Origin of the sequence: Xanthobacter aminoxidans, assembly GCF_043193615.1 — a bacterium.
GTDB lineage: Bacteria > Pseudomonadota > Alphaproteobacteria > Rhizobiales > Xanthobacteraceae > Xanthobacter > Xanthobacter aminoxidans.
Genome location: NZ_JBAFUS010000002.1, coordinates 57,672 through 112,825 on the forward strand (window position 1 = coordinate 57,672; position 55,154 = coordinate 112,825).

Here is a 55,154-nt window from a genome sequence, read left to right on the forward strand (position 1 = left end):
GTACCGAGAGGGAGGGCAGCAGGCGCCCGTTCTCGATGCGCGAAAGCAGGCTGGGCGAGCAGTCGCCGAGTGATGCGAGATCCGCGAGCGTCATCCGCCGCGCCCGCCGCATCGTCTGCAGGCGGCGACCAATGCGCACGGCCTCAAGGCCGCCCTCGGTGCTCTCCGCAGGTGCGGGCGGCGTGGCTGTTGCATGCTTGGCGTCTCGCCCGACCGGCGAGCCGGCACGCTTCATCTTCGCGTCCGACGCCTTGTTTGCGGTGCTCTTGCTGGTGGGGCCCTTGTTGACGGTGCTCTCGTTCGCGGTGCTTTTGCCGATGGCGGTTTTGCGCGCCTTCACGGGTGTTGCGGTCTTCATGCTCTCTGGCCCCAGGTTTCGCTACGTCCGCGACTCGTTCGGTCCGGTCGCGACGGCGCGGGAGACGGATCGATCCTCTCGCGCGCCCGATTCACTGTTGCGGCCAGCCGTCGGCGCTGGCCGGCTCCCTTGAACGTGGATGGGCCTCACGGCCTCCACCCCTTCGGTGGCTGGAGATTCTCCTTCTGCACCTTGTCGAGGTTCTCCATCGTCACCGCAATGAGCGGGACGTTGATCACCTTCGGCTCTGGCCGGATGCCCTTCAGAAGGTCGCGCACGACGCGCACCTCCGTGCGACCGATCAGCACCGGCTGCTGGGCGACCACGTAGTCTGCGCAGCCGGCGCGCATCATCTCTTCGGCCTCGTCGCCGAGCACGGCGAAGATAACCTTAGTCTTGCCGCAGCGCCCGGCGCTGCGGGCCGCCCGCGCGGCGCCGACGCCGTAGACGTCGTCCGCGCCGTAGAGCAGATCGAGATCGGGATTGCGCTGGAGGAGCTCGCTCGCTCGCGTCAGCGAGGTGGCCGCATCTTGCTCACTGGCGATCTCCGCGATGATGCGCAGGTTCGATCCAGCGATGGCCTCTTTGAAGCAGCGCAGGCGCTCGGTAGCCCAGAATGATCCGGCGGGACCGGCGAGCACGCCGACCTTACCGCCGTCGGGAAGCAGCTTCTTAGCCCCCGCGGCCAATTCCTTGCCGATGTTGCAGTGGCTGGAGGAGACCGCGGCGTCCGGCTCCACGCCGCGGGCGATGACGTTCACCCCGGCGCCCACCAAGAAGATGCCCTGTGCCCGCGCCTGCTGGACGACGCCCGTCATCGCGGCCGGGTCATTGGGATCGATCAGGATGGCCTTGACGCCCTTGATCGCGAGGTTGGAGATCTGGTCGAGCTGCTTGTCGATATTGTTGTATCCGCCCGCATCCTGGACGATGACGGTGAAGCCTTCCTTCTTCGCTTCGTCGAGGACGCCGTAGAGTTCGGCGGTGGGATAGGGGCCCTTCAGATTGGGTTTTGACAGGCCGATCAGCGGTTTGGGATCGGCGGCGAGGGCCGCTCCGCTGGCGCCCAGAACGGCGGCGCAGGCGAGCGCTTTCAGCAGCAGGTCAAGTTTCATGTGTCACCCCTAGCTTGATTTTATGGCAGTCGGCAGGTGGCGTTAACCCCCGGACGCTCGGCGCAGATTGGCTTGGTCGAGCGCCACGGCGACGATCAGCGCGAAGCCGATGATCATCATTTGCGTGTAAGATGAGATGTTGAGCAGGTTGAGCCCGTTGGCGAGGATGCTGATGAAGGCCACCCCCACCGCCACGTTGACCACCGAGCCGCGCCCGCCCGCCAGAGACACCCCGCCCAGCACGACCGCGGCAATGGATTCCAGCGGCAGCGTCGCGCCGAGGGTGGGCTGACCGGAGGAAACGCGCGCGGTCAGGATGATGGAGCCGATGGCCGCCGTGAGGCCGCAGAAGGCGTAGGCTGCGATGCGGATCTTCTCCACCGGAATGCCTGACAACCGCGCCGCCTCCTCGTTCCCGCCGACCGCCCGCAGGTGGCGGCCGAACCTCGTCGCGCGCAGCGTGAGCTCGGCCACCAGCAGCGTCACCGCGGCGATGATGACCGGCACGGGAATGCCGAGGAACGACTGATAGGCGATGAGGCCGAAGCCGGGCGGCAGGCCCGGGATGGGCACACCGCCCGCGAGGTTGAGCGCCAGCCCCGACATTACCGAGAGCATGGCCAGCGTGGCGATGAAGGGCGACACGCGAAAGCGGGTGATGACGAAGCCGTTGAGCACGCCCACGCCGGCGCCGCAAACGAGGGCAGCGGCGATGCCCGGCGCGATCCCGTACTCGCGCATCACGAAGGCGCAGACCACGCTCACCAGTGCGACGATGGAGCCGACCGAGAGATCGAGGCCGGCGGTGAGGATGACGAAGGTCTGCCCAAAAGCCACCGCGGCGAGCCCGGATGCTGCGATGCCGATGTTGCGAAAGTTCTGGCCGGTGAAAAAGACGTCTGACGATGCCGCGAAGAAAGCGACCATGGCCACCGTCGCAATCGGCAGCGCAAGCTCCATTCCCCGCCCCCGCAGATGGCCGGCCAGGCTTTCCCGCCAGGATCCCGTGCTCATGTGCCCTCCGATGGTCTCGCGATATGTGTGCATGGTTCCACTCTGGTCTTGTTGATTGCGCCGCGAGTTATTTGGCGTGCGCCGCGGTTGGGAGGGTGTGGCCACGAAAGGCGGCCGCGAGGATGCGCTGCTCGTCGAATGCCTCGAAGACGAGCTCGTCTTCGATTCGCCCCGCCGAGACGACGAGGATGCGATGGCATAGGTGCACCAGCTCAGAGGTCTCGGAAGACACCACCACGATGGCGGCGCCCTGCGCGGCGAGGCTCTGGATCTGGCGGTAGATCTCCGCCTTGGCGCCCACGTCGATGCCGCGGGTGGGTTCGTCGAAGATGAAGACGTCGGCTCGGGACAGCATCCACTTGCCGATGACGATCTTCTGCTGGTTGCCGCCGGAGTTGGTGCGCGCGGGCTTCGCGAGTTGGCCGCGGAATTGCAACCGCCGGGCGACCTCCTCGGCCGCCCGGCGCGCTCGGCCCCGGGAGACGACGCCCGCTCGGCAATAATCCGCGAGCGAGGCCATCAGCAGGTTTTCGTGCCCGGACAGGCTGGTGACGAGGCCTTGGTCCTTACGGTCCTCGGGGATGTAGGCGATGCCGTTGCGGATGGCATCGGCGGGCTTGCGGATGTCGAGGCGCCGGCCGTCCTTCTCGATCACACCGCCATCGCGTCGGTCTGCGCCGAACACGGCGCGCATGATCTCGGTACGGCCAGCCCCGACGAGCCCGGCGAATCCGAGCACCTCTCCGGCCTTCACGTCGAAGCCGATGTCCTGAAACACGCCGGCGCGGGTGAGCCCGCTCACCTTTAGCACCAGCGCGCCGATCTCGTTGTTGCGCGGCGGAAACAGCTCGTCGAGGGGGCGGCCTACCATCATCTCGATGAGGTCCATGGGGTCACCGAAGGCCGACGTCGGCCGGGTGCCCACATGCGCGCCACCGCGCAGCACGGTAATGCGGTCAGCCAGTTCGAGAACCTCGCTGAGGCGGTGCGAGACGTAGAGGATGCTGGTGCCGTCCGTCCGCAGGCGGCGCAGGATGGCGAGCAGCGCGTCCGCCTCCTTGCCCGAGAGTGACGCGGTGGGTTCGTCCAGGATGATGACCGGGGCCTTGAGCGCGAGAGCGCGGGCGATCTCCACGATCTGCTTCTGTCCGGTCGAGAGGGTGCCGGCCCGCGCGCGGGGGTCGATCTCATTCTCGCAGCCCAAGGCGGCGAGGGTCTCACGGGCGAGTGCCTCGGCCGCGCGTCGGTCGTAGAGCTGGCGCCCGGGACCGCCGGCGGGCTCGTTGCCCAGCACGATGTTCTCGGCCACCGTCATGCCGGGCACGATGGCGAGCTCCTGGAAGATGGTGACGATGCCGTTGTCGCGTGCTGCACGCGGCGAGGCGAAGGTGACGGGCGCGCCGCGAAGGGCGATGGTCCCTTCGTCCGGTTGCGTTGCTCCGGACAGGATGCGGATTAGGGTGGACTTGCCGGCACCGTTCTCGCCCACCAGCGCATGGACCTCGCCGGGACGCAGGTCGAGATCGACGCCACGGAGGGCGCGCACGCCCGGATAGGATTTGCCGACACCGCGTACCAAGACGAGGGGCGGGGTTTCCCCGTCGGCCTGCATGTGCGTCATGTGGTGTCCCTCGCAATCTTGTTGTGACGGGCACGCGGGCGTCACATAGCGGACGGCAGAACGGCGATCATGTCGAGCTCGATCCGGGCGCCGGGGGCGCTCAGATTGTTCACCGCCACCAGCGTGCCGGCGGGACGCCATGTTCCGAAATGCTCGCCCAGCACCTGGTACATCCCGTCCATGTCGCGCATGTCGGTGACGTATTTTGTGATCTTCACCACGTTGTCCCAGGAGATTCCCCGGGCGTCGAGTACCAGCTTGATATTGGCGAGGGCCATGCGGGTCTGCTCCTTGATGTCGTGCGGAAGCTCGTGCTCCTCTGGCACATGGGGATGGCGGTGGTAGAGCGGGGAGGCGGTAGCACCGGCGATGAACAGCAGCCCGGCACAGTCCCGGACCTCCACGGCCGGGGCGTAGGGCATTTCGTCGGCGGCCTCGGGCCGCGGATGGACGGCATCGATCTGCATGGCAGCCTCCCCGCTCTGCTTCAGGCCGCCGCCCGGGCGGTGCGCCAGTTCACCTTCTCCGGCCGGGGCGGCAGGATGCGGTTGCGCAGCACGCCGAGGCCCGCGGCCTCCAGCTCCACCACGTCGCCGGCCTTCAGCCACTTCTCCAGCTCGAAGCCGCAGCCATGGTTGACGGTGCCCGATCCGAGAACGTCGCCCACGTTCAGGGTCTCGTCCTGAGAGGTGTAGGAGATCATCTCCTCGAAGCTCCACTGCATGTCGCCCGGCGTGGACTTCGCCCAGACCTCGCCGTTCACGAGCACCCGCATGTCGGTGTGCAGGACGTCGGGCAACTCGTCGGGGGTGACGATCCAGGGGCCGAGGCCCCAAGCGAAGTCCTTGCCCTTGAAGGGACCGGTATTGTTGGCCATCTCGCCGCGCTGGGTGTCGCGGGCGGAGAAGTCGTTCAACAAGGTAAAGCCGAGGATGTGCGCGCCGGCCTCGGCGGCATCGACGTTGCGCGCGGCGAGACCCACCACGGCGGCGATCTCGAGCTCGAAGTCGAACCGCTCAGTGTAGCGCGGCCACTGCACGTCTTCGTCATGGCCGACGAGCGAGGTGGAGTTGGCTTTGAACGCGAAGGGCCGCTCGTACCATTCGGGCGGCAGCTTCAGCCCCATCTTGCCGAAGGTGGCGAGCAGGTGGTCCTCGAACGCCGCGAAGTCGCGCAGCACCGGCACCTTGATGGGCGGGCGCAGCTTCACCCGATCCAGCCGGTGGGCGAGGGTCTCACCGCGCGGTCCGCGCAGCTCTCCGGCGGTGATCTCGCCCCATCGGCGGGCGACGAAAGCTTCGACCTCGTGCACCGGATCGAGTGCGGGCCCGTAGAGTAGGGTGGCGGCGCGCAGGTCCGATGGCAGGAACGCATCCGCCCTGAGCGAGGGGCTTGGCCTGCCGGCCGCTTGCGACAGAGCGGCAAAGGTGGCGTTCACGTCCACCACCCATCCTGCGCCGTCGCGTGCGGCGCCGATCGCCCCGCCGGGCGTGGTATCGGTGATGACCGTGCCGAAGCGTTCAGCCGGCCCGACCGCGGTTTCGATGCTGAAAGTCGCGAGTTTCATCGTGCTACCCTCGGAAGATCGACCTTGTCGTCGGCGTCGGTGCCGGGAAACGGCCCCTGCTTGATCTCGATGAGCCGCGTACGGGGCTCCAGGAATTCCACCTCGTGCCCTTCGGCCATGAGCAGCAGATCGTTAGGCTCCAGATACACATCCCCCAGCGCGGCGCCGGAGGTGGTGAAGATGCCCACGCGCGCTCTGCCGCTCTGGCAGATCAGGATCTGATGGCGTGTCGGAAGCGGTGGCAGCGCCTCGTTGGGCACGTGGTAGTGGGGCAGGGTGGTGGCTCCGGGATGGCGCTCCAGCATGATGATCTGGAGGGGCCAGCCGTTGTCGGTGACGTGCGCCTTGGTGGTGCGCTCCAGTGTGGGGTCGGCCACCTTGTAGGCCTCCTGCACGTGGCGGATCTCCTCCGGCGTCTCCATGAACGGAGGGAAGCGGTCGAAGGCATTGAACCGGCCTCCGATGAAGATCGCCACTGTACGGTTGTCGTCCGGCGCCCGGAAAAAGCGGACGTGATCTATGTTTCCGTCGGGTTGTGGGCTCGACATATCTCGTTCCAATCGTCTGGAGCACGTTCCGATCGGATCCGACCAATCGCACGGCAAGCTGATCGGCGTGTGCTCCGGAGAGGACCTCGTGGTCCCCTGAAGGCGCGGTCCGCGTGTGGGCGATCCGGCCGGCTTGTGCTCAAGGCCGTCCGGCGTCCCGCCGCTCGACCCGAATTTGAGCCTCGCACCGGGCGGCGGCGACCGAAAGCCGGCAAAATTGGAACGTATCGTTGCTCCTATGAAACGAATGCATAATATAGTGCTATGATGCAAAAAATCATATAAAGTTGCATAATGTGAGTACCTATGACAGTCTGTTGCGACCAGAGGCGCGCCCCGCCCTCCCGGCGGACCCGCGCACAATCAAGGTTGGTCAACGACCGGCGGGGAATACGGATGATCAATTTCAACGATTATTTCTATTTTGCCCAGGTCGTTGACAGCAAAGGAATTACTGCTGCAAGCAAGGCACTCAATCTTCCAAAGTCTAAACTCAGCCGCAGGGTCGCGGAGCTGGAGATGAGGCTGGGAGTCCGATTGATACAGCGCTCCTCGCGCACGTTCCTTGTCACCGAATTGGGTCGCGAATTCTATCGCCACGCGCGCAACATGCTCGCCGAAGCGCAGGCGGCCGAATCCGCGGTCAGAAGCCGTCTCGGACCGCCGAGCGGCACATTGCGCCTCGCCTGTTCGCCGGTTGCTGCCGCGCTCTGCCTTGGCACCGTGTTGCCCGGCTTCCTGGCGCGCTTTCCCCAGGTGCGCGTCGAGCAGCGGATGCTGTCGCGGCTGGACGAAATGGGGGCGCGCACCGCCGATGTCTATCTCGTCGCCCACGACGGGCCGCTGGAGGATTCCAGCATGGTCCGACGGCGCCTCAAGGCGGAACCGCGCCACCTCTTTGCAAGCGCCGGCCATGCCGCCACCTACGCAGGAGTGACGAGGCCCGCCGATTTGACGGGCTGCCCGCTGTTCGTCTTCGCAGAGGCCCCGGGCCGATTGTTGCTGACCCCGGCGAGGGAGCGGCAGGACACTATCCTTGAGGGCGCCTGCATCGCGGATAGCGGCCTAGACCTGGGACCACGCCTCGTGAGCAGCGACCTCGGCGCGGTCCTGTCGTCGGTTCGCGCGGGCATGGGCGTGGCGTTGCTGCCGGCGTCTTGCGGCCAGGACGCGGTGCAGCGGGGCGATCTGGTGCGCGTCCTACCCGGCTGGACGGGCGGCACGTTCGAGGTGAGCGCACTCCTCGCCTCCAGCCACGGCGTGCTGCCTGCGGTCCGGGCTCTAATCGAGCTCATCGGCGATTGCTTTGCGGGTCGATTGGTGGACCTTCCCGGCATGCCGAGCGCACCGGAGCCGGAGCGCTATTCGCAGGAGGAGCCGGCATGATCTACGAGCTGAGGTGTTACGATTGCATGCCCGGTTGCCTGCCGCGTGTGCTGCGGAGGTTCGAGGACGATGCGCTGCCGCTCTGGCGTGAGGCGGGAATCCGGCCGGTTGGCTTCTGGACTACCCTGGTCGGCGAGAACGACCAGAGCCTTCATTACATGCTGGCGTGGCTCAGCCTCACGGAACGCGAGGAAAAATGGACGGCGTTCGCGGCCGATCCGCGCTGGATCGAAGCCCGCCGGCGAAGCGAGGCCGACGGTCCGCTGGTGGCGCGAATCCGCAATTCCCTGCTAAAGCCCGCCCTGGACCTCGCACCGGCCTGATGGGCACTTGCCGGGCTTGCGCCGACGCTCTTGTCACCACCCGATTGCAGAGTTCCCGGTGTCGCGGCTGATGACCCGCACCGCCCTCGATCTCGGCGCCATGGTGAATTTCGTGGAGTACCCAGCCGTCGCTCGCGACGGCGGCAGTCAGCGTTCGCAGGTCATCGGCGCCTGATCCGAGACCACGTGGGAGCGCCGGACGTTGGAGTCTCCGGCCTTGCTCACGGCGGTGGGCTGGAGGGCGCCAGAGTTCTGCAGCGTGATCGGAGGGATGCGGCCGATCCTCGTCGTAGTACCTGAACCAAGCCTCCATCGATGAGCCCTCGTGGCAACTGCCACGACAACGCCGTGGCCGAGAGCTTCTTCAACTTGCTCAAGCGCGAACGCATCCGCCGCAAGACCTACCGCACGCGCGACGAGGCACGCCAGGACGTGTTCGATTACATCGAAATATTCTACAACCCCACCCGCAAGCACGCAACGGGATGCTGTCACCCATCGAGTTCGAAGGGCAGCACAAAGTCAAAGCCGAGGGCGTCTAGGAGACTCGGGGCGGCCCAAGTAGGGCTAGGGATACTGCGCCTAGCGCCCCCAGATAACGTTCGGTTATATCTGGTTGATTGTGCAAGCCGTTGCGTGGCTACCGATCGCATCACAGTGTTCCCGTGAGCCGAAAGAGAGGCCGTTTCCAGCGGACTCCGACCCGGCCCGAGCCTCCCGAAAGCACCGCGCATCGCGCCGATCCGGTCAGCCGAGGTGGGAGCAATATCCAGGGGACGAGCATCCATGACCACGATATCGGACGTCGATAAAGGAAGAAGTGCAGCGGCGGCAGGGCCATCGCAATGGAGTTCTCGCCTCGCAGCCGCGAGCATGGTCGGGACGGCGCTCGAATGGTTCGAGTTCACGCTCTATAACACCATGGCGGCGCTGATCTTCAACCAGCTGTTCTTCCCGCAGTTCGACCCCATCGCGGGGACCATTCTCGCCTTCTCCACATATGCGGTCGGCTATCTCTCGCGTCCCATCGGAGGCTTCATCTTCGGCCGACTCGGCGACAAGCTTGGCCGCCGTGACGTGCTGATGCTCACTTTGGTGCTGATGGGGGCCTGCACCTTTGCCATCGGCCTCCTGCCCACCTATGCGACGCTTGGCGTCGGCGCCTCGCTGCTGCTGGTCGCGCTGCGCTTCATTCAGGGTGTCGCACTTGGCGGCGAATGGGCCGGCGCCGTGCTGCTGACCGCCGAGCAGGCGAGCATCCGCCACCGTGGCTTCCAGGCATCCTGGGCGCAGGTCGGCGCCATGGTCGGCATCTTCTCCGGAACGGCCATGTTGACCCTGTTCACGGCTTTCGTTTCCGACGAACGCTTTGTAGACTGGGGCTGGCGCGTGCCCTTCCTGCTCAGCTTCTTCGTGGTCGCGTTCGGCATCTGGCTCCGGCGCGGCGTCCCAGAAACCGGCGCGTTCGAACAGATGTCGAAGGACGGTGAAACCTCCGCGGCCCCCATCACCGAGGTGCTCACCGGCCATTTGCGCAACCTTCTGGTGGCGGCGGGATCGCGCATCGGTTCTGACGTGGTCTTCGGCTTCATGATCGCCTTTTCCCTCACCTACCTGACCCAGTCGCTGGGCGTGAACCGCACGGTGGCGATCAGCGCGGTGATGATCGGCGTCGCCGCCAACGGCTTTGGCTGTCTCGCCTTCTCGGCGCTGTCCGACCGCATCGGCCGGCGGCCGGTCTATGTGGCGGGGGCCATCGCGTCGGCGCTGTGGATCAACGTTCTGTTCGTGCTGTTCGAGACCCGCGATCCGCTCCTCATCATCATCGCGATCTCCGTCGCGCTGGTGATCCACTCGGCCATGTACGGCCCGCAGGCGTCCTTCGTGGCGGAGCAGTTTGTCACCCGCGTGCGTTATACCGGCTGCTCGCTCGCCTACACGCTGGCCGGTGCGGTAGGCGGCGGCCTGGCTCCCCTCGTCTTCACGACGCTTTACCGCGAGTTCCCCGGCACGCTGCCTCTGAAAGCCTACATCTGGGCGACGCTGGCCATCACCATCGTCTCGGTGCTCGCGGCACGGGAAACCGCCAGCCGTCCCCTGAAGGACTGACCGGCCATGCTCGACTTCAGGAAGACCCGCCGGACGGGCGAGGAAGACGTGCGCGTGACGCCGCGTGCGCTGGTGCTCGGCGGGCTGACGGGCACCCCGGATTCGGTGAAACGGCATTTGGAAGAATTGGAGGCCATCGGCGTGCGTCGCCCCAACAGGGCACCCGTGTTCTTCCAGCTGACGGCCAATCTCGCGACGCGGGCCGACACGATCCAGGTGATCGGCCCGCATACCTCCGGCGAGGTGGAGCCGGTGCTCCTGGCCCTGCCCGATGGTATCTGGCTCGGCGTCGGCTCGGACCATACGGACCGCAGCGCGGAAACCATCGACATCCCGTTGTCCAAGCAGCTCTGCCAGAAGCCCATCGGCGCGGGGCTGTGGCCGCTGGAGGAGGTCGCGGACCATTGGGACCGTCTGGTGGTGCGCAGCTTCATCGAGGAGGGCGGCCGGCGCGTCGTCTATCAGGAGGACAGCCTCGCGGAGATGCTCCATCCGCACATTCTTCTGGCCAGGCTGGCCGAGGCGGTCGCGCCGCTGCCGCAGAATGGACTGTTCATGTGCGGCACGCCGCCGGCGCTCGGGGGCATAAGGTCTTCCGCGCGCTTCGAGGTGGAGCTCGTCGATCCCGTTCTCGATCGCCGGCTCAGCCACGCCTATTGGACGGAGATGCTCGAAAACGTCCCCTTCTAGGTGCGGGCGCACCGGCTTCGGTGCTCACCTTTTATTGGCCGACCTCTTCGCGAGGTCGGCCAATATCGTTTTGGGACCTTCACTCCACCATGGCTCCGACCCAGCGCCGGCTGGATACAAGGTCGCGCACCAGCGCCTGGATTTCCCGCACTACGACCCGGGAGGAGAGCGAGAGGGGGTGCTGGGTGGAGGTCGCCAAGAGAAGCGTGCGCGACAGTTCCACATCGGCCACCGGCCGCGCATCGAGCTTGCCCTCCTCGACATCCCGCGCGACGGCGTGATGGGGAAGGATCGTGATGCCGACCCCTGCCTCCGTCAGTCCCTTCAGGGTGAGGAGGGCATCGATCTCCAGCGGCACTGTCAGCGTCAGGCCCTTGGCCTGCGCGACCCCGTCCACCAGCAGGCGCAGGCCGTGGGCGCGGCTCGGCAGGATGAAGTCGCGATCCACCACGTCCGCCAGCCCGAGTGCGGGTCCGTCACCGAGCGATCCGCGCGCCCCGACGAAATAGAGCCGCTCCGTGACGAGCTCGTCCGCTTCCAGATGCGTGGTGCGCGGCGCCCGGTAGAACAGCGCCACGTCGATGCGCCCGGCGGAGAGCCATTCGTTCACATGGCCGCTGAAGGCTTCAAGCACCTTGAGAGAGATGCCCGGGTGGCTGCGGCGCAGGCGCTGGACCAGCGGGGTGACGAGGAAGTAGCTCTCGGTTGGCGGCACGCCCAGCGTCACCTGTCCGTCGGCGACGCCGCGCAGGTCGCGCACATCGTTCTCCAGCTGCTGCAAATCGGTGAGGATGGTGGGGGCGCGGGCGGCAAGCAGGTGCCCCGCCTCGGTCAGCTCCATGCCGCGTCCGGTGCGGTAGAACAGGGCGACACCGAACTCATCCTCCAGCAACCGAATTTGCCGGCTGATGGCCGGTTGCGCAACCCCCATCAGCACGGCGGCGCGGGAGACGCTGCCGATCTCCGCGAGTGTCACGAAATACCGCAGCTGCCGCAGTTCCATTGCCCACCGTCTCCCCCAGGCGCTCGTTCGGGACGGGGCGCTGCTGCGTCCCGCTTAAGCCATGCCCTGCGCCGGGCACCCTTCAAGAAAACGTATAACTGGTTGAATGCCAATCCTTCTATCGGGCTGTGGTCGCGGCCGATACGCCTTTTCAAGGACCGTGACGCGCGTTCCCGCGACCTCAGCCGAAGCGTCGGCCAACGCAAATTGCTGTTCACCGCCAGCGCTTCTCCCCGAAGGAAGATCTGATGTATCGAACCGAAGCGGGTCTCATGGCGAACCCGCGCATCCCTTACGTGATGGCCCACCAACGTCCGCGCCTGACGGCGCCGAACGGCAGGCCGATCATCGTTCATTTCGTGGTGAATATCGAATACTGGCCCTTCGACAAAGCCATGCCGCGCAAAATCCTCACGCCTCCGCACGGGGTGGAGCAATTGCCGGATGTGCCAAACTTCTGCTGGGCCGAATACGGCCTTCGTGCCGGCATGTCGCGCATCCTCCGCCTGTTCCGGGCGCACGGCATCGCCGCTTCCGCTAGCCTCAATGCCAGTGTCGCCGATGCATATCCGGCCTGTGTCGAGGCCGTGCTCGAGGCCGGCTGGGAACTCATCGGCCACGGCATCCACCAGGCCAGCCTCCAGAGTGTCGAGCACGAGCGCGACGTGGTGGGCGGGTCGCTGGCCCGGCTTGAGGCAGTAAGCGGCCGCAAGGTGCGCGGCTGGCTCAGCCCGGGGCTGCGCGAGAGTGCGGAAACGCCTGACATCCTTGCGGAGATGGGCCTCGATTATGTCTGCGACTGGGGGGTGGACGACCTGCCATCCCTTATGGCGACGCGGGCCGGTGAACTCATCGCCATGCCCTACACGCTGGAGCTCAACGACAGCGTGATCTACGCGGTGGAGCGGCACCGCTCCGAGGAGATGTTCTCGCGCGTCAGCCTGACGCTCGAATGCCTCGCACGTGAGGCAGGCCGCCATGCGCCGCGGGTGCTCGGCATCGGACTGCATCCTCACCTCATCGGCGTGCCCCATCGCTTCGTCTACCTGGAGCGGATTGTCGATCTGCTCGCGGGGAATCCGGACGTCTGCTTCATGTCGGGATCCGCAATCGCCGACTGGTTCTCGACACAGGTGCGCTCATGACGGCAGCTGAGCCTCTCATCCTTGCATCCTTTACCGAGCGCTTCGCACCGCCCCACACGGCGCTCGTCATCATCGACATGCAGAAGGATTTCTGCGTGGACGGATTCGCGGCAAGTGCCGCCGGTCGGCCGCTCGGAGCGGCGCAGGCCATCGTTCCGGTGATTGCGGAGCTGCGTGCGGCGGCGCGCAGGGCGGGCGTTCTCGTCTGCCATGTGGGCTTCTGGACGCTGCCCGGCCATCTCTCGGACTCCGGGCCGTGGCTCGCCCAGCGCCGAAGGTCCACTTACGCTTCGGACCGGATCGCCATCGCGGAAACCCGGGGGGCGGATTTCGTGCCGGAGCTGTCGCCCGCCGCCGGCGAGGTGGTGATCCACAAGCATCGCTACAGCGCGTTCAAGGGCACCGATCTCGACATGGTGTTGCGCGGGCGCGGCATCGCCTCGGTGGCGGTGTGCGGCGTGTCCACCAACGTGTGCGTGGAAAGCACCCTCAGGGATGCGTTCGAGTACGGCTACTACGTGAGCGCCGTTGGCGATGCCTGCGCCTCCTGGGACATGGACCTCCACCACGCCACGCTGCGCAACGTCGAGGCCCGTTTTGGAATCGTGGCCACAGCCACCGATCTCGCACGGTCATGGGACGACTCGTCCGGCCGTTGAAAGGAAATGCCATGAAGGAAACCCTCACCGCGGACGCATCGGCCTTCGCCGCCGACCTCTCTTATGCGGACCTGCCGCCGGACGCCGTTCAGATCGCCCGGCGCTGCATCGTCGATGGCCTCGGCGTGATGCTGGCCGGCACCACCCATGAGACGCTGCATGTGGCCCGCCGCTACCTGGAACGTCACGCCGGTCCCCCGGCGGCGCGCGTCGTCGGGGCGGACTTGCGCCTTTCGGCGCCTCAGGCTGCGTTCTGGAATGGCCTCGCCGGCCATGCCATGGACTGGGATGACACGCAGCTCGCCGAAGGTCCCGCCCGCCCCTATGGCCTTCTGACCCATCCCACCGTGCCGCCGCTCGCGGCCGCTCTGGCCGTTTCGGAAATCGCCGGGCCGGTCAGTGGGCGTGACTTCGTCACCGCCTTCGCCGGTGGCGTGGAGGTGGAGTGCAAGGTGGCCGAGGCGATCAACCCGGACCACTACAACCTCGGCTTCCACACAAGCGGCACCATCGGCACGTTCGGCTCGGCGGTGGCGGCCTCGAAGCTCCTGAAGTTTGATGCGGTCGCGACGGCCCAGGCGATCGGTGGTGCTGCGTCCATGGCGGCGGGCATCCGGGCAAATTTCGGCACGATGGGCAAGCCGATGCACGTGGGCCGCTCCGCCGAAAACGGCGTCACAGCAGCGCTGCTCGTGCGCGAGGGCTTTACGTTCAACACGGAGGCGCTCGATACGAAGTGGGGCTACCTCGCGGTGGCCGGCCGAGGCGGGGAGCCGAAACTGGTGATGGGACGTTTCGGCAAGCCCTTCTCGATGGTCACGCCGGGCATCAGCATCAAGCCTTACCCCAGTGGCGTGCTCACCCATCCCTCCATGGACGCCATGAAAGCGCTGATGGCCGAGCACTGCCTCACGCCCGACGACATCGAAAGCGTGACGCTGTTCGCCGCCAACAACATCCTCCATCCGATCCGCTACGAGATCGCGACCTCGGAGTTGGAAGGCAAATTTTCCATGGCCTTCCTGCTGTCGGCCATCATCCTGCGGGGCACGGCTGGAAAGGCGGAGTTCACCGATGCCTTCGTGCGCTCGCCCGAGGTGCAGGCCATGCAGCGGCGCGTGCGCGCACAGTTCGATCCCGAGATCGACGCCATGGGCCATGATCGCATCCTCTCGCGGATCGAGGTCGTGACGAAATCTGGCGCGTTGATTTCCCGCATGTCGGACCATCGCTATCGCGGCGGGCCTGCCTATCCGCTTAGCGATGGCGAGCTGGAGGACAAGTTCCGGGACTGCACCGATGGTGTTCTCCCGGACGGCGCCGGACGCCGCCTGCTCGATGCCGTATGGCACCTGGAGGACCTGCCCGACGTGAGCATCCTGCTGGATATCGCACGGGAAGCCGGTGCCTCGCGTGAAGAAGCGCGGACCGTCTGACGACGGCGGGGGCGGCGCCTTGGCGACCGCCCCCGGGCTTTCAGGAGGACGCGGCCGCGAGGTCCATGAGAATCCCGACGTCGGGAACCCTTTCAAGCTCATCCACCGCCGCGATCATCTGCTCCGCCGCAACGGGCGAAAGCGGCGTCGCACTCAAGCGGCAATTGCGCCGGAACTTCTCCAGGTGCGCCTCGCGCGGCAGCGGTTTCAGCGGGTGGCCGAGGATGTGCGCGACCGTCTGCGATAGCGTGCGACCATCCTTCAGCGCGATTTCCACCTCGGCCGGTGCAAAGGCGTCAGTGCTGGCGGTATCGAGCGCCTCGATCTTAACGCGCGACGCCAGATGCCGGCTCTTTCCGTCCGCCAGCGCCTGCGCGGTGAAGTCCTCCATGTCGAGACGGCCGCCGCCCAGCATCCGCGCGGCGCAATAGGCCATGCACAGACGGGCGTAATTGGCCGCCATGTCGTCCCGTGGCAGCCGGCCGACGAGTGTGCGCGCCACCGGCGTCAGGCGGATGAGCACGGTCTCGACGTCATCGGCGCCGAAGGCATGGCGCGCCATGAGGCCGGCGATGGCTTCGAGGGCGCCGTGGGTGGCGCGGCCGCTGGGGAAGGGCTTCTGCGCCAGTTCGGCGATGCGCCAGACCTTGCCGAAGCTCTCCACTACGGGGCCGAGGTCGCTGCCGTCCTCGAACAAAGCGTAATAGCCGAAGCGACCTTCCAGCACCTCTTGGGGCGCCCGCAGACCCTTGGCCGCCAGCGCGCAGGCGTGCAACGCATTCCTCGTATTGAAGCCGACCTGCAGGGCCAGAAGCATGGTGCCTTCCTCATGCGCCTGCATGGACCCGCACGACTGGGCAAATGTGGTCCCGAAAGCGTTCTGCAGCGTCGCGGCATCAAAGCCGAGGAGCTTGCCGGCAGCCGCCGTGGCGCCGAAGCCGCCTGCGACACCCGGGCGGAAGAACTTCATAGGGCGCGTCCCGCCGAGGCCGATGGCGCAGGCGATATCGACGCCGGCGATCACGGCCTCCAGCAATTGCGGACCCGCCACCCCGCCCAAGCGCTCGGCCGTTGCGAGCGCCGCCGGCAGCACGGCCGTCATGGCATGGACCACCGCTTTTTCGTGCAGGCAGTCGAACTCGCAATTGTGGATCTGGTAGGCGTTCATGAGAGCCGCCAGCGCGTCCGGGTAGCGGCCGGCGCGCCCGAAGACGCGGGCGTCCTCGCCGGTTCCCCAGGCGGGGGCGCACGCCGCCAGTTCCGGCGCCCACTGGCCGGTGCTCCCGGCGATGCCGACGCCGATGCTGTCGAGCACGAACGTTTTGGCACTCGTGACGACGATGTCAGGCAGGTCCTTGAGGCGGACATCCAAGACGTGGTTTGAGAAGTGTCGTATCGCGTCCATGCTTTTTCCCCGCGGGCTGCGGCCGCCCGGCCAGCGATACATGAAGCGCCCGTCCGCCGCTTATGCCTGCCGCTTATATCGGGTTTAGGTCGTCGGCCCCTTGCCGATCGACCGCAGGCCGGTTCCTGTGGTTTCAAAGGGTGCGGCCGAGGGAGGAAAGAGGGACAATGCAGACCGTTGGCAGCGGCCAGTATCAGGAGATCCGGGACGCGGTGCGTGCCTTGTGCGCCGATTTCCCGGCCGAGTACCACCGCAAGGTGGACGAGGCGCGGGCCTATCCGGAAGCCTTCGTCGATGCCTTGACCAGGGCCGGCTGGATGGCGGCGCTGATCCCCGAGGAGTACGGCGGCTCCGGCCTCGGCCTCACGGAGGCGTCCGTGATCATGGAGGAGATCAACCGCGCGGGCGGCAATTCCGGCGCCTGCCACGGCCAGATGTACAACATGAACACGCTGGTGCGGCACGGCTCGGAAGAACAGCGCAACCGCTACCTGCCGAAGATCGCAGCCGGCGAATTACGCCTCCAGTCCATGGGCGTCACCGAGCCCACCACCGGCACCGACACCACACGGATCAAGACCACGGCAGTGAAGAAGGGTGACCGCTACATCATCAACGGCCAGAAGGTCTGGATCTCCCGCGTCCAGCATTCCGACCTGATGATCCTGCTCGCCCGCACCACCCCCCTCGACCAGGTGAAGAAGAAGTCTGAAGGCCTCTCCATCTTCATCGTGGATATCAAGGAGGCTATGACCAGGGGGATGACGGTCCAACCCATCCTCAACATGGTGAACCACGAGACAAATGAGCTGTTCTTCGACAGTCTGGAGATTCCGGAAGAAAATCTTATCGGCGAGGAAGGCCAAGGCTTCAAATACATCCTCACCGGCCTCAATGCCGAGCGCACGTTGATCGCCGCCGAATGCATCGGCGACGGCTACTGGTTCGTCGACAAGGTGACTGCCTACGCGAACGAGCGGGTCGTGTTCGGCCGCCCCATCGGCCAGAACCAGGGCGTGCAATTCCCCATCGCGGAGGCCTTCATCGAGGTGGAGGCGGCCAATCTCATGCGCTTCGAGGCCTGCCGGCTCTATGACGCCCACCAGCCCTGCGGAACCCAGGCCAACATGGCGAAGTATCTCGCCGCCAAGGCCTCATGGGAAGCGGCCAACGCCTGCCTCCAGTTCCACGGCGGCTTCGGCTTCGCCTGCGAATACGACATCGAGCGCAAGTTCCGCGAGACGCGCCTCTACCAGGTCGCGCCCATCTCCACCAACCTCATCCTGAGCTATGTTGCCGAGCATGTGCTCGGCCTGCCGCGCTCGTTCTGACGAGGCCGAAATTGGAACAGGTTCCTCATCGTCCGGCGCCGTTGCCGCTGGCCGGCCTCGTGGTTGTCGCCATCGAGCAGGCGGTGGCCGCCCCCTTCTGCACCGCCCGCCTCGCCGATGCCGGCGCCCGGGTCATCAAGGTCGAGCGCCCGGAGGGAGACTTCGCCCGCGGCTATGACGACGTGGCCAATGGCCAGTCGAGCTATTTCGTCTGGCTCAACCGGGGCAAGGAGAGCTTCGCCATCGACCTCGCCTCGCCGGAGGGCCGGGCGGAAACGGAGGCGCTCATCGCCGGTGCCGACGTGCTGGTGCAGAATCTGAAGCCCGGCGCGCTGGAGCGCCTCGGCCTCGGTCGGGAAAAACTCAGGGCCGCCCACCCGCGCCTCATCATCTGCTCCATCTCCGGCTATGGCGACGAGGGCCCGCTGGCGGACCGCAAGGCCTATGACCTTCTGGTCCAGGCCGAAAGCGGGCTCGCCTCGCTCACCGGGGGACCGGAGGCACCGGCCCGCGTCGGCTTCTCGGTGGTGGACATCGCCACGGGCGCGAGCGCCCATGCCGCCATTCTCGAAGCCCTCATCTCCCGCGCTGCAACGGGCCAGGGGGCGGACATCCGCGTCTCCATGTTCGACGTGACGGCCGAATGGCTCACCGTCCCCCTGCTGCAGCACGAGGGCGGAAAGCCGCCGCGCCGTATGGGCCTCGCCCATCCTTCCATCGCCCCCTATGGGGTGTTCGATACGCGCGACGGGTCGCAGATCCTGATCTCCGTGCAAAGCGACCGCGAATGGGTGGCATTCGCGCGGCATGTGCTCGAAAGGCCCGAGTTCGCGCAGGACCCGCGCTTCGCCACCAACATCGCCCGCTGCGAGAACCGCACGCAGACCGACGCCGCCGTCGCGGACGCCTTCGCCGCGCTCGATGCGGCCCTTGCGGCGCAACGGGTGGAGGCGGCCGGCGTCGCCTTCGCCTTCATCAACGACATGGCCGGGCTCTCGGCCCATCCGCACCTGCGCCGGATCTGCGTGGAGACGCCGGCCGGTCCGGTCCGCCTGCCCGCGCCGGGGCCGATCTTTGTGGACGCGCCGCGCAGCTATGGGCCGGTGCCGGCCATTGGTGCCCACACGCCTGAAGAGGAGAAGGCGCGATGACGGATGCGGCGACCCTCGACATTGATGATCTGCGCCGGTGGATCGGCCGGCGCGAGGAGGCCTCGGAGCGCGCCACGGCGGATCTCGTGCGCCGCTTCCGCGCCACCTTCGACGACGACCCCGGCGACGTGGCGGTAGGCGCGGCGGCCCCTCGCATGCTGCACTGGTGTCTCGCCCTGCCGGCGGTGCAGACCCGTGCGCTGGGGTCGGATGGGCACCCGGCCCGCGGCGGGTTCCTGCCGCCAGTGCCGCTGCCCCGCCGCATGTGGGCGGGCGGGAGCCTCGCGTTCACCGGCGACATCGCGGTGGAGGACGAGGTGCGCCGCGTCTCCACGGTCACGGACGTGCAGGTGAAGCATGGCCGCAGCGGCTCCCTCTGCTTCGTGGCCGTCGGGCACGAGATCTGGTCGGGGGAACGCCTGGTGATCAGCGAAGTGCAGGACATCGTCTACCGCGCGGCCGGCCGCACGGCGACGTCCGCTCCGGGGATTGCGCCCGCGCCCGAGGGACGACATCGCCGGCCGGCCGACACCTCCGCGCCGATGCTGTTCCGCTATTCCGCTCTGACCTTCAACGGGCACCGCATCCACTACGACCATCCCTATGTGACGCAGGTGGAGGGCTATCCCGGCCTCGTGGTCCATGGTCCGCTCCAGGCCACCTGGCTCTTGCGGTTCGCGACCGACATCCACGGCACGCCGCCGGCGCGCTTCACGTTCCGGGGCCACTCCCCCGTGTTCGACGATGCGCCGCTGATGCTCCATGCGGAGGAAACGGCCGAAGGGCTCAGCCTCTGGACCGCCCGGCCCGGCGGCCCCGTCGCCATGAGCGCGGAGGCCGCGTGGTGATCGCCGACATCATCGTCCCCCTCTTCGTGCCGGCGCATCGGCCCGAGCGCTTCGCGAAGGCCGCCGCCGCGCACCCCGATGCGGTGATCCTCGATCTGGAGGACGCTGTGCCGGCCGAGGCGAAGGAGGCGGCGCGGGCCGCGATGAATTGCGCCTTCACCGACCTGCCGGTTCTGGTGCGCGTGAATGCGGCCGGAACCGCGTGGCATGCGGCGGACCTCGCCGCCGTGGCGCGGCTCCAGCCGGCCGCCGTCCTGCTGCCCAAGGCGGAGGATTTCAACGTCGTGAGCCGCGTGGCCGACGCTGTGGGTCCGGTGCCGGTGGTGGCCTTGATGGAAACAGCGCGCGGGCTTGCCGTCGCACGCGCGCTCGCCGCCCATCCGGCGGTGGCGCGGCTGGCCTTCGGCTCGGTGGACTATTGCGCGGATCTCGGTTGCGCCCATGTGCCCGAGGCCTTGCTCGCGGCCCGTTCAGAACTGGTGCTGGCATCCCGTCTCTCCGGCTTGCCGGCGCCGATCGACGGGGTCACGACCGCTCTCGACGATGCTGCGGCGGCTGCGGACGACGCGCGCCGCGCCCGCACGCTGGGGCTCGGCGGCAAGCTCGCCATCCATCCACGGCAGATCGCCCCCATTCGCACCGGCTTTGCGCCGGATGCGACGGAGATCGCCTGGGCGGAGCGGGTTCTGGCAAGCGGCGCTGGCGCCGTTTCCGTCGATGGCTCGATGGTGGACGAACCAGTCCGCATCCGCGCCCGCGCCATTCTCGCGCGGCGGGGCGGTGCCGCCGGCTAGAAGCCGGGCCGCACGTCGTCATGACGTTGTGCCGCGGCCCGCCCAGGCGGACGCCTTGCGACACGGGCTCCGACTGGAAGGACCGCCAGGGGCCGCTCGCCGTTCGCACAGGCAGCCCGCCTATCGCTACTGCCGGTGAAGAGTGTCTTCATTGGCCTTGCTCTAATATTTCGACGGCCGAGACCGAAATCAGATCTCGTGCCCCAGTGAAAGCGGGGCCCATGCGAGGATTTGATATGACATTCTTCAAGCAAGGCCTCATGGCCGTCGCCCTTCTCGGCACCGTCTTTGTGCCTTCAGCGCAAGCCGAGCCGCAGCCCGAGGGGACGAGATATGTTCGCATGTCGTTCAGTGATGGACGCCCGGATGCCATCGGTCTCGACGCGGTTAACGCGCATCTCTTGAAGGTCGGTGTCCGGGTCTCGGAAGTGCCGATCCCGGAAAGCGCCCGATCGCTTATCGAGACATCCAGGATGCGGAGCCTCGATGCGCAGGAGCAGGGGCGTCTGCTGTCCATTTTCGCGCTCGACCGCCAGGCTCTTCTCCGGGAGATCGATCAGGCGGGACGGCAGTCAGCGGTGAAGGACGGGGGATCTCTCACCACGTCGGAGGAAGGGGTGCCGCCCTATCCGAAGATCTACGACATGAAGGCTCTGGGCCCCGACACCGTGGCGTTCCTGATGAAAAAGTTCGGACGCTTGCACGTGAATCGCACGGATGCCGGTCAGGGTATCGACGAGGTTATGACGATCATCTCGGGCGGGCCCTACACCTGGTTCTTCGTTCTCGAAGACGGGAGCGTGGCGAAGGTTCGGTTCAGCGCGGTCGCCGAAGCCGACAAGGGGTGGCGGATCAGCTACCCGGGGCTGGTGCCGCACGGTGGCTACTTCGACGCGAAGCATGGTCTCGTGGTCGCCTACGCCCACGGCCCCGAGCAATTCGTCATGCGCTATGAGGATGTGAGCTCACGTGCCTCGGGGTGCTTGGGCGACAATCCGTGGATCGACTTCGAAGCCGCGCCTCCGAAGCTCCTTGAGCGCGCGAAGAACGGCACCCGTTAGCCGCATCAGAAGCACGCACGCGCCGATCATCTCAAGGGCGCGTGCGTGTCTGGGCGCTCCGCCACGCTAACGCGCCGCACAAAACTCAGAAAAAGGTTTTGTCCTCGGTGCGCGCCGCCAATTCTTCCGCTACGACATCGAGGATCGCCCGAAGCTTGGGCGCAATGTGGTGTCGTGACGGATAAATTGCATAAACGGATGCAGCGGGGAGCATCCAATCGTCGAGGACGATCCGCAGACGGTCTTCTTTTAGATCCCTGTCGACATAAAGGCGTGGCAGGAGGGCGATGCCGAGCCCTCCGAGGGCTGCGTCCCGAACCGCCAGGCTGGAATTCGTGAAGAAGCGACCGGGCACGGCCACGCCGATACTTTCTCCGGCCCTACTGAAACGCCATTCCGCCGCATGATCCGACAACACATAGGTGAGACACTCGTGTCGCCTTAGATCTTCCGGCCGGCCGGGCGCCCCACAGGCTTCGAGATAGGTCGGAGCCGCGCAGACGACATGCGGCAGGTCCATCAGCTTTCGCGCCATCAGACTGGAGTCCTCAAGCTGGCTGCTGCCGCGTATGGCAAGGTCGTAGCCCTCTTCAACGATGTTGGTCTTGCCATCGTCCAGGTCGAGCCGCATCGATAACCCAGGATAGGTCTGCAACAACCGAGCGGGTAGCCGGCCAAGACAATGGAGCGTGAGAGATTGGGGCGCGGTCACACGCAGAACACCTGTCGGCGAGGTGTTCAACGCGCCAACCATCTCATCGGCTTCTTCCAGACCATCCAGAAGCGGCGAGATGCGGTCAAAGTATGCGGTGCCGGCCTCGGTCAGGCTGAGGCGCCGGGTCGTGCGGTTGAACAGGCGCGCTTTAAGATGGTCTTCCAGCTCGGAGATGTTCTTGCTGATCGCAGCGGGCGACAGGCCTAGGCGCCGGCCTGCTTCGGCGAAACTCTCCAGCTGAGCAGCTGTTTTGAACACTTTCAGAGCAGTTAGTCGGTCCATTGTGTCAGTCGCTCCGAAAGAAGGCGTCCGGTGGCCGCCCGTCAGTCATTGATATGAGGCTCGGCCGCGGCGCGCCCGCTTAACCTTGCCGCACAGCGCCGCACCCGCCAGCCGTCAGCGAGGAATTCGCGGGTGATCTTCCCCCGAAAAAGTGGACGGGGTTATGCCGCTCTGCGTTCCATCTGGGCCGGGCTGATGTAGCCGAGCGCGGAGTGCAGGCGGCGGGAATTGTAGAAGCCCTCAATCTATCCGAGCAGGTCCCGTCTTGCCTCGGCGTTCGTGGCATAGAGTCGATGATGGACCCGCTCGGTTTTCAGCGTGTGGAAGAAGCTCTCCATGGGGGCATTGTCCCAGCAATCGCCCCTGCGGCTCATGGATGGGGTGATGCTCGCGGTAGCAAGCGCCCCGCGGTAGGCCTCGGCAGCATATTGGGCGGATTCAATCGGTCGACGCAACAGTTGTGTTCCATCCTATTCTAATCACTGGTCAAGTGCTTCGGCTGGGCTCTTCCAGCCGAGGGCTTTTTGGGGCCTTGCGTTGAGGGTTGCCGGAACGGCGGCGATCGTTTCTGCACTGTGTGCGCTCAGATCCGTACCCTTTGGAAAGTACTGGCGCAGCAATCCATTCGTGTTCTCATTGGTGCCATGCTGCCACGGACTCTGAGGATCGCAGAAGTAGATCTGGGTGCCGGCGCGGCGCATCAGCCGCTCGATCCGGGAACGGCCCACGCGCCGACCATGCCCTCGCAGCACTGCATGGATCCGGGGGGCACCATAGGTCCCGCTGCTCTCCGCGTGGATCAGCCGGATGTCATCGGTGAGCGCCCGGTTAGCCTGTGCGCGCAAGCTCTCCGGACGGGCACGCCAAGCACAATGGCCGCTGGCGGACAGCCCCAAGGCCGCGCACATCACACGGACCGGCCACACAGCGCGATGCTCGTCGTCGAACCCGAACTTCATCGGGAGGCCGCTCCGAAGATGAGCAAGGCCCTTTTTTCGAGATGTCGCGCTCCATCCGTAGGCGTTCGTTCTCCCGCCTGAGCCGGGCGTTCTCGGCAGCCAGGTCTACCGGCGACGGGGCCGCCGCCTGCGGGATCGGGTGCCGCGCCGGCTCCGTCGCCTGGGGGGCGAGGTCTCTCACCCACCGGCGCAGCACCGTCTCGTGCGGCCCCAGTTCCTGCGCCACCTGTGAGGTGAAAAGGCCGCTGGAGGCCACCCGCTCAACCGCCTCCCGCTTGAACGCCCCTGGAAACACCCGACGCCGTGAGCCCATCGAACACTCCTGTGAAGCTCATAAAAGCTAACATGGGTGTCCACCAAAACGGGGGAGGATCATCGCCACGATGCAGGGCGATTGCGCAGTCAATAGCTGGATCAGTTTGGCGCAGGACACCGTCCGGTTGAACAGAACCGCCCCGCCCCGATCCGTGCCGCAAACCTGGAAGCTCCGCTTGGCCAGGTCGATCGCGAGGACATGAACATCGGCATGTGCTCCTCCCCTGCAAGCGCCGCGAAAGCGCTGCGCAGACATCTACGACGCTGGCCGGAGGGGGAACCCAGCCCATCAGTTTAGTGCGTTCTTGCGGCGGCGGATATGCCAGTTCAGCAGGTGTACCAGCGCGACAATGCTCACGCCGATGACGGTCAGGCCGGTTTCGAGCACTGGCACGGATTCGCTCAGGACACCGAAGGCCACAATACCTTGGCCGAGCACGCCGAGCACCACGAGCAATACCTTGCCATGATCCTTCAGGCCCTGTCGCAAGGCGATGAGGCTGAGGGGGATGGCCGCCGCCAGCAGCACGACGTGAATGTATTCCGGCAGCTCGATCTCATAAGCGAGAAGCGGAAACAGGAGGATGAGCAAAGGCGGGACGATGCAATGTAGCAGGCACAGCAGAGATACCGAGGTGGCGGCGATGTCCACCCACGGCCGACGCAGCCATGCGGTCAGCACCGAAAGCGGCGAGGAATTGGTCTGGGGCGTGTCCGTCATGTCCGTGTCTCGTCGGATTAGGGGCTATTGAGGGGTGCCGGCATCGCCCGCATCGTCGCTTCTCTCGTAGAGAAGATCGACCATGGCGGCTCGCAGTGCGAGGTAGCGCGGGCTCGACTGGATGGACTGACGCGAGCGGGGGCGCGCCACGTCGATATCGAACACGCCGCGGATCCGTCCGGGATTGGCGCCGAGGACCACCACAGTGCTCGCGAGCAGGATCGCCTCGTCCACATCGTGGGTGACAAAGAACACCGTCTTCGCCGCGCCCGACGGGGTCTGCCACAGGGCGAGGAGATGTTCCTGCAGATGCGCCCGCGTCACCGCGTCCAGGGCGCCGAAGGGCTCGTCCATGAGCAGCAGGGGCGGATCGGTGGCGAAGGCGCGGGCGATGGCCACGCGCTGGCGCATGCCGCCGGACAATTGCGAGGGCAGCTTGTCGAAGGCGCCTTCCAGGTGGACGCGGCCGAGCTGCGCGCGTGCGTCCTCCACGTGGTCCCGCCGGCGGCGGTCTGGGAAGGCCTGCTCCAGGGCGAAGACGAGGTTCTCGCCTGCTGTGAGCCAGGGAAAGAGCGAATAGTCCTGGAACACCACGCCGCGATCAAGGCCCGGCCCCGACACCGCCGCACCGCCGATGAGGATGCTGCCGGCATCCGGCCGCTCAAGCCCGGCGATGAGGCGCAGCAGCGGCCGCGCCGGCGCAGCTCGGGCACCACCAGCGCGCCGAAATCCGCATAGCCGCCGGGCGTCACCGCGTAGCTGAGATTGAGGCCGTCCACGTCGGTGGCCTCCACCCAGGCCTCGATCTGGTCCGCCACCTGGGCGGCCGAGCCGATGAAGACCGGGCCTCGCCCGCCGATGGCGTTGTGCTCGGCCAGTTCCCGCACCGTCCACACCCGGTTGGGATCGGCGATGGAGAAGGCTTCGAGCGCCGAGACGAGGCCCTGCGAGCGGTCGTCGAAGCGGATGGGGGCGTCGAGGTCGTGCTTGGAGAAGTCGATGCCGGTCCAGCCCGAGAACAGGATCAGCGCGGCCTCAGGATTGAGGAAGCGGCGGTAGCTCTCCAGCTTCTCCCGCGCCTCCTCTTCGGTGGCGCCGACGATGGTGGTGGCCATGGAGAAGAACAGGATTTCCTTCGGGTCGCGCCCCAGCGCCGCGGCACGGGCGCGGGTGTCGGCCACCACCGGGGCGATGACATTTGGCGTCGGCCCGCTCACGAAGATGCATTCGGCGTGGCGTGCGGCAAAGGCCCGGCCGCGGGTGGAAGCGCCGGCCTGGAACAGCACCGGCGTGCGCTGGGGAGACGGCTCGGAGAGGTGGATCCCCTCCACCTGGAAATGCTGGCCGCGATGGACGATGGGGCGCACCTTCGCCGGGTCGGCGAAAACGCGGTTCGCTCGGTCGCGCACCGCCGCGTCGTCATCCCAACTGCCTTCCCAAAGGGCGTAGACGGCATCGAGATATTCGTCGGCGATGTCATAGCGCGCGTCGTGGGGCGTCAGCGCCTTCTCGCCCACGGCGCGGGAGCCTGAGCTGGTGTGGCCGGTGACGATGTTCCAGCCGATGCGCCCCTTGGTGAGGTGGTCCAGCGTCGACATGCGGCGGGCGAAGGGGTAGGGCGGCTCGTAGAGCGCATTGCTGGTGATGCCGAAGCCGAGATGCCGCGTCACCCGGGCCATGGCCGACACCGCCACGATGGGGTCCAGCTTGGGGATCTGTGCGCCCACCTTCAGCGCCGCATGGTAGGAGCCGCCATAGACATCGTTGGAGGCCATGCTGTCGGCGACGAACAGCGCGTCGAAGCCGCCGTCCTCCAGCGTGCGGGCAAGGTCGGTCCAGTAGCCGAGCGTCGTGTAGTCGAGCGAGCGGTCTTCCGGATGCCGCCACAGGCCGGGCGAGTGATGCACCGGCGTCGCCATGGCGAAGGCGTTGACGCGGATTTCCTTCTTTGAACCGGCGGCGGGGCCGGTGCTGTCCGGGGCGGGCGTCTGCGTCATGGGTCGGTTTCCGGTTCCGTTCGGGCGGCGTGAGCGCAGAAAATCAACACCTCTTATGTTAGTCAATAAATTCAATTGAATTTATGGAGAAAGACAGGGAGGATGGCTGCCCACCCCTTCCCGGAGACCGCCCATGACCGCGACCGCCGCGCTCCAGATCCCGCCCGCCGCACCGGCGGAGCACTACCAACTCATCACCGTCGAGGACCTGCGAAACCGTCTGGCTGGCGGCGGAGAAGTCGCGCTGGTGGATGCCCGCGAGGAGGGCGTGCGCTCCCGCGACGGCCACATCCTCCAGTCCGTTCCACTGCCTTTGAGCCAGATCGAGCTGCGCGCCGCCGCCCTCCTGCCGCGCTTCGGCGCCCCGGTGGTGGTGACGGACGGCGGCGCCGGCGACCTTGCCACCCGCGCGGCCCGCCGGCTGTCCGAACTCGGCTATTCCGACGTGTCCGTGCTGGATGGTGGCGTCTCTGCCTGGGAGCGGGCGGGCGGCATCGCCTATACCGGCTCCAACGTGCTCTCCAAGGCGTTCGGCGAATTCGTGGAGCACGCCTATGGCACGCCCCGCCTGCCGGCCCGCGAGGTCAAGGAGCGGCTCGATCGTGGCGAGGACATCGTGATCCTCGACGGACGCACCTTCCAGGAGTTCGAGAATTTCCACATTCCCGGAGCCCATGCGGTGCCCAACGCGGAGTTGCCGTTCCGCGTCCATGGGCTCGTGCCCTCCGATGAGACGCTGGTGGTGGTGAACTGCGCGGGCCGCACCCGCTCCATCATCGGCGCGCAGGCGCTCATCAATGCCGGCATTCCCAACACCGTGGTGGCGCTGGAGAACGGCACCATGGCCTGGCTGTTCGAGGGCTACGACCTCGCCCATGGCGACCGCGCCGAAGTGCCCGCCCCAGGTCCCGCCGAGCTGGAGAAGGCGCGCGCCAGCGTCGCCCGCCTCACCCGGCGATTCGGCATCCGCACGCTGGACCGCGAGGGCCTTGCCCGCTTCGAGGCGGAGCGCGATGCGCGCACCCTCTATGTGCTGGATGTGCGCACCCGCGCCGAATACGAGGCTGGCCACCTGCCGGGATCGCTCTGGGCGGAAGGCGGCCAGCTGGTGCAGGCCACCGACCGCTGGGTCGGCACCCGCAACGCCCGCATCGTGCTGGTGGACGACGCCGACGGCGTGCGCGCCGCCATCACCGCCTCCTGGCTGATTCAACTCGGGGTCGGCGATGTTTATGTGCTCGGCCTCGATGCGGCGGATCGGCTGGAACAGGGGCCGGAGCCGCAGGTGCTGCTCGGCCGCGCACCCACGGTCGCGGTGACGCAGGTGGCGGGGCTCGAGCGGCTCATTGCCAAGGACGCGGTGGTGGTGCTCGATCTCGACACGAGTCTGGCCTATGCGGCCGGTCACATTCCCGGCGCCCGCTTCGCCGTCCGCGCCCGCCTGCCGGAGGGTCTGGACACGCTGCCGCCACGCCCGCTTGTGCTCACCTCGGCGGATGGCAAGCTCGCGGCGCTGGCGGCGGCGGAGCTGGCAGGGTCCGGACGGCAGGTCTCGGTGCTGGAAGGCGGAACGGCGGCCTGGAAGGCCATCGGCCTCCCGCTGGAGACCGGCGAGAGGGCTCTGCTCCATGCCGCCGATGACGTCTGGCGCTCGCCCTATCAGGAGGCCGGCGACCGCCATGCCGCCTTCCGCAGGTATCTGGACTGGGAGATCGACCTGATCCACCAGATCGAGCGCGACGACACCATCGCGTTCAAGGTCTATCCCTGACGCTAGAAGGCCGCCGGATCACGATCCGGCGGCCTTCTGCTTTGCAAGGGGATCAGGCAAGGGCGCGCCCGCCGCCGTCCACGAACAGGTTCGAGCCGGTGATGTAGCGCGCCTCGTCGGACAGCAGGAACGCCACCGCGTCGGCGACGTCGGTGGGAAGGCCCGGACCGGGAAGGGCAGTGTCGGGCGGCGCCCCCTTGCCGGCGGCGTTCAGCGCGTCGAGCCGGGGCGACTTGATGGGGCCGGGCGACACGGCATTCACCCGCACGCCCTGTGGCCCGTAGACCGTGCCGAGGCCCCGCACCAGCAGGATCAGCGCCGCATTCACGCTGGAGCCTGGCAGATGCTGCGGCGAGGGCTCGATGCCCCCGCGCCCGCTCAGCACCACCACGCTGCCCTTGCCGGAGGCGATGAGATGCGGCAGCGCCGCGCGCACCACGCGCACGGTGCCCAGCAACTTGGCGTCGATCACCTTCAGCCAGTCGGCGTCGTCGAGTTTCAGGAAGTCGCCGAAGACGGGCAGGTTGGTGGAGGTCACCACCCCGTCCAGCCGGCCGAAACGCCTGGCGATTTCGGCCCCGGCGGCCTCGACGGCGGCGGCATCGGTGATGTCCACGGCCAGCGGGATGATGCGATCGCCGGAAGGCAGCGTCTCCGCCCGCCGGCCGGAGGCGATGACGGTCGCGCCCTGCGCGGCCAGTGTCTCGGCACTGGCCCGGCCGAGGGCGCCGCCCGCGCCGGTGATCCAGATGACCCGGTCCTTGAAATCATGCGCCATGGAGGCCTCGTGCGAAGTGACTTGAAAAGGGTCGCCACTCACAGCACCTGGTCGAAGAGGGTGGAACTATCATCCACCCCCTCCAGGCGGTGGATGCGCTGCACCAACGCCTCGATGCGTGCGGCCGGCAGCGCGTTGCGGCCGTAGCCGAACGCGGCAACCAGCTTGGCGTTGATCTCGTCCTCGCCCCGCGGCGCCTCGGGGCTGCCGGGCACGGCTTCCACGCGATGGGAGAGGCGGCGGCCGTCGTGGGTCTCGATGGTGACGTCCGCCGGAGCGAAGGTGCCGGTGCGGCTCTCGTCCACCCGCACGGACAGGCGCTCCACCAGCGGCCGGATAGCGGGGTCGAGCACCGCCGCGCCGGCTCGATGTCGGCAAGGCCGAAGCCGCCGCGCGCGAGGACAGCGGCGACGCCGTAGCGCACGTTGAACTGGCCCGTCACCTGCGGATTGGCCTCGGGCGCGAAGGCGCCGCCGACGAGGCGCGCCATGTAGGGCGTGAGCACGATCTCGCCCCGCGCCACATCCGCGCCGGCAATGCCGTGGTGGGCGACGATCTCCAGTGCCGCGGCGAGCGCCGCATGGCTGCAGCCGCAGGCGGGAAAGCGCTTGAGCGCGGTCTCTTCCGCGAGGAAGCGCCGGCCGAGGCCATCCAGCACCTCTTCCGGCCGCCCCTCCTCAAACAAGGCGAACAGGCCGAACGGCCCCTCGAAAGCGGCGCGCGGGCCGGTGGTGCCGAGGGCGGCGAGATCGGCGGAAATGATGCCGTCGCGCGCGGCGAAGGCCGATTGCAGGCGCTTGGTGAGGCGCTGCTCCACGTGGCTCTGCTGGGTCCCGCCTGCGTGGCACAAGGCGATGCCGAGGGCATTGTGGGTGCGGTCGGCATCCAGCCCGCGCAGGCGGGCGGCGGCGAGCGCGGCGCCGAACACGCCGGCGATGGAGGTGTGGAAGAAGCCCCGGTTGGTGCGCGTCGCCGCCGCCAGCCGCACCACCAGTTCGTTGCCAAGGGTGAGGGCGGCGAGAAGCTCGCGCCCGTTGCGCCGCTGCTGCTCTGCGACGGCGAGCGCGGCGGGCGCCACGATGATGTCCGCATGGACGAATCCGGCGAGGCTGTCGAAATCGAGCGCCGCCGCGAGCGTGCCGTTGTAGAAGGCGGCGGCGGAGGGCTCCCGCCGCGTCTCACCCTCGCCCCACAGGCTGGCATGGCCCGGCGCGCCGCGCAGCGCGAGCGCCCGCGCCGCATTGACGCCGGCCGCATCCGCCGCCGCCCAGGCGACCGCCAGCGTATCGAGCAGCACGCGCTTGGCGGTGGCGATGGTGCGCGCGGGGATGTCGTCGAAGCGGATGCGCTGGGTCGCCTCCACCACGGCGGCGGTGACGTCGGCGCGCACCGCGGCCCCCTTCGGGCTGACGGAGACGTTCATGGTCCCTCCGGCGCCGTTCAGTTCACGGCGGCGTTGAAGGTGGTGTTGAACTCGGGCGAGACATCGATGGCGCGGGGAATGGCGCCGGCCTCCAGCAGCGCATCGGCGATCTTCTGCTCGCGGCGGATCAGTTCGGCATCGATGGGGCGCAGCCGCGCCTTGCCGAACTCCACGTAATAGCGGGCGCGCGCCGGGCTCTGCTTCACCCTGTCGATATAGATGCGCTCGGCCGTGTCGAGATTGTCGGCATACCAGGCGAAATAGCGTGCCAGCCGGCCGACGAAATCTAGCAGCACGGCGCGGCCGCCGGGATCGGCGATGGCGTCCGTGCGGGCGGCGAACACGCCGAGCGCGGGAATGTCGAGGTCGTCGCTGGTGAGAACGATGCGCGCCTGTCCCTTCTCCACCGCCTCGCCCACCAGCGCGCCGAGGCCGGAATAGACGTCCACATTGTCGGCATTGAAGGCGGTGGCGGCGGCATTGCCGTCGCCGAACTGGATGGGGTCGACGTCGGCGGTGGTGAGGCCGCCCGCCCGGCGGGCGAGGAGATACTGCACGTAATTGAGGCCGCCGAAATTGAAGCCCCATTTGAGGCCCTTCAGCTCGGCCGCCGTCTTCGCACCGGTGCGGCTGCGCACGGCGGTGACGATGCGCGGATAGCGCGCATCGAGATTGCGCCAGCCGGCGATGATCTGAAGCGGCGGGCCACCCGCCCAGCCATCGGCGGACTTGCCCTGCTCGATGATGAGCGAGGTGTCGCCGAGGTGGGCGAGGTCGATGGCCTTCGAATAGGCGGCGGTAAGCTGCGCGGCGGGGCCGGGCAGCACCACCCATTCCACCTTGTAGGGCGCCCCCTCGAACACCCCCGACGCCTGGGCAAGCTCGGGCAGGGTCGAGTCCTGATAGCCGACCTTGAGGCTGGCATCCGCCGCCCCCGCCCGACCGGCACCAAGGCCGGGGAGGAGGAGCGCGCCGGTGGCGGCCAGAAGGGTTCGCCGCGAGAGCCGGCTGACGGCGGGCGGAGGAGAGGCTGCCATGTGTCGTCTCCCGTTCCGCGCCGCTCAGTTTCCGCCGACGGTGGAGGAATTGAAGCCGCGGTAGAACTCAACGTTCACGTTGATCTTCTTGGGGATGCCGCCGGCTTCGGTGAGGATGTCGGCGATCTTCTGCTCGCGGGCGACCAGCTTGTCGTCGAGGGGCTGGAAGGTGGCCTTTTGGTAGAGGGTGGTGAGCTTCGCCCGCGCTGGGGTCTGCTTCACCTTCTCCTCGTAGAGCTTCTGCACCTCGTCGAGATGGTCGGCATACCAGGTCCAGTGGGTGCGCACGCGGGCAAGGAAATCGGCCAAGGCGGCGCGCTTGGCCGGATCCTTCAGCACGTCGCCGCGGGCGGTGAAGACGTTGAGGGCGGGGATCTCCAGCTCGTCGCTGGTGATGAGGACGCGGGCCGTGCCCTTTTCGATGGATTCACCCACGGGCGCGATGGAGCCGGAAAAGGCGTCCACCCGGCCGGAATTGAAGGCGGCGGCGCTGGCGTTCTGATCGCCGAGCTGCACCGCCTCGTAATCCTTCGGCGTGAGCCCGGCCTTTAGGCCGGTGAGCACGTATTGCAGATAGTTGAAGCCGCCGAAATTGTACGACCACTTCTTGCCGCGCAGGTCAGCCAGCGTGTCGATCTTCGCATCCGTGCGCACCACTGTGACGATGGGCGGATACTTGCCATCATTGGCGCGCCAGCCGGCGATGATCTGCAGCGGAGGATTGCCCTCCACCCACTCGTCCTTGGCCTTGCCCTGCTCGATGATGAGCGAGGTGTCGCCCATGTGGCCCACATCGATGTTCTTGGAATAGAGCGCCGAGAGCTGCGCCGCCGGGCCGGGCAGGATCACCCATTCCACGTCATAGGGCGCGCCCTCGAGTACCTTCGAAGCGGTGACGGTGGAGGGCACGGTGAGGTCCTGGTAGCCGATCAGCAGCTTCACGCGCTCCTCGGCGGACGCGGCGGAGGCGGCAAGGAAGGCGGCGAAGGCGGCGCCGGCGGCAAACAGATGGCGGCGGGTGGGACGCAGGGAAGAGGTCACTGGGAATGGCTCCAACTCTGAAACTGGGGAAGGGCACAGGCGTGGCCGCCGGCCTCGGGGGAGGCGACGCCCAGCTCGGCGAGGAGTCGGGCGCGCAGCGCGGCAAAGCCGGCATCGCCGCGCTTGCGGGGACGCTCCAGCGGCGAGCGGGCATCGAAGCGGATGCCGCCGCCGGACAGGACGATCACCCGGTCGGACATGAGGATGGCTTCGTCCACGTCGTGGGTCACGAGCACCACCGCCGGCAGGTGGCGCCGCCAGAGCTGGGCGACGAGATCATGCATGCGGATGCGGGTGAGCGCATCGAGCGCGGCGAAGGGCTCGTCCAGCAGCAGCAGGTTGGGCTCACCGGCCAGAGCGCGGGCGAGCGCCACCCGCTGCGCCTCACCGCCGGACAGCGTCTTGGGCCACACGTCCACGTGACGGCCCAGGCCCACCTCCTGCAGCGCGGCGGCGGCGAGGCTGCGGGTGACGCGGTTCTGCACATGGCCGAGCACCACGTTCTGCCAGACGCGCTTGGCCGGCACGAGCCGCGGCTCCTGGAATACAACGGAGCGGGCGGAGGCGACTTCCACGCGCCCGCCATCGGCCCGGTCGAGCCCGGCGAGGATGCGCAGGAGCGTCGTCTTGCCGGTGCCGGAGGGACCGAGCAAGGAGACGAACTCGCCGCGTCGGACCTCGAGGTCGATGCCGTCCAGCACCGCGCGGGAGCCGAACACCCGGCGCACGCCTTCGAGGCGCACGGCCACCGGCTGGACAGGCGCGGGCGGCGCGGCGAGGTCGAGGCCGGCGAGGGCGATGGCTTCGGCGGGAGCGGGAGAAGAGCTATGCAAGGACAAGGCTGGGCCTCCAGGGCAGTGCGAGGCGTTCCACCAAACGCATCACGAGGTCGATGACGATGCCGAGCAGGGCGTAGACGATGATGCCGGCGATGATGATGTCGGTGCGCTGGTTCTGGTTGGCGTTGATGAGGATGAAGCCGATGCCCGAGCGCGCGTTGATCTGCTCCGCCGCCACCAGCGCCAGCAGCGACACGCCGGCCGCGAACCGCAGCCCGACGAGGATGGACGGCAAAGCGGTTGGGATGATGACGCGGGTGGCGATGCGTCCGTGGGAGAGGCCGAACACCCGCGCCGCCTCGATCAGCTTCTGGTCCACCCCGCGCACGCCGGAGTAGGTGTTGAGATAGACCGGGAAGATGGTGGCGCCGAAGATGAGCGCGATCTTCGCCTGCTCGCCGATGCCGAACCAGATGATGAACAGCGGGATCATCGCGATGAACGGAATGGTGCGCAGCATCTGCAGCGGCGCGTCGAACAGTTCCTCGCCCACGCGCCACAGGCCGGCGAAGAGGCCCAGCACCAGCCCGACGCTCGCCCCCAGCGCCAGCCCCGTCAGCGCGCGGGCAAGGGAGGCGGGAATGGCGGACTGGAGTTCGCCGGTGCGGATCAATTCGGCATAGGCGGCGATGATCTCGGCGGGGGAGGGCAGCACCTCCGGGGCGACGAAGCCGAGGTTGGAGCTTGCCTGCCACACTGCGAGAAGCAGCGCCGGCACCAGCGCGCGGGAGGCGAAGCGTGCCGTCTTGCCGAAGCGCGAGCGGGCCGGGGTCTGCCCGGAGCGCGGGCTGAGGTCCACCAGATCCAGCGCCGCGGATGCGGGCGTCTGGCTGGCGCCGGAAGCGCCGAAGCTGGGCGGAGGCGGTTGAACGGTCATCTCGGCTTTCCGGAGCGAAGGGTTGTGGGCAGGCGGCGGCTCATTCGGCGGCCGCCAGCGTGTCGCCGGCGTCGATGGCGCCGGCATAGAGGTCGTGCGGCAGGTCGTCGGTGCCGACCGGCGCGAGGAAGCGGGCGAGGTGCTTGGCGCGGTCGGCGACGAACAGGTCGCGGCCGATGGCGGCCACCGCGCGGGGAATGTTGTGGCGCAGGCTCGCGATGTCGCCCACCGGGCGGCCGGTGCTGGTCATGGCCGAGAAGGCGAGGAAGTGAATATCTGCGAGGAAGGGCGCGGCGCCCTTCTCCGTCTCCACCAGCTCGAAAGCGGGGCCGAGATAGGGCGCGCTGGCGAGCGCGGCGTCTTCGGGCTCGACCGCCACCTTGTCCGACCATCGAGCGATCGCGGGAGCGAAATCGGCGAAGGGCGGGTAGAGCCGTGCGTCGGCCTGATAGCCGGTGCCGAGCAGGATGAAGTCGGCGTCGAAGACGGCACCCGAATTGAGGGTGATGCGCACGCCGTCCCCGTGCGGCTCCACCGCGCGCCAGCCGGCGTCGAGGTGGATGCGGAAGTTGGCATGGGCCACCGCCCGCTTCACCGCCGCCGGTGGCGGGAAGGAGGCGCGGCGGCGGAAATGGGCCATCACCGCCCAGCGGTCGGCATCGGGCAGTGCGTGGAAATGCTCCCAGGCGCCGAAGAAGCCGAACGGCTTCATGGCGGAGCCCCGGGCGAGGTCCGCGCCGCGCGAGAACAGGTCCACCGCCCCCGCGCCGGCCTCCAGCAGCGCACCTGCCGCATCGAAGGCGGAGGCCGCCGAGCCGAGGATGGCGACGCGCCGGCCGGCGAGGGCCTTCGGGTCGAAGGCGTGGGTGTGGGCGAACAGCTTGCCGGGTAGGTCCGCCACCACATCGGGAATGAACGGTCCGCCCGACCCGGCGATGCCGGTGGCGAGCACCAGCTTGCGGGTGGTCTCGGTGAAGGTCTTCCCCTCCGCCGTGAAGTGGAGCCGCAGCCCCCCTTCCTCTCGCCGCCCCTCCTGCGGCTCCACCCGCGTCAGGGTGACGCCATCGCGCACCTCGACGGCGGACGCCGAGCGGAACCACGCCACATAGTCCGCCCAGATCTCGCGCGGCACGGTCGGCAGCGCGGCATAGGCCTCGACTCCATAGGCCGCCTCGTACCAGGCTTGGAACGACAGGCTCGGCAACCCTAGTTCCGGGCCCGGTGGCACCTTGGGGGTGCGCAGGATGGTCATGCGCGCGGGGCCGCGCCAAATACCCTCTTGGCCTGCCGGGGCGGCATCGACGAGGCTCACGCGGCCAATGCCGGCGCGCCGGAGGCCGAAGGCGGCGGCAAGGCCGCTCTGGCCGGCGCCCACCACCACCACATTGTGCTCGATGCCCTCGGCCTCAGGCACCCAGTCCGTGCCGGTCTCGCCGATGCGGGAGAGGTCGGCCTGAGCCTGCGCGGCAAGACGGGCGAGGGCATTGATGTCGGGGGTGGCGGGCGTGGTCATGGGTCTTGTCCAGTGAAGGAGGAGGAGCGGTCAGCCGGCCTTGGCGATGCCGTCGCCGACGCGGTAGGGGCCGGGGGGCCAGGTGCCGTTCACCGCGAAGTCGCCGACGATGCGCTCGCGGTAGACGCGCGGATTGTGGGAGGAGAGGGTGCGGGCGTTGCGCCAATGGCGGTCGAGGCCCACCCCGCGCCGCGCCGAGGAGGCGCCCAGCGCGTCGAACAGATGGGAGGTGGCATCGAGGATGAGGGAGGTCACCACCGTGACGCCCTGGTTCACCTCGAGGTCCGCCACTGCCACCGAAAGGTCCTGCCCCGAGTTGTCTTGTCCCTCGGAGGTCTCCCGCTCGCGGGTGTCATAGGCCCGCTGGAGCGCCTCGGCCGCCTTGAGCACCACCGCGCCGGCCCCGTAGGCGCTGGCGCGCACCTTGCCGACGATCTGGAGGATCTGCGGATCGGCGCCCGCACGGTCGGCATTGCCATGGCTGAACACGCGCTTGCGCACCGAGACGAGCCGCGCCACGTCGCCCGCCGCTGCCCGGCCGATGCCGGCGAGGGTGGCGAGGTGGACGAGCTGGTAGAAGGCGACCGAATAGCGGAAGCGCTTCCGCTGTGGGTTGATGAGGTCGTCGGAGAGGGTGACGTTGTCGAACTTCGCGGTGCCCGAGGCGGTGAGCTGCTGGCCGAAGCCGTCCCAGTCGTCGACGATGCTCACGCCCGGCGCGCCGGTGGGCACCTGCGCGAGGATGAAGTTGCCCTCCTCATCCTCGGCTCCGAGATTGATCCAGTCGGCGAAGAGGGAGCCGGTGGTATAGAATTTATGCCCGTCGAGGCGCAGCCGGTCGCCGTCGCGCACGATGCGGGTGTTGAAGTGGCCGACCGCATTGTCCGCCCCCTCGGTGAAGCCGCTGCCCGAGGTCTCCCTGGCCGCGATGCGTTTCACCCAGCGGTCGCGATAGTCCTTGAAGGGCGAGTTCAGCACCTCCTCGGTGAAGCCGAAATGGGCGCGGAGCGCATTGGTGACGTTGCTGTCGGCCTCCGACAGCTCGATGAGCAGGTTGAACAGCTCGGGCAACGTGGCGCCGAAGCCGCCTTCGTCCTTGGGCAGGCGCAGGGTGGTGAAGCCGGCCTCCTTCAGGGCAGCGATCTCGGCGCGGGGCAGGCGGTGGGTCTGCTCGCGCTCCACCGCGCTGTCGCGGATGTCGCGGAAGATGGGGCGGAACCGGCTGGCGAGTTCTTCGTACCGGTCGGTGGGGCCGGCGCCCCAGGCGTCTTCGATCTGGCTCATGGACGGATGGATCCTCGGGATGAAGGGCAGCTCAGCCGCCGACGGCGACGCGCGGTGCGGAGACCGCCGTGCCGGGGGCGAAGCGGCTGGCGGGGCGGGGCAGGCCGAAATGCTCCCGCAGCGTCCGGCCGGAATAATGGGTGCGGAACAGCCCGCGTTGGCGCAGCAGCGGCACCACATGGTCGACGAAGACTTCGAGACCCTCGGGCAGCACGTCCGGCATCAGGTTGAAGCCGTCCACGGCGCCGGCGGTGAACCAGGCCTCGATGTCGTCGGCGATGGCCTCCGGCGTGCCGACGATGACCCGGTGGCCGGTGGAGCCGCCGAAGCGGCGGATGAGTTGGCGCACGGTCAGCTTCTCGCGATCCGCCGCGCCCACCAGAGCGTCGAAGAAGGTCTGCATCCCGTCCACCGGGCGCGCCACCTCAGGCAGCGGGCCATCGAGATCGAGGGAGGAGGGGTCCACCTTGAGAATGCCGGCGACGCGGCGCAGCCCGTAGTCGCCGGGGGTGAGCGCCCACAGCTCCTCCTCGCGGCGGCGCGCCTCAGCCTCGGTGGAGCCGATGATGGTGGCGAGGCCGGGCAGGATGACGATGTCGTCGCCGCGGCGGCCGAAGGTGTGGGCCTGGGTGCGGACCGAACCGGCGAAGGCGAGCGCCTCCTCCAGCGTGTGGGCGACGGAGAAGATGGCTTCCGCATGTCGCGCGGCGAGGCGGATGCCGTCCGTCGATCCGCCCGCCTGCACCAGAACCGGCCGGCCCTGCACCGAGCGCGGCACGTTGAGCGGCCCGCGCACCGAGAAGTGCCGGCCGCGATGCTCGATGGGGTGGACCTTGGCGGTGTCGATGAAGTGGCCGGACGCCTTGTCGCCGACGAAGGCGTCGTCCTCCCAGCTGTCCCACAGGGCTGTCACCACGTCGGCGAACTCGTCGGCGCGCTCGTAGCGATTGGCGTGGGCCTCAAGCTCGTCGGTGCCGAAATTGCGCGCGGCTGAGGCGTCGGCGGTGGTGACGATATTCCAGCCCACCCGGCCGTTGCTGGCGATGTCGAGGGAGGCGAAGCGGCGGGCGAGATTGTAGGGGTCGTTGAAGCTGGTGGAGGCGGTGCCGATCAGGCCCAGATGCTCGGTGGCGGCGGCGACGTGCGCCAGCACGATGGTCGGCTCCAGCGCCTGGAAGGGGCGCAGGTCCGGCCGGTCGGAGAAGGCCGGCACGTCGGCGAGGAAGATGGCGTCGAAGGTGCCGCGCTCGGCGATCTGGGCGACCTTCACATAATGGGCGATGTCGGCATAGGCGCCGGGATCGGACGACGGCGCACGCCAGGCCGAGCTGTAGAAGCCGGCATTGAGGGTGTTGACGTTCAGGTGCAGCTGGCGCGGGGCCATGGCGTCTCTCCCGAAGGGCGGAGACCGGCCGGTGACTCGCGTTGGAAACGGGTGCCGGCCAATCGGTGCCGGCTACTCTACGATCACAAATAAGTTTGTCTATAAATTTAATGGAAAATATCGCGCAAGTCGGGCCAGAGGCGCCGCCGGCCTTTGCCGGGCCGGCGGTGGGGGCCGTTCAGGGCGCGGGGGTTCCGTGCAACTGGTGCAGGGCGTCAGGGTCACGTCGAGCGCGCCGAGATCTTCCTCCAGCTGCGCGAGGGTGGTGGCGCCGATGATGTTGGAGGTCGCGAACGGCCGGCTGGTGACGAAGGCAGGGGCGAGCTGCGCGGGGCTCAGGCCGACCGCGCTGCTTCCATTCCGCTTCCACGGTGCACGGCCAATGTCAATGGAAGCAGAAAACGCCCCAAAAGGCGTCTGCCAACCATCTGATTTTCTTGAGAGAAACTGGAGCGGGCGAAGGGATTCGAACCCTCGACCCCAACCTTGGCAAGGTTGTGCTCTACCCCTGAGCTACACCCGCATCCATTTGCCGGCGAGACAGTGTGTCGGCGGCAGGTGCGGTTCTATAGAAAATGCCGGCGGCGAATGCAACACCCCTTTGCATTCTTTCTCCGCCGGCCTGTGGATGGCTTGGCCGCAGCGCCCCCGCAAAGCCTTGCAGCGCAAGGCCGCAATACCCCTCACTCGCGATGGATCGGGTCGATCCACTTCACCGCTTCCGGCTTCTCGACCGGCTCGATGTCGAGATTCACCACCACCGGGTCCTGGCCGGAGCGCACCAGCACGCATTCCAGCGTCTCGTCGGCGGAGGCGTTGATTTCCTGGTGGGGCACGAAGGGCGGCACGAAGATGAAGTCGCCGGGACCTGCCTCGGCTACGAACTCCAGATTCTCGCCCCAGCGCATGCGGGCGCGGCCCTTGACCACGTAGATGACGCTTTCGAGATCGCCGTGGTGGTGGGCGCCGGTCTTGGCGTCGGGGTGGATGTGGACGGTGCCGGCCCAGATCTTCTCGGCCCCGGCGCGGGCGCGGTTGATGGCGGTGGCGCGGTTCATGCCGGGGGTCTGGGCGGTATTGGGATCGAGGCGGTCGCCGGGGATCACCTGCACGCCGTCGGTGCGCCAGTCCTTGTGGTGGTGGTGGTCGGAACCCATCTTTTCCTCCAGAGCGCGTCGGCGGCATTCGTCTCGCGAAACACGCTGCGAACCTTGCCGCGCCTCGCCTGCGAGGCTAGAACGGCGCCAACTTTCCCGCACCCCTTTTCAGGAGACGGCGGCCCATGGCCCCCTATCAGTACGCCTACCACATGCACGGCATGACCAAGACCTATGCCGGCGGCAAGAAGGTGCTCGACAACGTGCACCTCTCTTTCTACCCGGACGCCAAGATCGGCGTGCTCGGCAACAACGGCGCGGGCAAGTCCACCCTGCTGCGCATCATGGCCGGCATCGACAAGGATTTCACCGGCGAGGCGCGTCCGGCCGAGGGTGTGCGCGTGGGCTACCTGCCGCAGGAGCCGGCGCTAGATCCCACCAAGAACGTGCGGCAGAACGTTGAGGACGGGGTGGCCAAGCAGAAGGCCATTCTGGAGCGCTACAACGAACTCGCCATGAACTACTCGGACGAGACCGCGGACGAGATGACCCAGCTTCAGGACGAGATCGAGGCGCAGGGCCTCTGGGATCTCGATTCGAAGGTGGAGCAGGCCATGAACGCGCTCGGCTGCCCGCCGGACGACTGGGAGGTGACGCGCCTGTCGGGCGGTGAGCGCCGCCGCGTCGCGCTCTGCCGCCTGCTGCTGGAGCAGCCGGAGCTGCTGCTGCTCGACGAGCCCACCAACCATCTCGACGCCGAGACGGTGAACTGGCTGGAAGGGCACCTGCGCACCTATCCGGGCGCGATCCTGATCGTCACCCATGATCGCTACTTCCTCGACAACGTCACCGGCTGGATCCTGGAGCTGGATCGCGGCCGCGGCATTCCCTACGAAGGCAACTACTCCTCCTGGCTCGGCCAGAAGCAGAAGCGCCTCCAGCAGGAGGGCCGCGAGGACGAGGCCCGCCAGCGCGCGCTCTCCCGCGAGCAGGAGTGGATCGGCGCCTCGCCCAAGGCGCGCCAGGCCAAGAACAAGGCACGTATCCAGCGCTACGAGGAGCTGCTGCAGCGCGCGTCCGAGCGCCAGCCCTCCGCCACCCAGATTGTCATCCCCGTGGCCGAGCGCCTGGGGCAGAACGTCATCGCCTTCGACCATCTCAGCAAGTCGTTCGGCGAGAAGATGCTGATCGACGATCTCTCCTTCAAGCTGCCGCCCGGCGGCATCGTCGGCGTCATCGGACCGAACGGCGCGGGCAAGACCACGCTGTTCCGCATGATCACGGGGCAGGAGAAGCCGGACGGCGGCTCCATCGAGATCGGCGACTCGGTCAAGCTCGGCTATGTGGACCAGAGCCGCGACGCGCTCGATGACAAGAAGACCGTGTGGGAGGAAATCTCCGACGGCAACGAGGTGATCTACGTCGGCAAGAAGGAGATCCCCTCGCGCGCCTATTGCGCGGCCTTCAACTTCAAGGGCGGCGACCAGCAGAAGAAGGTGGGCATGCTCTCCGGCGGTGAGCGCAACCGCGTCCACCTCGCCAAGGTGCTCCAGCGCGGCGGCAACGTGCTGCTGCTCGACGAGCCCACCAACGACCTCGACGTGGACACCCTGCGCGCGCTTGAAGAGGCGCTGGAGGATTACGCCGGCTGCGCCGTCATCATCTCCCATGACCGCTTCTTCCTGGACCGCATCGCCACCCACATGCTCGCCTTCGAGGGCGACAGCCACGTGGAATGGTTCGAAGGCAACTTCGCGGACTACGAGGAAGACAAGAAGCGCCGCCTGGGCACGGATTCGGTGATCCCGAAGCGGATTCAGTACAAGAAGTTTTCGCGGTGAGGTGAGGGATGCGAGGGGGTGACTTTAAAATGCGCCCCTTCCATCATCTCGCTCATTGTTGAACACGTTTTTTTAAACTACGATTGGTTTATCGGATGCATTGAACTATGTCTGATTTTCAAAGGCTTCAATCAGGTTTATTGATAAGGCAAGATTTCCGAAAATCTGTAAGAAATGTTTTTTTTGATACTGGGTACCCGGAGTTTCCCTTCTCTACCTACGGTGGAACTATTTTTGTAGTATATTTCGATAAAAAATGTTACGCAATAACGTGTCGACATGTCCTCAAAGACTTTGAGTGGATTCAGGTCGCGATAGCTAATAAGCGCGGCGGGCGATGGTTGGCAGGGGTTGATTCTGTCATTTCTGCATCTAGTCCGCAAGCAGATGCTGTCGATTCCGAAATTTTAGATGTTGCAATTTTGGAGTTGAGCAATACTGCGGGGCTTTCATTTTTTTCTGATAATTTATACATAATAGATGTAAATACAGTTTCTCGTAGTCAGTTTGGAGATGCATTGTCGATCTACGGATCTCTGAAGGCAAATAGTTTTTTCTCAAATGATGCAATGCGGCCGGTTTACGTTCTGATCCATGGTGTTGATTTTCCAGAATCTAGTCACGACTTCACGCTGCGTTGCGCGCGAGCAAATGTTACAAATCCAGAAATAAAGGATTTAGTAGGTTTAAGTGGAAGTCCGGTTTACAATATGAGCCGATCAAGTTTGTCTGGAATGGTTGTTCGGGCTGGTATTAAAGATTGCATTGCCACATTTTGGTATATTGATATATATGATATAATGCAATTGTTGTGTGCTGGCCATCGTGGTGAGGCGGATTTGAAGTATAACAAGGGCGTAATTTTTGTTTCGCGCTCTGTATTAGGGTGCGGTTAATTGGCCCCGATTAGCGCTAATAAGTCGTGCGCTGTCTGTCCCTGTCCGTGAATTGATCGGAGCCCTGCGAGCCGCGCTCGCAAAGTTGCACCGCCCCAGCTTGCCACCTTCTCCCCCATCCGCAAGCCCCCGCGCCCATACCACCCTCGCGCCCCGGCCGACTGCAACGGAGCGGCAGCGCAATGGAAGGAGAGCCGGGCCCAGCGCAACGGACCGCCGCAGGCGCTTCTGAAACCCACCGTTCAGGTCTTGCCCGCTGCGCGGAAATTCTGCGCTGGACCCCGGATCGGCGCTCCACCTGCGGTGTCGCTTGTCCGGGGAACGGCTCCGGCTGCCCCGTCGCGGGCGGGGAGCGTCCGCCGCAATCCGGTTGAGCCGCCGCGCCGGGCGGGCCAAGATCGCGTGAACGATCCTTGCCGGAGATATCCGTGACTGAACCCGACCTCGACGCCCGCCGCTCGGCGCCCGCGACGCTCAAGAACCGCGGCCCCATCGGCGACCTGCTGCTGCCGCTGCTGCCGCGCGCGGGCACCGTGCTGGAGATCGCCAGCGGCACCGGCGAGCATGTGGTGCATTTCGCCCGCCGCGCGCCGCATCTCCTCTTCCAGCCGTCGGATCCCTCGCCCGCCGCCCGTGCCTCCATCGCCGCCTGGACCGCCGCCGAGGGCCTTGCCAACGTGCGCGCGCCCCTCGCCCTCGATGCGGCGGGGGAAGACTGGCCGGTGGGGAAGGTGGATGCCGTCGTGTGCATCAACATGATCCACATCAGCCCGTGGGAGGCGACGGTGGGGCTGATGCGCGGCGCCGGCGCCCGCCTGCCGGCGGACGGCATCCTCTTCACCTATGGCGCCTATGTGCGCGACGGGGTGGAGACGGCGCCGAGCAACGTCGCCTTCGATGCGGACCTGAGGCGTCAGGACCCGCGCTTCGGCCTGCGGCACCTCGCCGAGGTGGCAGTGGAGGCGGCGAAGCACGGCCTCGCTCTGGCTCGGGTGGAGGAAATGCCGGCGAACAACCTTTCGCTGGTGTTCCGGAAGGTCGCGACTGTTTCGCCGCGCGGTGTCCCTGTGCCATAGTCGGCGCCGGCGCTTGCCAGAGGCCGGGCCTGATTCTCCGGCCGACGCCCCCGTCCGGGGCCGCCCGCGCGGCGGCCTTCAAGGGGGCCCTTCAGCGTTCGAGGGACACACTCGCTCGGGGAGAACCATGGCGCGCGTCGTCGATCCGTTCATCAAGCTGTCCTCGCCCCGCATCTTCCTGGTGCGGATGCTGGTGTTCCTGGCCCTGTGCGCGGCGCTGGCGGCGGTGCTGCACCGGCAGATCGTCGCCGCCTTCCTCAACAATCCGGGGCTCAACGGCGTCATCTTCGGCGTGCTCGCCGTGGGCATCATCCTCGCGCTCCGGCAGGTGTCCCGCCTGTTCCCGGAGGTGGATTGGGTGAATTCCTTCCGCCTCGCCGATCCCGGCCTCGCGGTGTCGCGTCCGCCCACGCTGCTGGCGCCCATGGCCGCGCTGCTGGGCGAGCGGCTGGGGCGCATGACCATCTCGCAGGCCACCATGCGCTCCATCCTCGATTCCATCGGCACGCGCCTCGATGAGAGCCGGGACATGGGGCGCTACCTCACCGGCCTGCTCGTGTTCCTCGGCCTGCTCGGCACCTTCTGGGGCCTCCTGGAGACCGTCTCCTCCATCGGCTCGGTCATCGGCGCGCTGCAGGTGGGGCCGGACGTGGGCTCCATCTTCGAGGACATGAAGAGCGGCCTCGCAGCCCCCCTCGGCGGCATGGGTACGGCCTTCTCCTCCTCGCTGTTCGGCCTTTCCGGCTCGCTGGTGCTGGGCTTCCTCGACCTTCAGGCGGGCCAGGCGCAGAACCGCTTCTATACGGACCTCGAGGACTGGCTATCCACCACCGTGCGCGATCTCGACGACGGCCCGCGCGACCGGGCGCTCGCCGCCGACCGTGAGGCCGCGCCCCGCGTGCCCGCCGCCCCCGCTCCGGCACAGGTTGCCGCCGCCGCGCCGCTGGCGCTGCCGCCGCCGGTGCTGGACCTCGATCCTTTGGTCTCGGCCATGGGGCGGCTGGAGAAGACCATGACGGAGGCGGGCTCCCAGCGCGTCACCACGGCGCTGGCGCAGCTTGCCGAGAGCCTTCAGGGCCTCGTCACCCACATGCGTTCCGAGCAGGCGCTGCTGAAGCAGATGATCGAGCAGCAGCAGGCGCAGCAGGAGCAGATGCGGCGCCTGCTCTCCAAGGTCGAGGACGACGCCGGTCCGCGGCGCAACTGAGCGGAGGCAGAACCCATGGCCCTCGGCCGGCGCGGGCGCGACCGCCACATCGACTACTGGCCCGGCTTCGTGGACGCTTTGTCCACGCTGCTCCTCGTCTTCACCTTCCTGTTGTCGGTGTTCATCCTCACCCAGTTCTTCCTGACGCAGGAGATGGCGGGCAAGGATGACGTGATGCAGCGCCTTCAGGCGCAGATCCGCCAGCTCACCGACCTGCTGTCGCTGGAGCGCGCGAACAGCCAGTCCTCCGAGAGCGAGCTGGCCTCCGTGCGCGCCTCGCTGGAGGCCAGCGAAAGCGAGCGCGACAAGCTGCGCGGTCAGGCCGTCGCCGTGCCGGCCCCCTCCGACACCGGCCGCGCCAACGCCTTGTCCCGCGAACTCGATCTGCAGAAGGACGTGGCCGCCCGCGCCGCCGCGCAGATCGAGCTGCTCAACCAGCAGATCGCGGCCCTGCGTCGGCAGATGGCGGCGCTGGAAGAGGCGCTCAACATCTCCGAGAAGCGCGACGCCGAGAGCCAGTCCAAGATCACCGACCTCGGGCGCCGGCTCAACGTGGCGCTGGCCCAGCGGGTGCAGGAACTCACCCGCTTCCGCTCCGAGTTCTTCGGCCGCCTGCGCGACATACTCGGCAACCGGCCGGACATCCGCGTGGTGGGCGACCGGTTCGTGTTCCAGTCGGAAGTGTTCTTCGATCCCGGCTCGGCGGTGATGAAGCCGGAGGCCATCGCCTCCCTCGACAAGCTGGCGGGCGCCATCCTCGACCTCGAAAAGGCCATCCCGCCGGATATCTCCTGGGCGCTGCGCATCGATGGCCACACCGACAACCGACCCATCTCGAACGCCCAGTTCCCCTCCAACTGGGAGCTTTCGGCGGCGCGCGCCATCGCGGTGGTGCAGTATCTCATCGCCAAGGGGGTGAGCCCCAACCACCTCATCGCCGCCGGCTTCGGCGAGTACCAGCCCCTCGACACCGGCACCTCCGACGAGGCCCGCGCCCGCAACCGCCGCATCGAGCTGAAGCTGACGGAGCGCTGAGCGGGAGGGGAGGGCAGGGGGAGGGGCGCCGCTACTCCACCAGATCCAGAAAGTGCCGCCCCTGGCGGTCCTCGATCTCCAGCACGAAGATGTCCGGGTCGAACTTCAGCTCGCGGGCGATGCGGGCATCGGCGTCCGCCTCCGGGCTGCCGGGAGCGACCAGCACCGAGAACTTGCGGTCCGCCGGGAAGGATTCATCGAAGGCGGACTGCGGCGCGGGGCCGTAGAGCGCGGCGGTGCCGTCGAGGCGGGCCACCTTCACGAAGATGGCGCCGGCCTCTTCCGCGCCCTTGCGCACCAGGGTCGCATAGCACCCCTCCACCTGGCAGCGGCGGATGAGGGCGGAGACGAAGATCGCGCTCTTGAGGCGCATTCAGGTCAAAGCCATCAGTTCAGCGCCATGCCGGAGACGGAGCCCAACTCGCGCACCAGCTTGTCGGTGATCTCGCCGTCGGCGGTCAGGTTGCGGTCGCGCTGGAAGCGCACGATGGCGGCGCGCGTCTCGCCGCCGGGCCGGCCGTCCACCTTGATGGGACCGTAGCCGAGCTTGGAGAGCGCCTTCTGCACCGAGAGGATGCGCGGCGAGGCGCCCACGTCCACCGGCGGACGCACGGCGCCGGTAATGTCCCCCGACGAGACGAGGCCCGCGGGCGGGCGGCTGGGCGGCGGCTCGCCGCGGGCGTCCGCGGTGCGCGCGCCGGTCGCCGGCACGAGGGGAGCCGCGGTGCCTGTCACCGAGGTGCGGATGGAGAGATAGCCGAGCGAGCCCGTGGTGGCGCCGCCCGCGGGTGCCGACGTCGTCGCGGTACCGGTGCCCGTTGAGGTGAGCGGGACGGTGGTGTGGTTGACCTTTCCGGCCCCGGCCGGTCGGGCCATGGGCAGCGGCGCGCTGGGCGGCGAGGTCTGAAGGACAAGCACGTTGGCGAGGAAGGCGCCGCTGCCGGCCAGCGCCACCAGCGCCGCCATCACGTCCATGCGGCGCAGCCGGCGCGCCTGCCGTGCGGTCTCCTCCGCCTCGGCGGCCTCGGCGAGTTCCGGGGGCGCTGCGTTTGCGGTGGCCGTTTCCAGCTTCATGCCGTCCTCTTTGCCCGTGTGTCTTCGGTCCGCGCCGGAAACGGCGCCACGACCCCCTGTCCCTGTCCGTACCCTGGGGCCTCGATCGCGGCCGCGACCGGCAGGCTCACCGACACGCTCGTCCCCCGGCCGAGCGCGCTTTCCACCCGCACGTCGCCGTCGTGCAGCTTCACGAGGCCCTTCACCACTGCGATGCCGAGGCCCGAGCCCCGCGCCTTCTGGATGCAGTCGCCGGCCTGGAAGAAGGGCTCGCCGAGGCGCGCCACATCCTCCGGCCGCATGCCGGGGCCGGTGTCTCGGACGCGGATGATGAGTTCGTCGCCCTGCATCCTGACGCCCACCTGCACCCGCCCGCCGGCGGGGGTGAACTTGACGGCATTGGAGAGCAGGTTGAGCACGATCTGGCGCAGCGCGCGCTTGTCCGCATCAAGCAGCGGCAGGCGCGTCGGCACCTTGGTCTTCACGCTCACGCCGGTGCGCTCGGCATCGAGCGCCACCATCTCGGCGCAGCCGGCGACGAGGGCGCCCACGTCCACCGCCTCGCGTTCCAGCACATAAGCGCCGGCCTCCACCCGCGACAGATCGAGGATGTCGTTGACGAGGCCGAGCAGGTGCTGGCCGCTTTCATGGATGATGCGGGCGTAGTCGGCCTTGCGCGCATCGTCGAGGGGTGCGCCGGTCGGCGTGGCCAGCAGCTCGGAGAAGCCGAGGATCGCGTTGAGCGGCGTGCGCAGCTCGTGGCTCATGGCGGCGAGGAAGCGGCTCTTGGCGGCGTTGGCCGCCTCCGCCTCGACGCGGGCGCGGGCGGCGGCGTCGGCCTTCTGGCGCTCGGCCTTCATCTGCTCGGTCTGGGCCTGCTGCCACGGCGCCCGCCAGGAGACGCGCACCATGCCGCCCCGCATGGCCCGGCAACGGACCTCGGCGGTGAGGAAGGCCGGCGCGCCGTCGCCGGCCGCGTCGCAGCGCAGGCGCAGCTCCAGCGTGGCGGCACGGCCGCGCGAGGCCGCTTCCACAGCGGACAGAAAGGCGGGGCGGTCGGCCACCAGAACGCGCTCGAACAGGGCCATGCCCTCCAGCGCCGACGCGGGGGACGTGGCGAAGGGGCCGCCCTGGCGCTCCACCCGCACCACCTCGCCGCGCGGGCCGTGGCAGGTGACGAGCAGCATGTCGGAGGGCGGCGCGGCGCTCGCCTTGGTCGCGGCGCGGGCGAGGCCGCCGGCCACCGCCGCGAGGGCCGCGCAGACGAAGCCGCTGGCGAGAAGGGTGGTTGCGTTGAGGAGGCCGCCAGTGGCGAGGCCCGAAACTTCCGCGAGCAGCACCAGCCCGCCGGAGCCGAGGCCGAGCAGGCCGAGGCCGCTCAGCACCGCGCCGGTCAGGCGGCCGAGGCCGGCAAGGCGCGGCAACGCTTCCCGGTCCCCGCCGTCGCGGGTCGGGAGAGGTCGCGCACCGGCCGCTGCATCGCCGAAGACGTGAGCCACGTCGCCCCCTGTCAAGTGCCGTTGTTCGCCAGCGCGTGTCGCCGCCCTGGCATGACGTTTCGCAAAACCTTGCCACGGTGGGCTTTAAGCGAACGCTAAGCTGGCGCCGATCGCGCGCCGTCAGCGTTAACGATGTCTTGAAAAGTCGGGGCACGGCCGGCGCGCATCGGCCCACGGGCAGGCGTGTCGGTGGTAGTGTCGAAGGGCGCGAATTCAGCTTCGCCGCCGTTTCAAGAGGGAGCGATGTTCTTCCTGTTCCGCCTCGCCTTCTGGGTCGGCCTCGTGCTGCTCCTCCTTCCCTTCGGCCTCAAGGGCTCGGACGGGCGGGACGTGAGCGTGTTCGATGCCTTCGGCGCCGCCCAGGCGCTGGTGGCGGACCTGCGCGGCTTCTGCGATCGCCAGCCCCAGGCCTGCGCGGTGGGCGGGCAGATGGCCGGGCACTTGGTGGAGAAGGCTCAGGTCGGCGCGCGCTGGGTCTATGAGTCCATCGGCCATCACGAAGGCGCGCCGCCGGCCCCCGTGCAAGGTGCGGCCCCCGCCCAGCCGGGCAGGAGTTCGGCGGAAAAGGGGAGCGCGCTCGACCTCACGCCGCAGGACCTGATGCCTTTGTGGGGCGGTGGTGACGCGGCCAAGATGGTGGTGCCGCAGGGCTTCCAGCCCGTCGCCGGGCAGCCGGCGCAGACCATGACCCCCACCCCTCTACCGCCGCTGCCGCCTCGCCGCCCGGCCTGAGGATGAAGGCGCGGCGGGTTGCGTCGCGCCGATCCGGTACCATGTTCGGGATGTGGATTAGGCAGGCATTGCTTGCCGGCTGTGCTATGCTGCAGCGCAAGGACAGGCGGCCCTGCCCTTTTTCCCGGCCGTCATCTGGTGACGAGGAATTGGCCTCATGAACGCTGACGATCTGATTGCGGATTTTGAATTTCTCGACAATTGGGAAGACCGCTACCGGCACGTGATCGAGCTCGGCAAGAAGCTGCCGCCCTTTCCCGAGGCCGAGCGCAACGACACCAACAAGGTGCAGGGTTGCGCGAGCCAGGTTTGGCTCATCTCCCACGTAAAAGAGACCCCCGCCGGCCCGCTGCTGGAGTTCGAGGGGGATTCCGACGCCCACATCGTGCGCGGCCTCGTGGCGGTGCTGCTCCAACTGGTCTCCGGGCGCACGCCCAAGGAGATCATGGAGACCGACATCCTCGGCGTGTTCCGCCAGATCGGGCTTGAGGGCCATCTGACGCCGCAGCGCTCCAACGGCCTGAGGTCCATGGTGGAGCGTATCCGCGGCCATGCCCGCAATGCGATGGCTGCGGCCTGATGCTGCCGGCCGGCTTCCGGGCCGGCCTAGCTCCCGCCGTCCGCTAGGTTTCGCCAACCCTTATCAGGGCACCGCGCGCACGCTGATGCTGGCCTCGGCGAGGCGCTGGCAGAGCCGGCGCTGCCCGGCGATGGGCCACCAGTCGTAGAGGAAGATTTCCATCGGCCTCCAAAGCGCCACCCAGCCGAGAATCAGCAGGCCCTCGGCAGCGAGGCTGGCGAGATTTTCGAGCCGTGGCTCGGCGATGAGCCCGGCAATGCCCAAGCATAGCGCCAGCACGAGAATGCCGATGGCGAGCGAGACGCGGCCGACCCGGAACAACTCCGACAGCTCCGCCGAAAGCGCGCGCGCCCTCAGGGCAAAATAGCCGCGGATGGCGTCGGGCAGACCCGCCGCTTCGCTGGTCAGCGCCTCGTCTGGCGGCAGATGGACGATAATGGAGAGCGGAGCGCCGCGCGGCAGCTCGCGCGCCCACTCCACGATGAAGGCTTCCGCCTCCGCATCGAGGTCGCGTTCCCGGAAAGGGAACGGGTCCAGCATGTTGAAGAGCTGCGGGACCCGCTCGACGCGAATCTCGATTGTGGAGCCTGCGGAATCAGGCCCGGCGACCGGGGTCACGGCGGGAGGTTCGGGGCGTCGCGCCTCAGCGATGGGTGCGGCGGGCGCGCACGCGCACCGGTACCATCTGCCTCTGCTTGGCGGCGAGCTGCGCGAGCGCAACCGCGGCAAGACCAGCGAGGACGAGGGCGGAACCGGCAACGAGGGACAACATCAGATCCTCCACCACCACGCAGGCGCTCGTATTTTCCGCACATTTCCGAAGGGAGGGTGCGACCGATGCGCCGGCGAACAATGCAATCTTAACCGGGTTCGCGCGCTTCGCCACCCGTTCAGATCAAGAAATGTTCCGTTTTGGCGCGATCGGAAGACCTGTCACGGCGATTTGAGAGGCTCAGAGCGGCGAGAGGTAGGGCAGGGGGCCCGGGGTGAACTCCCGCCGCACCCGGTCGAGCCGCTCCACCGCACGGCCGAATGACCCGCGCAGGTGGTCGCGCAGGGCGTTTGCCGCCCCCTCCACGTCCGCCGCCGCGAGGCGCTCGGCGACATCGAGATGTTCGGCGATGAAGGGCTCGCGGCCGTGGGGTTGGGGCGCGCGCACATAAAGGAAGGTGAGGGCGACCAGCAGCGTCTGGCAGGTGGCCAACGCCTCCATCAGCGTGGCATTGCCGCAGCGGCCGAGCAGGCCGACGTGCAGCTCGGTCTCCAGCGCGCCGAGGCGGGCGCCGTCCACCGCGTCGGGGTGGGCGGCGGCATCGCGCAGGTTCGCCAGCAGCGTCGCCACCTGTCCGGGGGCGAGGCGCGGAAAGGCAAGCCGCAGCGCCGCCGGCTCCAGAATGGCGCGCATCTCGAACAGCTCGGCCACATAGGCGGGCGTCAGCGCCGGGGCATACCAGTGCAGGCGGGCGTCCTTGCGCACCACGCCGCGCTGGTTGAGGCGCGAGAGCACTTCGCGGGCCACCGTGCGGCTCACGCCGTAATAGGCGGCGAGATGGTTCTCCACCACGCGGAAGGCCCCGAGCGCGGTGCGCGAGACCACCTCCTGCTCCACGTCCGCATAGATGCGCTGCCAAGTCGATTCGGGGGCGAGCTGGATTGGCGCCACGCCGCTCACATCGACGGAGGGGACGGCGGGCGCCGGCCCGGCGAGGGGCATGACCTCGAAGCCGTGGCCCTCGCTGCGGCGGACCAGCCCCACCCGCTCCAGCCGCGCCAGCGCCTGCCGCGCCGGTGCGCGGGAGATGCCGAATCGCTCGGCGACGCGGGATTCGAGCAGGCGCTCGCCGGGGGCGAGGGCGCCGGAGGCGATCTGCGAGGCGAGGATGTCGAACGCGCGTTCATGCAGACGCGGGGCGATGCCGGCCACTGGGCGTGGTCGCCGCTCGCCCGAGGGCAACGCCTTGCCCGCAGACGCCGTGGGGGCCTCACTCGTCACGTCCCGTCCGCTCACGCTCCGCGTCCATCGTTCCAGCCGCACCGGTCGCGGCCCGGCGGCAAGGTGCCCCAGGCTGGTGCAAATGCCAAGTTGTCCAAAGGGTTGCCTGCCCGTTTGCCGGCTGACCGGATGCCGCACCGTCGGCCGGGTGAAAGGGAGTTTACACCATCACCGTCTAATGCATACAAAGAACACTCGCTGAGCCACCCCAGCGCCGCCTCAAGGATTGCCCCATGTCCGCGCCGACTGCCGCGCCCGCTTCTGCCCGCTCCTCCGCCCTCGAACGGCACCGGGAGGACGCGCTGTTTGCCTTCTGCAGTGCGGCCCTCGCGGCGGCGGGGGCGGATGCGGCCAGCGCCGAGGCGGCGGCCCGCGCCATGCTGCACGGCTCGCGCTTCGGGGTGGACAGCCACGGCGTGCGGCTGCTGGACCATTATGTGACTGTGATCGCGGGCGGCCGGGTGAACGGCCATCCCACGCTCGACTTCCGGGCCGGCGCGGCGGCGGTGGCCACGCTCGATGCCAACCATGGCCATGGCGCCCGCGCTGCCTACGCGGCGATGGACCGGGCAATGGAGAATGCCGCCCTCTACGGCATCGGCGCGGTGGCCATCCGCAATTCGTCCCACTTCGGCGCGGCGGGGGCCTATGCGCTGGCGGCGGCAGAGAAGGGCTATATCGGGCTCGCCTTCTGCAATTCGGACAGCTTTGTCCGCTTGCACGGCGGGGCGGAGCGCTTCCACGGCACCAACCCTATCGCCATGGGCGTGCCGGTGAAGGGGGAGGCGCCGTGGTTCCTCGACATGGCCACCAGCGCCGTGCCCTACAATCGGGTGCTGCTCTACCGCAGCCTCGGCCAAACCCTGCCGCCCGAGGTCGCCTCCGATGGCGACGGCTTCGACACCACCGATCCGCACAATGTGGAAATGCTGGCCCCGCTCGGCGCCGCCTTCGGCTTCAAGGGGGCGGCGCTGGCTGGGGTGGTGGAGGTGTTCAGCGCCGTGCTGGCGGGCGCGCGGCTCTCGTTCGACATCGCGCCCATGGGCGGGCCGGACTTCGGCACCCCGCGCAATGTGGGCGCCTTCGTGATGGCGATGAAGCCGGGCGCCTTCCTGCCGGAGGAGGAGTTCGACGCCGCCATGCAGCGCTATCGCCACACGCTGCGCAATTCACGTCCCGCGCCGGGGGATATGGTGATGGCGCCGGGCGATCGCGAATGGAAGGTGGCGGACGAGCGCCGCCGCGACGGCATTCCCATCGACCCCGCCACTGCCGAGGCCTTCGACCGCCTCGCCACGCGATTCGGTCTGGCCCGGCCGAAAGCCGTTTAGCCTCAGGCCTTTCAGCCGAAGATGACCGCCGCGGCGATGATGCCGTAGGCGGTGAGGAAGAGCAGGCTGTCCCGCAGGACCTGTCCGCGAACCGCTGTCATGATGAGCCTCGTGGATTTCACATTCGACTATTTCCCCGAATTTAATATCTAATGTGAATCCACGTCAAAAACATAATTTTAATGTGAATTTGAGGCGCGCAGAATCCCGGCGCGGCTGCCGCGATTCCTGGAACTTGGGGGATGGGGCGCCGGTCAGGCGATCCGGAGCGCTTCGAGGGCGGCCCGCATCTCGTCGGACAGGGGCGCGGCGCGGCGTTCGGTGAGATCGAAGAGGACGATCACCGTCTCGGCCGTGGCCATGCACTGGCCATCCTGGAAGATGGCCTGCCTGAGGCCCACGGAACTGCGGCCGAGGGAGATGACGCCGGTGCCGATATCCGCCTCGCCTGGCCAGTGCATCTCCGCCCGGTAGTCGAGCACGAGACGGACCAGCGCGAAGCCCATGCCCTGGGGGGCCAGACGGCGCGGCGTCAGCAGCAGGTGGGTCCGCCCCGTCTCCAGGAAGGTGGAGAACACCGCATTGTTGACGTGCCCGAGCATGTCGGTGTCGCCATACCGGATGGTGTCGCGCGCCTTCACCGGGAAATCGTCGAGAACGGGGAGGGGGGCCTTATCGGCCATCAGCCGGCCTTCCCCAGCGCCCGCCAGCCAATGTCGGAGCGGAAGAAGCCGTCCGGCCAGTCGATGCGGGCGACGGCGGCATAAGCGCGTTCGCGGGCCTCGGCCAGCGTCGCTCCGGTGGCGGTGACGTTCAGCACCCGCCCGCCGTTGGAGACGAGCGTGCCGCCCTTCATCCGCGTGCCGGCCTGGAACACGGTGACGCCCTCCAGCGCCGAGGCCTCACCGAGGCCCCCGATGGGCGAGCCGATCTGGTGCGGGCCGGGATAGCCGCGCGAGGCATAGACCACCGTCATGGCCGCGACGGGGGACCACATGGGCGTCACCTCGGCGAGGCGGCCGGCGGCGGTGGCGTGGAGCACTTCCACGAGATCCCCCGCGAAGCGCGGCATCAGCACCTGGCACTCGGGATCGCCGAAGCGGCAATTGTATTCCACCAGCTTGGGACCGGAGGTGGTGAGCATGAGCCCGGCATAGAGCACGCCGCGATAGGGCGTTCCGGCCTTGACCATGGCGCGGGCAGTGGGGATGAGGATCTCCTCGATCGCCCGGCGCTCCAGCTCTTCCGTCAGCACCGGGGCGGGGGAATAGGCGCCCATGCCGCCGGTGTTGGGGCCGAGGTCGCCGTCATAGGCGCGCTTGTGGTCCTGGGCGCTGCCGAAGGCGACGACGGTCTCGCCGTCCACGAGGGCGAACAGGCTCGCCTCCTCGCCCTCCATGAATTCCTCGATGAGCACCTCGGTGCCGCCGCCGGCGAACACCTGCTCCACCGCGTCCACCGCCTCCTCGACGGTGAGGGCGACGACCACGCCCTTGCCGGCCATCAGCCCGTCCGCCTTCACGACGATGGGCGCGCCCTGCGCGCGGATGTAGGCGGCGGCCTCGGCGGTGGAGGTGAAGCGGCCGAAGGCGGCTGTGGGAATGTCGTTCGCCTTGCACAATTCCTTGGTGAAGAGCTTGGAGCCCTCCAGCCGGGCGGCCGCCGCGGTGGGACCGAACGCGAGGATGCCGGCGGCGGCGAGCCGATCCACAAGGCCGGCCACAAGCGGCGCCTCGGGGCCGACCACCACCAGGTCGATGGTGTGCTCCTGACACCATTTCACGATGGTGTCGTGGGCGGACAGCGGGATGCCTTCCACCACGTCCGCGAACTCGGCGATGCCCGGATTGCCGGGCAAGGCGTAGAACTGACCGATGGTTGGGCTCTGCGCCAGCTTCCAGGCGAGGGCGTGCTCACGCCCTCCCGAACCGAGCAGCAGGATGTTCATGCGGCCTCCCCCGAGTTTCCGGCAATCTTCGTTTCCGACGGATCTTGGTTTTCTGTTCTCTTCGCCTATCGGCTCAAGGCCGCGCAAACAAGGGGCAGGGCTCTGCGCTCGCCGCATGGGGCACCTTCCCGTTATGCTGGTACACCACCCGTCCGGGTTCCGATTCGCATGACCGATGATGCCGAAGTCAGGGCCAATGCGCCCGAATGGAGCGTTTCCGAGCTGTCCGCCGCCCTGCGCCGGACGGTGGAGGACGCCTACGGCCACGTTCGGGTGCGAGGCGAAATTTCCGGCTATCGCGGCCCCCATTCCTCCGGTCACGCCTATTTTTCGCTGAAGGATGCCGGCGCGCGGCTCGATGCGGTG

Annotated in this window: 53 protein-coding genes, 1 tRNA gene and 5 pseudogenes (2 of these 59 cut by a window edge); 23 read left to right on the forward strand and 36 right to left on the reverse strand. The window is 67.8% G+C overall.

Features of this window, described 5'->3' with window-relative positions; all coding sequences use genetic code 11:
• The 7 genes from V5F74_RS09225 to V5F74_RS09255 form a co-directional block, all read right to left on the reverse strand.
• Window positions 1–358: the start of a cupin domain-containing protein gene (locus V5F74_RS09225; RefSeq protein WP_394007597.1), read on the reverse strand. 419 nt of this gene lie to the left of the window's left edge; 358 of the gene's 777 nt are visible here — the first part of the coding sequence; it begins with the start codon at window positions 356–358; its stop codon lies beyond the left edge, outside the window.
• A 146-nt stretch (window positions 359–504) separates the two neighbouring features.
• Window positions 505–1,473 (reverse strand): sugar ABC transporter substrate-binding protein, encoded by a 969-nt coding sequence (locus V5F74_RS09230; protein ID WP_394007599.1) that lies wholly within the window; start codon window positions 1,471–1,473, stop codon window positions 505–507.
• Between the two features lie 42 nt (window positions 1,474–1,515).
• Window positions 1,516–2,487 (reverse strand): ABC transporter permease, encoded by a 972-nt coding sequence (locus V5F74_RS09235; protein WP_250168036.1) that lies wholly within the window; start codon window positions 2,485–2,487, stop codon window positions 1,516–1,518.
• A gap of 67 nt (window positions 2,488–2,554) precedes the next feature.
• Window positions 2,555–4,108, reverse strand: a complete 1,554-nt coding sequence (locus tag V5F74_RS09240; RefSeq protein ID WP_250168035.1) for a sugar ABC transporter ATP-binding protein — start codon at window positions 4,106–4,108, stop codon at window positions 2,555–2,557.
• A gap of 41 nt (window positions 4,109–4,149) precedes the next feature.
• Window positions 4,150–4,575 carry a RidA family protein gene (locus V5F74_RS09245; RefSeq protein WP_394007602.1) on the reverse strand — a complete coding sequence of 142 codons (426 nt, stop codon included), beginning with the start codon at window positions 4,573–4,575 and terminating at the stop codon, window positions 4,150–4,152.
• A gap of 20 nt (window positions 4,576–4,595) precedes the next feature.
• Complete coding sequence (locus V5F74_RS09250) at window positions 4,596–5,675, reverse strand: fumarylacetoacetate hydrolase family protein (protein WP_250168033.1); 1,080 nt, start codon at window positions 5,673–5,675, stop codon at window positions 4,596–4,598.
• The gene (locus tag V5F74_RS09255; RefSeq protein WP_250168032.1) at window positions 5,672–6,151 is read right to left on the reverse strand and encodes a hypothetical protein; all 480 of its coding nucleotides are present in this window, start codon (window positions 6,149–6,151) and stop codon (window positions 5,672–5,674) included. Before V5F74_RS09255 ends, V5F74_RS09250 begins: the two co-directional genes overlap by 4 nt.
• A 468-nt stretch (window positions 6,152–6,619) precedes the next feature.
• Here V5F74_RS09255 and V5F74_RS09260 point away from each other — a divergent pair, with 468 nt between their 5' ends.
• From V5F74_RS09260 to V5F74_RS09280, 5 genes and pseudogenes are all read left to right on the forward strand, one after another.
• Complete coding sequence (locus V5F74_RS09260) at window positions 6,620–7,609, forward strand: LysR substrate-binding domain-containing protein (protein ID WP_394007604.1); 990 nt, start codon at window positions 6,620–6,622, stop codon at window positions 7,607–7,609.
• Window positions 7,606–7,932 carry an NIPSNAP family protein gene (locus V5F74_RS09265; protein WP_029557389.1) on the forward strand — a complete coding sequence of 109 codons (327 nt, stop codon included), beginning with the start codon at window positions 7,606–7,608 and terminating at the stop codon, window positions 7,930–7,932. Before V5F74_RS09260 ends, V5F74_RS09265 begins: the two co-directional genes overlap by 4 nt.
• 312 nt (window positions 7,933–8,244) lie before the next feature.
• Window positions 8,245–8,474 (forward strand): annotated as a pseudogene (locus V5F74_RS09270) (IS3 family transposase); the annotation flags it as partial.
• A gap of 331 nt (window positions 8,475–8,805) precedes the next feature.
• Entirely contained in the window at window positions 8,806–10,041 is a 1,236-nt protein-coding gene (locus V5F74_RS09275) for an MFS transporter (RefSeq protein WP_197022989.1), read from the forward strand.
• Between the two features lie 6 nt (window positions 10,042–10,047).
• A complete protein-coding gene (locus tag V5F74_RS09280) occupies window positions 10,048–10,731 on the forward strand; it encodes a DUF2848 domain-containing protein (protein ID WP_029557391.1) in 684 nt (227 codons plus the stop codon).
• Window positions 10,732–10,810: 79 nt separating this feature from the next.
• On the opposite strand, the gene V5F74_RS09285 is transcribed toward V5F74_RS09280, so the two are convergent.
• Entirely contained in the window at window positions 10,811–11,734 is a 924-nt protein-coding gene (locus V5F74_RS09285) for a LysR family transcriptional regulator (protein ID WP_394007607.1), read from the reverse strand.
• A 272-nt stretch (window positions 11,735–12,006) separates the two neighbouring features.
• On the opposite strand from V5F74_RS09285, the gene V5F74_RS09290 reads away from it, so the two are divergent.
• Genes V5F74_RS09290 through V5F74_RS09300 form a run of 3 tightly spaced genes read left to right on the forward strand, consistent with a single transcriptional unit; the run spans window position 12,007 to window position 14,974 of the window.
• Window positions 12,007–12,879, forward strand: coding sequence for a polysaccharide deacetylase family protein (locus tag V5F74_RS09290; RefSeq protein WP_250168030.1), 873 nt, complete (start codon window positions 12,007–12,009; stop codon window positions 12,877–12,879).
• Window positions 12,876–13,538, forward strand: coding sequence for a cysteine hydrolase family protein (locus V5F74_RS09295; RefSeq protein WP_394007609.1), 663 nt, complete (start codon window positions 12,876–12,878; stop codon window positions 13,536–13,538). Before V5F74_RS09290 ends, V5F74_RS09295 begins: the two co-directional genes overlap by 4 nt.
• 11 nt (window positions 13,539–13,549) lie before the next feature.
• The gene (locus V5F74_RS09300; RefSeq protein WP_394007611.1) at window positions 13,550–14,974 is read left to right on the forward strand and encodes an MmgE/PrpD family protein; all 1,425 of its coding nucleotides are present in this window, start codon (window positions 13,550–13,552) and stop codon (window positions 14,972–14,974) included.
• 40 nt (window positions 14,975–15,014) lie between these two features.
• Here the strand turns inward: V5F74_RS09300 and V5F74_RS09305 are convergent, their stop codons facing one another.
• Window positions 15,015–16,379, reverse strand: a complete 1,365-nt coding sequence (locus V5F74_RS09305; RefSeq protein WP_394007613.1) for an MmgE/PrpD family protein — start codon at window positions 16,377–16,379, stop codon at window positions 15,015–15,017.
• Window positions 16,380–16,546: 167 nt separating this feature from the next.
• On the opposite strand from V5F74_RS09305, the gene V5F74_RS09310 reads away from it, so the two are divergent.
• The 5 genes from V5F74_RS09310 to V5F74_RS09330 all read left to right on the forward strand — a co-directional run bounded on the left by V5F74_RS09310 (window position 16,547) and on the right by V5F74_RS09330 (window position 21,564).
• Window positions 16,547–17,710, forward strand: coding sequence for an acyl-CoA dehydrogenase family protein (locus V5F74_RS09310; RefSeq protein WP_394007615.1), 1,164 nt, complete (start codon window positions 16,547–16,549; stop codon window positions 17,708–17,710).
• 11 nt (window positions 17,711–17,721) lie between these two features.
• Window positions 17,722–18,861 (forward strand): CaiB/BaiF CoA transferase family protein, encoded by a 1,140-nt coding sequence (locus V5F74_RS09315; RefSeq protein ID WP_394007617.1) that lies wholly within the window; start codon window positions 17,722–17,724, stop codon window positions 18,859–18,861.
• A complete protein-coding gene (locus V5F74_RS09320; protein ID WP_029557399.1) occupies window positions 18,858–19,709 on the forward strand; it encodes an FAS1-like dehydratase domain-containing protein in 852 nt (283 codons plus the stop codon). The genes V5F74_RS09315 and V5F74_RS09320 overlap by 4 nt, the downstream gene beginning before the upstream one ends.
• Window positions 19,703–20,503, forward strand: coding sequence for an HpcH/HpaI aldolase/citrate lyase family protein (locus tag V5F74_RS09325; RefSeq protein ID WP_197022991.1), 801 nt, complete (start codon window positions 19,703–19,705; stop codon window positions 20,501–20,503). Before V5F74_RS09320 ends, V5F74_RS09325 begins: the two co-directional genes overlap by 7 nt.
• A 236-nt stretch (window positions 20,504–20,739) precedes the next feature.
• A complete protein-coding gene (locus tag V5F74_RS09330) occupies window positions 20,740–21,564 on the forward strand; it encodes a hypothetical protein (RefSeq protein ID WP_029557401.1) in 825 nt (274 codons plus the stop codon).
• An 85-nt stretch (window positions 21,565–21,649) separates the two neighbouring features.
• Here the strand turns inward: V5F74_RS09330 and V5F74_RS09335 are convergent, their stop codons facing one another.
• The 8 genes and pseudogenes from V5F74_RS09335 to V5F74_RS09370 all read right to left on the reverse strand — a co-directional run.
• A complete protein-coding gene (locus tag V5F74_RS09335) occupies window positions 21,650–22,561 on the reverse strand; it encodes a LysR family transcriptional regulator (protein ID WP_250168022.1) in 912 nt (303 codons plus the stop codon).
• A gap of 161 nt (window positions 22,562–22,722) precedes the next feature.
• A pseudogene (locus tag V5F74_RS09340) lies at window positions 22,723–22,995 on the reverse strand (integrase core domain-containing protein); the annotation flags it as partial.
• Window positions 22,996–23,040: 45 nt separating this feature from the next.
• Window positions 23,041–23,358, reverse strand: a pseudogene (locus tag V5F74_RS09345) (IS30 family transposase); the annotation flags it as partial.
• A 31-nt stretch (window positions 23,359–23,389) separates the two neighbouring features.
• Window positions 23,390–23,833, reverse strand: coding sequence for a transposase (locus tag V5F74_RS09350; protein WP_449361627.1), 444 nt, complete (start codon window positions 23,831–23,833; stop codon window positions 23,390–23,392).
• A gap of 291 nt (window positions 23,834–24,124) precedes the next feature.
• Window positions 24,125–24,556 (reverse strand): MerC domain-containing protein, encoded by a 432-nt coding sequence (locus V5F74_RS09355; RefSeq protein WP_051679069.1) that lies wholly within the window; start codon window positions 24,554–24,556, stop codon window positions 24,125–24,127.
• Between the two features lie 24 nt (window positions 24,557–24,580).
• Window positions 24,581–24,955: a hypothetical protein gene (locus tag V5F74_RS09360; RefSeq protein ID WP_394008941.1), complete on the reverse strand. Its 375-nt coding sequence runs from the start codon at window positions 24,953–24,955 to the stop codon at window positions 24,581–24,583.
• A pseudogene (locus V5F74_RS09365) lies at window positions 24,956–25,354 on the reverse strand (ATP-binding cassette domain-containing protein); the annotation flags it as partial.
• A pseudogene (locus V5F74_RS09370) lies at window positions 25,252–26,553 on the reverse strand (LLM class flavin-dependent oxidoreductase); the annotation flags it as partial. The pseudogenes V5F74_RS09370 and V5F74_RS09365, both read right to left, overlap by 103 nt.
• 133 nt (window positions 26,554–26,686) lie before the next feature.
• Here V5F74_RS09370 and V5F74_RS09375 point away from each other — a divergent pair.
• Entirely contained in the window at window positions 26,687–28,324 is a 1,638-nt protein-coding gene (locus V5F74_RS09375) for a rhodanese-like domain-containing protein (protein WP_051679074.1), read from the forward strand.
• Window positions 28,325–28,376: 52 nt separating this feature from the next.
• On the opposite strand, the gene V5F74_RS09380 is transcribed toward V5F74_RS09375, so the two are convergent.
• The 11 genes from V5F74_RS09380 to V5F74_RS09430 form a co-directional block, all read right to left on the reverse strand.
• The gene (locus V5F74_RS09380; protein WP_051679076.1) at window positions 28,377–29,102 is read right to left on the reverse strand and encodes an SDR family NAD(P)-dependent oxidoreductase; all 726 of its coding nucleotides are present in this window, start codon (window positions 29,100–29,102) and stop codon (window positions 28,377–28,379) included.
• The gene (locus V5F74_RS09385; protein ID WP_394007620.1) at window positions 29,092–30,525 is read right to left on the reverse strand and encodes an MmgE/PrpD family protein; all 1,434 of its coding nucleotides are present in this window, start codon (window positions 30,523–30,525) and stop codon (window positions 29,092–29,094) included. Before V5F74_RS09385 ends, V5F74_RS09380 begins: the two co-directional genes overlap by 11 nt.
• A gap of 17 nt (window positions 30,526–30,542) precedes the next feature.
• Window positions 30,543–31,562 (reverse strand): type 2 periplasmic-binding domain-containing protein, encoded by a 1,020-nt coding sequence (locus V5F74_RS09390; protein ID WP_029557408.1) that lies wholly within the window; start codon window positions 31,560–31,562, stop codon window positions 30,543–30,545.
• A 24-nt stretch (window positions 31,563–31,586) separates the two neighbouring features.
• A complete protein-coding gene (locus tag V5F74_RS09395; protein WP_197022993.1) occupies window positions 31,587–32,603 on the reverse strand; it encodes a PhnD/SsuA/transferrin family substrate-binding protein in 1,017 nt (338 codons plus the stop codon).
• Window positions 32,600–33,436 carry an ABC transporter ATP-binding protein gene (locus tag V5F74_RS09400; protein ID WP_156026460.1) on the reverse strand — a complete coding sequence of 279 codons (837 nt, stop codon included), beginning with the start codon at window positions 33,434–33,436 and terminating at the stop codon, window positions 32,600–32,602. Before V5F74_RS09400 ends, V5F74_RS09395 begins: the two co-directional genes overlap by 4 nt.
• Entirely contained in the window at window positions 33,429–34,319 is an 891-nt protein-coding gene (locus tag V5F74_RS09405; protein WP_081837620.1) for an ABC transporter permease, read from the reverse strand. Before V5F74_RS09405 ends, V5F74_RS09400 begins: the two co-directional genes overlap by 8 nt.
• Before the next feature lie 40 nt (window positions 34,320–34,359).
• Complete coding sequence (locus tag V5F74_RS09410) at window positions 34,360–35,832, reverse strand: FAD-dependent oxidoreductase (RefSeq protein WP_394007623.1); 1,473 nt, start codon at window positions 35,830–35,832, stop codon at window positions 34,360–34,362.
• A gap of 30 nt (window positions 35,833–35,862) precedes the next feature.
• The gene (locus tag V5F74_RS09415) at window positions 35,863–37,116 is read right to left on the reverse strand and encodes an acyl-CoA dehydrogenase family protein (RefSeq protein ID WP_029557413.1); all 1,254 of its coding nucleotides are present in this window, start codon (window positions 37,114–37,116) and stop codon (window positions 35,863–35,865) included.
• A 31-nt stretch (window positions 37,117–37,147) separates the two neighbouring features.
• Window positions 37,148–38,500: an LLM class flavin-dependent oxidoreductase gene (locus tag V5F74_RS09420; RefSeq protein ID WP_029557414.1), complete on the reverse strand. Its 1,353-nt coding sequence runs from the start codon at window positions 38,498–38,500 to the stop codon at window positions 37,148–37,150.
• A 448-nt stretch (window positions 38,501–38,948) separates the two neighbouring features.
• A tRNA-Gly gene (locus tag V5F74_RS09425) sits at window positions 38,949–39,023 on the reverse strand.
• 160 nt (window positions 39,024–39,183) lie between these two features.
• A complete protein-coding gene (locus V5F74_RS09430) occupies window positions 39,184–39,657 on the reverse strand; it encodes a cupin domain-containing protein (RefSeq protein ID WP_024277789.1) in 474 nt (157 codons plus the stop codon).
• 125 nt (window positions 39,658–39,782) lie between these two features.
• On the opposite strand from V5F74_RS09430, the gene ettA reads away from it, so the two are divergent.
• The 5 genes from ettA to V5F74_RS09455 all read left to right on the forward strand — a co-directional run bounded on the left by ettA (window position 39,783) and on the right by V5F74_RS09455 (window position 45,652).
• Window positions 39,783–41,438: an energy-dependent translational throttle protein EttA gene (gene ettA, locus V5F74_RS09435; RefSeq protein ID WP_029555198.1), complete on the forward strand. Its 1,656-nt coding sequence runs from the start codon at window positions 39,783–39,785 to the stop codon at window positions 41,436–41,438.
• A gap of 107 nt (window positions 41,439–41,545) precedes the next feature.
• The gene (locus tag V5F74_RS09440; RefSeq protein WP_394007626.1) at window positions 41,546–42,334 is read left to right on the forward strand and encodes a hypothetical protein; all 789 of its coding nucleotides are present in this window, start codon (window positions 41,546–41,548) and stop codon (window positions 42,332–42,334) included.
• A 428-nt stretch (window positions 42,335–42,762) separates the two neighbouring features.
• The gene (locus V5F74_RS09445) at window positions 42,763–43,410 is read left to right on the forward strand and encodes a DUF938 domain-containing protein (RefSeq protein WP_394007628.1); all 648 of its coding nucleotides are present in this window, start codon (window positions 42,763–42,765) and stop codon (window positions 43,408–43,410) included.
• Window positions 43,411–43,537: 127 nt separating this feature from the next.
• Window positions 43,538–44,617: a flagellar motor protein MotA gene (locus V5F74_RS09450; protein WP_394007630.1), complete on the forward strand. Its 1,080-nt coding sequence runs from the start codon at window positions 43,538–43,540 to the stop codon at window positions 44,615–44,617.
• Between the two features lie 15 nt (window positions 44,618–44,632).
• On the forward strand, window positions 44,633–45,652 hold the full coding sequence (locus V5F74_RS09455) for a peptidoglycan -binding protein (protein ID WP_394007631.1): 1,020 nt from the start codon (window positions 44,633–44,635) through the stop codon (window positions 45,650–45,652).
• A 31-nt stretch (window positions 45,653–45,683) separates the two neighbouring features.
• Here the strand turns inward: V5F74_RS09455 and V5F74_RS09460 are convergent, their stop codons facing one another.
• Genes V5F74_RS09460 through V5F74_RS09470 form a run of 3 tightly spaced genes read right to left on the reverse strand, consistent with a single transcriptional unit; the run spans window position 45,684 to window position 48,204 of the window.
• Window positions 45,684–46,025: a DUF1491 family protein gene (locus tag V5F74_RS09460; protein WP_029555194.1), complete on the reverse strand. Its 342-nt coding sequence runs from the start codon at window positions 46,023–46,025 to the stop codon at window positions 45,684–45,686.
• Between the two features lie 14 nt (window positions 46,026–46,039).
• On the reverse strand, window positions 46,040–46,726 hold the full coding sequence (locus tag V5F74_RS09465) for a peptidoglycan-binding domain-containing protein (protein WP_394007633.1): 687 nt from the start codon (window positions 46,724–46,726) through the stop codon (window positions 46,040–46,042).
• The gene (locus V5F74_RS09470; protein WP_394007635.1) at window positions 46,723–48,204 is read right to left on the reverse strand and encodes a sensor histidine kinase; all 1,482 of its coding nucleotides are present in this window, start codon (window positions 48,202–48,204) and stop codon (window positions 46,723–46,725) included. The genes V5F74_RS09465 and V5F74_RS09470 overlap by 4 nt, the downstream gene beginning before the upstream one ends.
• A gap of 243 nt (window positions 48,205–48,447) precedes the next feature.
• Here V5F74_RS09470 and V5F74_RS09475 point away from each other — a divergent pair, with 243 nt between their 5' ends.
• Together V5F74_RS09475 and V5F74_RS09480 are read left to right on the forward strand one after the other, a co-directional pair.
• Window positions 48,448–48,936 carry a DUF5330 domain-containing protein gene (locus V5F74_RS09475; protein ID WP_394007637.1) on the forward strand — a complete coding sequence of 163 codons (489 nt, stop codon included), beginning with the start codon at window positions 48,448–48,450 and terminating at the stop codon, window positions 48,934–48,936.
• Between the two features lie 157 nt (window positions 48,937–49,093).
• The gene (locus V5F74_RS09480) at window positions 49,094–49,516 is read left to right on the forward strand and encodes a SufE family protein (protein WP_024277798.1); all 423 of its coding nucleotides are present in this window, start codon (window positions 49,094–49,096) and stop codon (window positions 49,514–49,516) included.
• A 63-nt stretch (window positions 49,517–49,579) separates the two neighbouring features.
• Here V5F74_RS09480 and V5F74_RS09485 read toward each other — a convergent pair whose 3' ends face one another.
• From V5F74_RS09485 to V5F74_RS09495, 3 genes are all read right to left on the reverse strand, one after another.
• Window positions 49,580–50,134: a hypothetical protein gene (locus V5F74_RS09485; RefSeq protein ID WP_250168169.1), complete on the reverse strand. Its 555-nt coding sequence runs from the start codon at window positions 50,132–50,134 to the stop codon at window positions 49,580–49,582.
• Window positions 50,135–50,159: 25 nt separating this feature from the next.
• On the reverse strand, window positions 50,160–50,288 hold the full coding sequence (locus V5F74_RS09490) for a hypothetical protein (RefSeq protein WP_280938287.1): 129 nt from the start codon (window positions 50,286–50,288) through the stop codon (window positions 50,160–50,162).
• Window positions 50,289–50,468: 180 nt separating this feature from the next.
• Window positions 50,469–51,524, reverse strand: coding sequence for a GntR family transcriptional regulator (locus V5F74_RS09495; protein WP_394007639.1), 1,056 nt, complete (start codon window positions 51,522–51,524; stop codon window positions 50,469–50,471).
• Window positions 51,525–51,742: 218 nt separating this feature from the next.
• Between V5F74_RS09495 and V5F74_RS09500 the strand changes: the two genes are divergently transcribed.
• Window positions 51,743–52,840 carry an Ldh family oxidoreductase gene (locus V5F74_RS09500; RefSeq protein ID WP_394007641.1) on the forward strand — a complete coding sequence of 366 codons (1,098 nt, stop codon included), beginning with the start codon at window positions 51,743–51,745 and terminating at the stop codon, window positions 52,838–52,840.
• Window positions 52,841–53,094: 254 nt separating this feature from the next.
• Here the strand turns inward: V5F74_RS09500 and V5F74_RS09505 are convergent, their stop codons facing one another.
• Together V5F74_RS09505 and purD are read right to left on the reverse strand one after the other, a co-directional pair.
• Entirely contained in the window at window positions 53,095–53,523 is a 429-nt protein-coding gene (locus V5F74_RS09505; RefSeq protein WP_394007643.1) for an acyl-CoA thioesterase, read from the reverse strand.
• Window positions 53,523–54,788: a phosphoribosylamine--glycine ligase gene (gene purD, locus V5F74_RS09510; RefSeq protein ID WP_394007645.1), complete on the reverse strand. Its 1,266-nt coding sequence runs from the start codon at window positions 54,786–54,788 to the stop codon at window positions 53,523–53,525. Before purD ends, V5F74_RS09505 begins: the two co-directional genes overlap by 1 nt.
• A gap of 168 nt (window positions 54,789–54,956) precedes the next feature.
• Between purD and xseA the strand changes: the two genes are divergently transcribed.
• A protein-coding gene (gene xseA, locus V5F74_RS09515; RefSeq protein ID WP_394007647.1) for an exodeoxyribonuclease VII large subunit crosses the window boundary here: on the forward strand, window positions 54,957–55,154 show its start. The gene runs 1,254 nt beyond the window's last position; 198 of the gene's 1,452 nt are visible here — the first part of the coding sequence; the start codon lies at window positions 54,957–54,959; its stop codon lies beyond the right edge, outside the window.

Excerpts from the sequence above, each read along its gene's own strand:
- V5F74_RS09230 (WP_394007599.1), bottom strand. The coding sequence starts at position 1,473 with ATGAAACTTGACCTGCTGCTGAAAGCGCTCGCCTGCGCCGCCGTTCTG.
- V5F74_RS09235 (WP_250168036.1), bottom strand. The coding sequence starts at position 2,487 with ATGAGCACGGGATCCTGGCGGGAAAGCCTGGCCGGCCATCTGCGGGGG.
- V5F74_RS09240 (WP_250168035.1), bottom strand. The coding sequence starts at position 4,108 with ATGACGCACATGCAGGCCGACGGGGAAACCCCGCCCCTCGTCTTGGTA.
- V5F74_RS09245 (WP_394007602.1), bottom strand. The coding sequence starts at position 4,575 with ATGCAGATCGATGCCGTCCATCCGCGGCCCGAGGCCGCCGACGAAATG.
- V5F74_RS09250 (WP_250168033.1), bottom strand. The coding sequence starts at position 5,675 with ATGAAACTCGCGACTTTCAGCATCGAAACCGCGGTCGGGCCGGCTGAA.
- V5F74_RS09260 (WP_394007604.1), top strand. The coding sequence starts at position 6,620 with ATGATCAATTTCAACGATTATTTCTATTTTGCCCAGGTCGTTGACAGC.
- V5F74_RS09265 (WP_029557389.1), top strand. The coding sequence starts at position 7,606 with ATGATCTACGAGCTGAGGTGTTACGATTGCATGCCCGGTTGCCTGCCG.
- V5F74_RS09275 (WP_197022989.1), top strand. The coding sequence starts at position 8,806 with ATGGTCGGGACGGCGCTCGAATGGTTCGAGTTCACGCTCTATAACACC.
- V5F74_RS09280 (WP_029557391.1), top strand. The coding sequence starts at position 10,048 with ATGCTCGACTTCAGGAAGACCCGCCGGACGGGCGAGGAAGACGTGCGC.
- V5F74_RS09285 (WP_394007607.1), bottom strand. The coding sequence starts at position 11,734 with ATGGAACTGCGGCAGCTGCGGTATTTCGTGACACTCGCGGAGATCGGC.
- V5F74_RS09290 (WP_250168030.1), top strand. The coding sequence starts at position 12,007 with ATGGCGAACCCGCGCATCCCTTACGTGATGGCCCACCAACGTCCGCGC.
- V5F74_RS09295 (WP_394007609.1), top strand. The coding sequence starts at position 12,876 with ATGACGGCAGCTGAGCCTCTCATCCTTGCATCCTTTACCGAGCGCTTC.
- V5F74_RS09300 (WP_394007611.1), top strand. The coding sequence starts at position 13,550 with ATGAAGGAAACCCTCACCGCGGACGCATCGGCCTTCGCCGCCGACCTC.
- V5F74_RS09305 (WP_394007613.1), bottom strand. The coding sequence starts at position 16,379 with ATGGACGCGATACGACACTTCTCAAACCACGTCTTGGATGTCCGCCTC.
- V5F74_RS09310 (WP_394007615.1), top strand. The coding sequence starts at position 16,547 with ATGCAGACCGTTGGCAGCGGCCAGTATCAGGAGATCCGGGACGCGGTG.
- V5F74_RS09320 (WP_029557399.1), top strand. The coding sequence starts at position 18,858 with ATGACGGATGCGGCGACCCTCGACATTGATGATCTGCGCCGGTGGATC.
- V5F74_RS09330 (WP_029557401.1), top strand. The coding sequence starts at position 20,740 with ATGACATTCTTCAAGCAAGGCCTCATGGCCGTCGCCCTTCTCGGCACC.
- V5F74_RS09335 (WP_250168022.1), bottom strand. The coding sequence starts at position 22,561 with ATGGACCGACTAACTGCTCTGAAAGTGTTCAAAACAGCTGCTCAGCTG.
- V5F74_RS09350 (WP_449361627.1), bottom strand. The coding sequence starts at position 23,833 with ATGGGCTCACGGCGTCGGGTGTTTCCAGGGGCGTTCAAGCGGGAGGCG.
- V5F74_RS09355 (WP_051679069.1), bottom strand. The coding sequence starts at position 24,556 with ATGACGGACACGCCCCAGACCAATTCCTCGCCGCTTTCGGTGCTGACC.
- V5F74_RS09375 (WP_051679074.1), top strand. The coding sequence starts at position 26,687 with ATGACCGCGACCGCCGCGCTCCAGATCCCGCCCGCCGCACCGGCGGAG.
- V5F74_RS09380 (WP_051679076.1), bottom strand. The coding sequence starts at position 29,102 with ATGGCGCATGATTTCAAGGACCGGGTCATCTGGATCACCGGCGCGGGC.
- V5F74_RS09385 (WP_394007620.1), bottom strand. The coding sequence starts at position 30,525 with ATGAACGTCTCCGTCAGCCCGAAGGGGGCCGCGGTGCGCGCCGACGTC.
- V5F74_RS09390 (WP_029557408.1), bottom strand. The coding sequence starts at position 31,562 with ATGGCAGCCTCTCCTCCGCCCGCCGTCAGCCGGCTCTCGCGGCGAACC.
- V5F74_RS09405 (WP_081837620.1), bottom strand. The coding sequence starts at position 34,319 with ATGACCGTTCAACCGCCTCCGCCCAGCTTCGGCGCTTCCGGCGCCAGC.
- V5F74_RS09410 (WP_394007623.1), bottom strand. The coding sequence starts at position 35,832 with ATGACCACGCCCGCCACCCCCGACATCAATGCCCTCGCCCGTCTTGCC.
- V5F74_RS09415 (WP_029557413.1), bottom strand. The coding sequence starts at position 37,116 with ATGAGCCAGATCGAAGACGCCTGGGGCGCCGGCCCCACCGACCGGTAC.
- V5F74_RS09420 (WP_029557414.1), bottom strand. The coding sequence starts at position 38,500 with ATGGCCCCGCGCCAGCTGCACCTGAACGTCAACACCCTCAATGCCGGC.
- V5F74_RS09430 (WP_024277789.1), bottom strand. The coding sequence starts at position 39,657 with ATGGGTTCCGACCACCACCACCACAAGGACTGGCGCACCGACGGCGTG.
- ettA (WP_029555198.1), top strand. The coding sequence starts at position 39,783 with ATGGCCCCCTATCAGTACGCCTACCACATGCACGGCATGACCAAGACC.
- V5F74_RS09440 (WP_394007626.1), top strand. The coding sequence starts at position 41,546 with ATGTCTGATTTTCAAAGGCTTCAATCAGGTTTATTGATAAGGCAAGAT.
- V5F74_RS09450 (WP_394007630.1), top strand. The coding sequence starts at position 43,538 with ATGGCGCGCGTCGTCGATCCGTTCATCAAGCTGTCCTCGCCCCGCATC.
- V5F74_RS09455 (WP_394007631.1), top strand. The coding sequence starts at position 44,633 with ATGGCCCTCGGCCGGCGCGGGCGCGACCGCCACATCGACTACTGGCCC.
- V5F74_RS09460 (WP_029555194.1), bottom strand. The coding sequence starts at position 46,025 with ATGCGCCTCAAGAGCGCGATCTTCGTCTCCGCCCTCATCCGCCGCTGC.
- V5F74_RS09465 (WP_394007633.1), bottom strand. The coding sequence starts at position 46,726 with ATGAAGCTGGAAACGGCCACCGCAAACGCAGCGCCCCCGGAACTCGCC.
- V5F74_RS09475 (WP_394007637.1), top strand. The coding sequence starts at position 48,448 with ATGTTCTTCCTGTTCCGCCTCGCCTTCTGGGTCGGCCTCGTGCTGCTC.
- V5F74_RS09480 (WP_024277798.1), top strand. The coding sequence starts at position 49,094 with ATGAACGCTGACGATCTGATTGCGGATTTTGAATTTCTCGACAATTGG.
- V5F74_RS09490 (WP_280938287.1), bottom strand. The coding sequence starts at position 50,288 with ATGTTGTCCCTCGTTGCCGGTTCCGCCCTCGTCCTCGCTGGTCTTGCC.
- V5F74_RS09500 (WP_394007641.1), top strand. The coding sequence starts at position 51,743 with ATGTCCGCGCCGACTGCCGCGCCCGCTTCTGCCCGCTCCTCCGCCCTC.
- V5F74_RS09505 (WP_394007643.1), bottom strand. The coding sequence starts at position 53,523 with ATGGCCGATAAGGCCCCCCTCCCCGTTCTCGACGATTTCCCGGTGAAG.
- purD (WP_394007645.1), bottom strand. The coding sequence starts at position 54,788 with ATGAACATCCTGCTGCTCGGTTCGGGAGGGCGTGAGCACGCCCTCGCC.